Here is a 57,062-nt window from a genome sequence, read left to right as displayed (position 1 = left end):
CTCGGCCTCCGGGGTGACGAGCACGCCGACGGCGCTGGTGTGGATGCGGCCCTGCGACTCGGTGACCGGCACCCGCTGCACGCGGTGCACGCCGCCCTCGTACTTCAGCCGCGTCCACACCCCCTCCTCCTGGCCGGGGCGCGACTTCACCGCGACGGTCACGTCCTTGTAGCCGCCGAGGTCGGAGGGGTGGGAGTCGATGATCTCGGTCTTCCAGCCGGACCGCTCGGCGTAGCGCAGGTACATCCGCAGCAGGTCCCCGGCGAACAGGGCCGACTCCTCGCCGCCCTCGCCCGCCTTGATCTCCAGGATGACGTCCTTGCCGTCGTTGGGGTCGCGCGGCAGCAGCAGGCGGCGCAGCCGCTCGGCCAGCTCGTCCCGCCTGCGCTCCAGCTCCTCGGCCTCGGCGGCGAACGCGGGGTCCTCGCCGGCCAGCTCGCGGGCGGCGGCCAGGTCGTCCTCGATCGCGGTGATCTCCCGCTGGGTCTCGACGACCGGCCGGAGTTCGGCGTAGCGGCGGCCCAGCCGGCGGGCCAGCGCCGGGTCGGCGTGCACGCTCGGATCGGCGAGCCTGCCCTCGATGTCGGCGTATTCGCGGATGAGATCGTCGATCTTCACGGTGTCGTCGTCTCCGGCCTGGTGGCGGCCTTCGGGCCGGCGGACCGGCGGGGCCCGCGGGACGGCCGGGGCCGGAACGTCGATCGGGGCCGGGAGGTCGGCCGGGGTGGCTGGGTCGGTCCCGGCCGCGGGTCCGGCCGGGGTCGGTCTGGTGGAGCGGTGGGGCTCCGGCGGCGGACTCCGAACGGCCCGAGGACGCGCGTCGTCCCCGGGCCGGTCTCGGTCGCCGCGCTCACCCCTGCTTGCGGCCCGCCTTCTTGCCGAACCGCTGCTCGAAGCGCGCGACGCGGCCGCCGGTGTCCAGGATCTTCTGCTTGCCCGTGTAGAACGGGTGGCAGCTGGAGCACACGTCGGCGTGGATCACGCCGTTCTCGGCGGTGCTGCGGGTCTCGAACGTGTTACCGCACGTGCACGTCACGGTGGTGACGACGTACTTCGGGTGGATGTCGGGCTTCATGGTTCTCCTCGCTCAGGGCGGTCGCCGGGCGCTTCCCATCGCCTGCCTTGCGTTCCCACCAGGGCGGGGAGCGCACGGGGGAGGCGTGAACCGGTACCGCAGCGGTCGCACTCCAAGTGTGCCAGATACCCGAACGTGCCGAGGTCACCCGGCATTCCCCAAGACCGCCCGCTCCACCGGCGGCGCGCGTCAGGGGCGCCCCCGCACGGTCACGTGTTGCGGCCCAGGTAGGTGAGGACGGCCATCACGCGGCGGTGGCCGCCCTGGGCGGGCTGCAGGTTCAGCTTCATGAAGATGTTGGAGATGTGCTTCTCCACGGCGCCCTCGGTGACGACGAGCTCCTCGGCGATCGCCCCGTTGGAGCGGCCCTGGGCCATCAGCGCGAGCACCTCGCGTTCGCGCGGGGTGAGGGCGGCCAGCGGGTCGCCGGTGCGGCGGCGGCCGAGGAGCTGGCCGATCACCTCGGGGTCGATGACGGTGCCGCCGACGGCGATGCGGCGCACCGCGTCGATGAAGTCGGCCACGTCGGCCACCCGCTCCTTGAGCAGGTAGCCCACGCCCTCGGCGCCGCCGCCGATCAGGTCGGTGGCGTAGCGCTCCTCCACGTACTGCGACAGCACCAGGATGGGCGTGCCGGGGCGGCGTTCCCGGACGGCCAGCGCGGCGCGCAGGCCCTCGTCGGTGAACGACGGCGGCATCCGCACGTCCACGATGGCCAGGTCGGGTTCGTGTTCGTCCACCGCGTCGAGCAGGCCGGGCCCGTCCCCCACCGTGGCGGCCGTCTCGATCCCGGCGTCGGCCAGCAGCCGGACGAGCCCCTCCCGCAGCAGCACCGAGTCCTCGGCGATCACCACCCGCATGCCCTCGATTATCGCGGCCCCGTCCGCATCCACCGGACGGGCCACTACCAGGTGCAGGGCAGGTCCGCGCGGATGACGGTGGGGCCGCCGGGCGGGCTGTCGACGACCAGCATCCCGTCGATGGTGGCGGCGCGGTCGGCCAGGCCGGACAGCCCGCCGCCCGGGTGCGCCACCGCCCCGCCGACCCCGTTGTCGGTGACCTCCACGACCACCCAGGAGTCCTCGCGGGCCACCCGGACCGTGGCACGGGTCGCCCGGGCGTACTTGGTGATGTTCGTCAGACACTCGGCGACGATGAAGTAGGCGATGCTCTCCACCGCGGCGGGCGGGCGCTCGGGCAGGTCCACACTCACCTCGACGGGCACGCGGGCGCGTCCGGCCAGCCCGGAGATCGCCGCGTCCAGGCCGCGGTCGGTGAGGATCGCCGGGTAGATGCCGCGGGCCAGGTCGCGCAGCTCGGTGATCGCCTCCTTGGTGCCCGCGTGCGCCTGCTCGATCAGCGCCCGCGCCCCCTCGGGGTCGTCGTCGAGCTTGGCGCGGGCCCGGCCGATGTCCATGGCGACCGCCAGCAGCCGCTGCTGCGCGCCGTCGTGCAGGTCGCGCTCGATGCGGCGGCGTTCGGCCTCGGCGGCGTCCACCCCGCGGGCCCGGCTGGCCCGCAGCCGCTCGGTGCGGGCCCGCAGCTCGCGGTTCTCCGCCTGCGAGGCGCTGGGGCCGAGCAGCGCCCGGGCCAGCAGCGCGTGCCCGATCGCGATGACGCGCGTGGCGTACAGGCTGAGGACGAGCAGCCCCAGGCCGACCGGGACGGCGGGCAGCGCGCCGATCGGGTTGCCCACCCAGAACGACACCGCCCCGAGGCTGACCTCGTCCCCGCCGGGCGTGACCGCCGTGATCAGCGGCAGGAACAGGAACGTGCCGGTCGCCGTCCACATCGCGACCGCGGCGGCGAACTCCACCAGCGACAGCGGGAAGCGCAGGACCAGAAAGAGCAGGTCCTTCCAGGTCGCCGGGTCGCCGGCCATGACCTTTAGCTTGGTCAGCGGGTTGCGGCCGGGGGGCAGCGGCCGGTAGGGGGTGGGGACGTCCACGCCGAACGCCAGGCGCGCGAGCGTCCGCTCCAGCATCGCCGCCAGCCGCCACAGCACCATCATCGCGGCCAGCATCGGGATGCCCACCCAGATGATCACCAGTGCGGACGACACCGCCATCCCCACCGTCAGCCCGATCAGCCAGGCGAGCCCGAGCGCGAAACCGGCCGCCTGGAACACCGCCGACCGCCAGAGCAGCCAGGACCGCGCCATGGCCACCGGTCGCCACGGCAGCTCGAGGATCGAGGCCCCGCCGCCCTTCATCTCGCCCACATCGACCTCCGTGCCGGGTCCGCCGTACGAACTCAGCCTGCCGGTGCCGCCCGCGCGGGGCCATGGTGCCCGCCGCCGACTGCGGGGTGGGGATATCCCCACCCCGCCCGGGAACGAGGGCCGGGGGTCATGCCGACGAGCGGACGTCCGGAAACCGGCGAAAGACGCATAACAGACGAGCGGTCGTCGCGAGCGTCGCGACGACCGCCGTCACGCACGGGCCGGCGGTGCCGCGGCGCACCACCCCCGGCGGAAGGTCACCGGGAGTCGGCGACCGTGGTCTGCTGGACCTGCAGCAGGAACTCGGCGTTGGACTTGGTCTCCTTCATCTTCTCGATGAGGAGCTCCAGCGCCTGCTGGGTGTCCAGGGCGTGCAGCACGCGGCGCAGCTGCCAGACCACGCGCAGCTCCTCCGGCGCCATGAGGATCTCCTCCTTGCGGGTGCCGGACGCGTCCACGTCCACCGCGGGGAAGATCCGCTTGTCGGCGAGCTGCCGGTTGAGCTTGAGCTCCATGTTGCCGGTGCCCTTGAACTCCTCGAAGATGACCTCGTCCATGCGGGACCCGGTCTCCACCAGCGCGGTGGCGAGGATGGTCAGCGAGCCGCCGTTCTCGATGTTGCGGGCCGCGCCGAAGAACCGCTTGGGCGGGTACAGCGCGGTGGAGTCCACACCACCGGACAGGATGCGGCCCGACGCGGGCGCGGCCAGGTTGTACGCCCGGCCCAGGCGGGTGATCGAGTCGAGCAGCACGACCACGTCGTGGCCCAGCTCCACCAGCCGCTTGGCACGTTCGATGGCCAGCTCGGCGACCGTGGTGTGGTCCTCGGCGGGGCGGTCGAAGGTCGAGTGGATGACCTCGCCCTTCACCGACCGCTGCATGTCGGTGACCTCTTCGGGCCGCTCGTCCACCAGCACCACCATCAGGTGGCACTCGGGGTTGTTCTTGGTGATCGCGTTGGCGATCGCCTGCAGCACCATGGTCTTGCCGGCCTTGGGCGGCGAGACGATCAGGCCGCGCTGCCCCTTGCCGATCGGCGACACCAGGTCGATGATCCGCGTGGTGAGCACGTTCGGCTCGGTCTCCAGGCGCAGCCGGTCCTGCGGGTACAGCGGCGTCAGCTTGGAGAACTCGACGCGGTTCTTGGCCTGCTCGGGCTCCATCCCGTTGATGGTGTCGACCCGGACCAGCGCGTTGAACTTCTCGCGCCGCTCGCCCTCCCGCGGCTGGCGCACGGCGCCGGTGATGACGTCGCCCTTGCGCATGCCGTTCTTGCGGACCTGGGCCAGCGAGACGTACACGTCGTTGGGCCCGGCCAGGTAGCCGGTGGTGCGGATGAAGGCGTAGTTGTCGAGGATGTCCAGGATCCCGGCGACGGGGATGAGGACGTCGTCCTCGTTGATCACCGGCTCCTCGTAGCGGTCGCCGCGGCCCCGGCCGCGGTTGCGCTCGCGGAACCGGCGGCCCCGCCGGCCGCGGCCGCCGCCGTCGCCGTCGTCGTCGGAGGACTGGCCCGAGCCCTGGCCGCCGCGCTGCCGCCCCTGCTGGTCGCGGCCGTTGCGGCCGCGCTGGCGGCCGCCGTCGCGGGCGCCGTCCCGGCCGCCCTCGCGTCCGCCCTGGGCCTCGCCCTCCTCGGCGCGGGCGTCGCCCTCGGACTTGGCGCCCTCGGACTTGCCGCTCTGCGCCGCGGCGGGCCGCTCGGCGTCGCGGTCGCCCCTGCCCTCGCCCTTGGACTGGGTGCGCTCGGACTTCTCGGCGGTCTTGTCGGTCTTCTCGCTCTTGTCGGCGGCCTTGTCGGCGGCCTTCTCGGCGGTCTTGCCGTCCTCGGCGGCCTTGTCGGCGGCCGGAACGGCCTCGGCGATGGTCACCTGACCCTCGGCGGCGTCGCGCTTGGCCGCCGAACGGGTGCGGCGCGGACGCTCGGTCTTGGTGGTGGCAGCGGCTCCCTGCTCGCCCCCGGCCGAGCCCTCCACCTGGGCGCCGCCCTGCTTCTCCTGGATGGCGGCGATGAGCTGGCTCTTGCGCATCCCGGTGGTGCCGGTGATGCCGAGGCTGGACGCGAGCGCCTTGAGCTCGGGCAGCACCATGGCCGAAAGGCCGGTGCCGGACCGGCGACGCCGGGGGGTGGCACGCTGCTCGCTGGCCTCGGCGGCCTCGTCGGCAGGCGCCTTGCTCGTTGCGTCCGTAAGGAGTTCGCTGGATTCGCTCACTAAGGGTCCTTCCCAGGGAGCGGGTGTAGGCCGGCGGTCGGCCAGGCAACCCGGTGGTGCGGCCCGGCGGGGGCGCCGAGTCGGGCTCCGCGGATCACGATGGGGCCGCGATCTGCGTTTTCTGGGCACAGCCAGATGATGGTCGGGGCGGTTCGCGCGTCGTCCCCGGTACCGCCACGTCCGTAGTATCGCTGGAACGGCTGACAACGGGATGTCACGGTTGCGGGAAGCCTAGTACGCGGGACCGACACGACCGAACGGCCGAACAGGTGACGCGTGGCTGACAAGCACACGGCCCCGAACGGGGCATCTGGTGCGGCAATCAGCCTAACATCACCAGGGCGCACTGCTATTCCCCAGAGGTCGATGTCTTCGCATTTTACCTAGGCGGATCGTTGCACCCGGCCGGAGCGCCGCACAGCCCCCTTCCCCCTGCGCACGGCGTGCCGCCCGTCAGCACGTCGGGAACCGGTTCTCCCAGGCCCTGAGCTCAGGACCGGATGCCGGGACCGTCGGAACCATCGGACTGAACGCACGCGCCATGGGGGGCAACGTCCAGCGGGTGTATGTGCCACCCATTACCCACTTCCGGGCCCATCGAATCAACTTGTGATGCGGTTGTGAAGGCCAGGACAGTAGGTCCTGCCCCGGAAATCACCGCGGGCACGCCCTTGGCGCGCAGCTTTTCCACCAACGCGGCCGATTCCGGCATGGCGGGGGCCCGGTATCTCTGGTGCAGACGGTCCTCGGTCGCGTCCAGCAGCACCTCGGGGCCGAGCCCGCGGGTGAGCGCGGCGACGAGCAGGGCGGCGCGGGCCGCGTTGGCGGCGGCGTCGGCGTGCGGCACGGTCTCCGGCAGCAGCCCCCGCGCGCGCTCGGTGGCCAGCCGCGTCTCCGGGACGAACGCCACGACCTGCCCGACCTCGGGGGCGAGCCGCACCAGGCGGGGGCCCTGCGGGGTCGTCCACGCGACCGTCAGGCCGCCCGCCAGGCACGGCGCGACGTTGTCGGGATGCCCCTCGATCTCGGTGGCCAGCCGCAGCGCCGCGTCGTCGTCGAGCACCCGCCCGTGCGGGTGCAGATGACGCGCCGCGACGATGCCCGCGACGATCGCGGCCGACGACGAGCCCAGGCCGCGGCTGTGCGGGATGCGGTTGACGCAGCGCAGCCGCAGCCCGGCCCACTCGGTCCCGGTGGCGGCGGGCGCGAGCGCGTCGATGGCCTCGAACGCCCGGCGCAGCGTGGCGACGATCAGGTGCCGCTCGCCCCGTTCGGCGACCTCGGCGCCCTCGCCGGCCACCTCGATGGACAGGCCGGTGAAGCGGGCGCCGGCGAAGTCGACGTCCACCTCGACGTCGTCGTACAGCGTCAGGGCCAGGCCGAGCGAGTCGAACCCCGGGCCGAGGTTGGCGCTGGTGGCGGGCACCCGGACCCGCACCGGACCCGGCGGGTCTGCGGCGCCCCCGCGGCGGCTCACGCCAGGCCCAGCGCGGACGCGGCCGCGTGGGCGTCCACCTTGACCGTGGTGGGGGCGGGCGCCCCGGAGATGGCCCAGTCGGGGTCCTTGAGGCCGTTGCCGGTCACGGTGCACACGACCCGCGACCCGCGCGGCAGGACCCCCTGTTCGGCGGCCTGCAGCACGCCCGCCACGCTCGCCGCCGAGGCGGGCTCGACGAACACGCCCTCCTCGCGGGCCAGCAGCCGGTAGGCGGCCAGGATCTGGCGGTCGGTGACGGCGTCGATCGCGCCGCCCGACTCGTCGCGCGCGGCGACCGCCAGGTCCCACGAGGCGGGGTTGCCGATGCGGATCGCGGTGGCGATCGTCGACGGCTTGGCCACCGGCCCGCCCCGCACGAACGGCGCCGCCCCGCTGGCCTGGAAGCCCAGCATGCGCGGCGTCTTCGACGCCACCCCGTCGGCCGCGTACTCCTTGTAGCCCATCCAGTAGGCGGAGATGTTGCCGGCGTTGCCGACCGGCAGGCAGTGCACGTCGGGCGCGTCGCCGAGCGCGTCCACGATCTCGAACGCGGCGGTCTTCTGGCCCTGCAGGCGGAACGGGTTGACCGAGTTGACCAGCGCCACCGGGTAGTCCACGGCGAGCTTGCGGGCCAGCTCCAGGCAGTCGTCGAAGTTGCCGTCCACCTGCAGCAGCCGCGCGCCGTGCACCAGCGCCTGCGCCAGCTTGCCCATGGCGATCTTGCCCTGCGGGACCAGCACCGCGCACGTCATCCCCGCGCGCACCGCGTAGGCGGCCGCGGAGGCGGAGGTGTTGCCGGTGGACGCGCAGATCACCGCCTTGGCGCCCTCCTCGGCGGCCTTGCTGATCGCCACCGTCATGCCGCGGTCCTTGAACGACCCGGTGGGGTTGGCGCCCTCCACCTTCAGGTGGACCTCGCAGCCGGTCAGCCGGGAGACCCGCGGGGCGGGCACCAGCGGCGTGCCCCCCTCCCGCAGGGTGATCACCGGGGTCCGGTCCGACACCGGGAGCCGGTCGCGGTACTCCTCGATCAAGCCGCGCCACGCGCGGGCGGTCGCGTTCACTGTCGCTCCTTGGATGACCTGCGCTGCTGCGCAGATTCTAGAGCCCCGGGCGGGCCGGGGCGGCGTACCCGGGCGGGTCTCCCGCCCGGCCGCCCGTCGGCTTCCCGTCGGCTTCCCGTCGGCTACTCGTCGGCCTCGACGCGCATGACGCTGGAGACCTCGCGGACGATGTCGAGGCCGCGCAGCCCCCGCACGGTCGCCGACAGCGCGGCGTCCGGCGCGCGGTGCGTCACCACGACGAGCTGGGCGTCGTCGCCGAATCCGACCTGCCGCACCGCCTGGATCGACACGCCGTGCCGGGCGAACTCCTCGGCGACCGTGGCGAGCACGCCCGCCTGGTCGGCCACGTCCAGCTGGATGTAGTAGCGGGTGACGGTCTCGCCCATCGGCAGCACCGGCAGGCTGGCGTAGGTCACCTCGACCGGGCCGGACGCGCCGCCCACCAGGTTGCGGGCCACCGCCACCAGGTCGCCGAGCACCGCCGAGGCGGTGGGCGCGCCGCCCGCGCCGGCGCCGTAGAACATCAGCGAGCCGGCCGACTCGGCCTCGACGAACACCGCGTTGTAGGCCTCGCGGACGCTGGCCAGCGGGTGCGACCGGGGGATCATCGCCGGGTACACCCGGACCGACACGCCGCGCCCGTTGCGCCCGTCGGGCGAGGGGATCCGCTCGCAGATGGCCAGCAGTTTGACCACGCTGTCCATCGCCTTGGCCCCGGCCACATCGGCGCTGGTGACCTCCGTGATGCCCTCGCGGTGCACGTCGGCGGCGGACACCGGGGTGTGGAAGGCCAGCTGCGCCAGGATCGCCGCCTTGGCCGCCGCGTCGAACCCCTCGACGTCGGCGGTCGGGTCGGCCTCGGCGTATCCGAGCGCCTGCGCCTCCTGCAGCGCCTCGTTGAACCCGGCGCCGTGCGTGTCCATCTGGTCGAGGATGTAGTTGGTGGTGCCGTTGACGATGCCCAGCACCCGGTGCACGTGGTCGCCGACCAGCGACTCGCGCAGCGGCCGCAGCAGCGGGATCGCCCCGGCCACCGACGCCTCGTAGTACAGGTCCGCCCCGTACTCGCGGGCGGCGGCGAACAGCGTCGCGCCGTCCTCGGCCAGCAGCGCCTTGTTCGCGGTGATCACCGACTTGCCGGACTTCATCGCCTCCAGCAGCAGCGAGCGGGCGGGCTCGATGCCGCCGATCACCTCGATGACGATGTCCACGTCGTCCCGGGTGACCAGGGCGTGGGCGTCGGTGGTCAGCAGCGCGGGGTCCACGCCCTGGCGGACCCGGTCCGGCCGCCGCACCGCGATCCCGGCCAGCTCCAGCGGTGCGCCGACCCGTGCGGCCAGGTCGTCGGCCTGGTCGCGCAGCAGCCGCACCACCTCGGTGCCGACGACGCCGCAGCCGAGCAGCGCCACCCTCAGCCGCCGAGGCGTCCCCCGCCCAGGTTTCACACTCCTACCTCCGCATCAAGCCGCAGCAGGTCCTCGTCGGTCTCCCGGCGGACGATGACCCGCGCCTCCCCGTCGCGCACCGCCACCACGGCGGGCCGGGGAACGTGGTTGTAGTTACTGGCCATTGATCGACAGTACGCACCGGTGGCCGCGACCGCCACCAGGTCGCCCGCCGAAAGATCTTCGGGCAGCCACAGGTCTCGCACGACGATGTCGCCGCTCTCGCAGTGCTTGCCGACAAGTCTGCTGAGCATCGGGGCCGCATCGGACGAGCGGCTGGCCAGCGTACAGGTGTACTCGGCGCCGTACAGGGCGGTGCGGAGGTTGTCGCTCATCCCCCCGTCCACCGAGACGTAGGTGCGCAGCCCCTCCACATCCTTGACGGTGCCGACCTCGTACAGGGTAACGCCACCCGGACCCACGATCGCCCGGCCGGGCTCCACGGTGAGTCGCGGCATGGCCAGGCCATACGCCCGGCATTCGCGCGACACGATGGTCCGGAGCGAGTCGGCGATCGCCTTGGGATCGTGCGGCTCGTCCCCGGTGACATAGGCGATTCCGTAGCCGCCGCCCAGGTCCAGCTCGGGCAGTTCCAGGCCGTGCTCGTCGCGGATCTGCACCAGCAGTTCGGCCAGCCGGTGCGCGGCCACCTCAAAGCCGTCCGTGTCAAAGATTTGCGACCCGATATGAGAGTGCAGGCCCACCAGCTCCAGCCGGCTCAGCGCCAGGACTCTGCGGACGGCCTCCAGCGCGGCCCCCGTGTTCCGGGAGAACCCGAACTTCTGGTCGTCGTGGGCCGTGGCGATGAACTCGTGGGTGTGGGCCTCGACACCTGTGGTGACCCTCACCATCACCTTGGGCCGGACACCGCGCTCCTCGGCCAGGTACCCCAGCCGCGCGATCTCCTCGAACGAGTCGATGACGATGCGTCCGACCCCCACGTCCAGGGCCTTCTCCAGCTCCGCCATGGACTTGTTGCTGCCGTGGAGGGTGATGCGTTCCACCGGGAAGCCCGCCGCCAGCGCGACGGCGAGCTCGCCCCCGGTGCACACGTCCAGTCCGAGCCCCTCCTCGTTGAGCCAGCGCGCGACGGCCGTGCACAGGAACGCCTTGCCCGCGTAGTGCACGTCTCCGTCGTGGAAGGCGGCCGCGTACTCGCGTGCGCGCGCCCGCACGTCCTCCTCGTCGTAGACGTACAGGGGCGTCCCGAACCGTTCCGCCAGCTCCCGTACGTCCACCCCGCCCACGTGCAGCACGCCGTTCTCACGCCTGGCGCTGCGCGGCCAGATCTGGGGCTCCAGCGCGTTCAGGTCCTCCGCCGGAGGCAGCGGGTGTTCTTCGGGCAGGACGTCGGCGTGCCTCGGTCCCGCGGGGTGCACTCTGCTCATATCCGCTCTCTAGGGGTCTCACCGATCGTGTTCAGGCAACTGCCGAGGGCGATGCGCGTGGCCTCCGCCAACGTGACCCGGGCCGCGTGCACCGCCCCGGGTTTCTCCGCGCCCTTCGGCAGCGCCGGACACCGCTCGTGGACGTCGTGGTACGCCTCGGCCAGCCGTTCCAGATAACGCCTCAGAGGCCGGGATCCTTGCCCCATGCGCGAGGGGAACTCGCCCAGCACCCCGATCAGCCGGAGTTCCTCCTCGGTGTCCAACCCCACGGGCTCCCCCGCGTCCACCCCCAGATCCCCGGCCTGCCTGCGCACAGCGGCCGCCCGCGCGTAGGCGTACCGCACGCAGAACCCGGGATTGTCGAACGTCCTCGGCCACTCCGGCCACACGGGCGCGGCGGAGGCCCGCCGCCGCGGGGACGGCTCGGGGGCCGTCTCCACCAGCCAGGTCAGCAGATCCCCGGGCCGCTCGACCCGGACCGTGACAAACCCCCCGTCGACCCGGACCTCGGCGACCCCGGCGGACGCCGCGACCCGCTCGGCGACGACCCGCGCCGAAAGGCCCCTGCGCAGGGCCACCGGGCTGGCGTACAGGCCCGGCCCCACGCACCTGAGCGCCACCTCGCCGGGCTCGGCCCCGGCGGCGGCCGCGAGGGCACCGCACACATCGGCTGGAGTCACCCTCGTGAGACTATCCGACCACTATTTGGACACTGCCGCCAGCTTCCGCACGGTCTGGATCAGGTGGTTGGGGTCGAACGGCTTGGCCACGTAGGCGTCCACGCCGATCTCCTCCCCCCGCCGCACATCGTGCTCCTGCGCCCGCGCTGTGATCATCACGACCTTGATGTGGCTCGTCGCCGGATCCTGCCGCAGCCGCACCGCGGTCACCCATCCGTCCAGCCGCGGCATCATCACGTCCAGCGTGATCACATCCGGCCCGACCTCGCGCACCTTGTCCAGGCAGTCCTGCCCGTCCACGGCCGTCGCGACCTCGAACCCCTCCAACTGCAGGTTCACGGCGATGAGCTGGCGTATCACCTCATCGTCGTCCACGACCAGCACGCGTCCCAGTGGCTCGGTCACGGCCACGAAGGTAGTCGACCCCGCCCGCCCGCGCACGGCGAACAAACGAGGTGCGCGCCGGCCCGCCGATCCTGGTAGCCTTTTCTCGCAGCGAACGCCCGCCCCCTTAGCTCAGGGGATAGAGCAACGGCCTCCGGAGCCGTGTGCGCAGGTTCGAATCCTGCAGGGGGCACTCGAGGCGACCAGCCAAGACCCCGGTCGGCCAGGCGCAACGCCTGTCGCCGGGGTTTTCGCGTGCATGCGCCGATGCGCCATGGACGCCGCCGCGGGTCGCGCGACCTTCGCGGAGCCGGGGCCGTGTTCGTGCCGGTCACCGAAGGTCGCGGCGGGAGGCCCGCGCTTGCGGGACCAGGCCGTGGATGCACTCGGCGTAGCTCTTCGGCAGGACGCCAACGCCGCGTCCCGCCCACTCGGCCGCACACACCGGAACACCCGCGATCACCCTCCCCGAAAGATGTTTGTGACGGAAGTCACAGCACTTATGTGAGTGGGTGACCTCGCCTGCGCCGTCGTCCGCGCTCGGTCCAGGACCTGCCACAGCGCGGAGGACTGTTACGCCGCCGCGAGTCGGCGTCATTCCTGCGGGGGGAAGTTCTCCAGTCCGGCGGCCTTCCACTCCCCGTCCCGCAATTCCCAAATCGACCGCAGGCCGATCGGCCCGTCAGGGGTCCGGTACACGGTCTCGCCGATCCGGCGGTCTCCTTCGGCGCGCACGCTCCTGATCTCGAATCCCTCGACCGCCCCTTTCCCCGGCACCCGCACGCCCTCGAACACCGCGGGAATGTTCTCCCGCACCATGTCCGCCAATGCCGCCCGCACGTCGCCCGACGCGACATATCCGACGTGCCGCTCGTACACGGCCCGAAAATCGTCCAAGGTCACCGTGCGCTCCCACCGCTCGGCCGGCCGTTCTTGCAGTCACCATGAAAACGGATCGTCCCGCAGGCCGCGCCCGCGGCCCGCGGCCTCGCGCATATCCGCAGGTCCGTGCCATCGGGCCCGGAAGTGGGCGGTTGAGCGAGACCAGGAGAGGTCCGGCGGTCTGCCGCAGCGGCGGCTCGTCCCCTGCAGCGCATGGCGAGCAGGAGCCCGCCGGCCCCGATCGGCGGGGCGCGGCCGTCTTCTGAGGCCGGTGCGGATTCGGCACTCGTGCCGGCCTCGGAGTTCCTCAGCCGAACGCGCCGACCACCGGTTTGGTGATCAGCGGAATGGTGAGGCCGAATGGCCGCACCGCGTTCTTTCGGAGTGTTGGAGCGGTCGAAATGGCGAGCCCATCCCGGGCCGGACGCATCGCGGGGGCGGATTCATTTCAGGTGGCGGAGATGGCGCGTTCCGTACCAGGTCTGGTTGGCGATGCGGTAGCGATGCGCGGCTTCGCTGTCGGGATGGTTCGGGCCGATGTCGACGGTGTCGGCGCGGGACCAGGCGCCGCCGACCTTCTGGTCGACGAAGTAGGCGAACTCGTTGAAGTCCAGCGCCGAGGACACGAACGTGTTGGTGATGGTGAGCCGGCTGCGTCCCGCGGTCAGCGCAGCGGGAAGGACGACGCTCTGCTCTTTCCATCCCTGCGATTCCCCGTGCAGGGGTTGCCATACCGCGGCCAGGCTCCCGTCGACGGTGACGGTCGCGGTCTGCCGCGCGACGGCGGCGTCGAGACGGCGGGTCAGCCGTATCTCGGTATGGGCCGGGTCGACGGTCACGGTGAAGCGGCTCGACCCGCCGCCGCCGAACGCTCGTCCGTCGTCGATCAGGGTGTGGTGGTGAGGGGCGCCGGTGCCGATGAGCGTCGAATACGCGATGGCGGCGGCCACCCCCGCGACAGCGGCCAGCCCGACCGATGCCGCGATGCGGCGCCAGGCGGGCCTGCGGCCGCCGGCGGGTGCGCCCGTGAGCGGCCCGGTGTTCCGGCGCGCCGCCGCGCCGCCGCCTTCGGGTTCGCCGGAGTGGCGCAGAGGGGCGGCCCCGTCCCGGTCCGCTTCGGCGAGCCGCATTCTGGCGGCCTGCGCGGCGGACATCTGGGCGATCTTCACCCGCTCCCATGCCCGCTCCCAGTCGGGGATCTGCTCCTCGGGCACCCGGCACGCCCGCAGGAACGCCACCATCACCGCCTTCTTGGGGAACCTGCGGCCGGCGAGCATGTCCGAGCAGGTCGCCCGCGGCAGCCGGGCCCCGCCCGCCCTGCTCGCCCGCAGCTCCAGCTCCCGCAGCGACGCATCGGCCCGCGCGTACTGCTCGGCCAGCAGTCTCGCCAGCTCGTCTCCGCTCGTCACCGAGTCCAGCTCGGGCCGGCGCGCCGCCCGGGCTTGTGGATCACCGCTCATCATCACGCCGGACCTCTGCGCTCGAAGGTGGTGCCGACCCCGCCGCCGATTATCCCATCCGATCCTGTCCGACAGTGTCCGAACGGTGACCGTACGTGTCCACTTGTGGTCGGGTTCTCGCCGCCTGCCGTCCGCTCCCGGCCGCGGCTCGGACGAAGGCGGCCGAGCCTGTCCACCGCCCTGGTGGACACCCGCGCGGCGGGCTTTCCTCGTCTCCGGGCGCCGGTCGGCCGCCGGTCACGCGGCGCCGGCTCCCGACGGCGGTGCGCATCCGGTGCACCGCGACCGGAATCCACAAGGAGAGACCGAGATGCGACCACGCCTTCCGGCCGCCGTGATGCTCACGGCCGCCTCCGTCGCGTCGCTCACGCTCGCCGCCCCTCCCGCGCAGGCCGCCTCGGCCCCCGCGGCCCAGGCGCCCATCATGGGCTGGGAGATCGAAGGGAAGTACTGGACCTACGACGGCTGCGTCTCCACGGGCCACCAGGGCGTGGAACGCGGGGACTGGAGCAGGTTCCAGTGCCGCCCGGGAAAGCTCCAGTGGGTGCTGTGGGTGCTTCGGCCGTGACGCACGGCGCGGGCTCGGTTCACGGCCGAGCCCGCGCCGCCGGGCGAAGCCGCTCGGCGGACCGCGGTGGGTCCGCGGCAGTGCGGCGACCGGGCCGATTCCGGCTCGGCAGCGGAAGGCCGGCACGCCGAAGCGGGTGGCGGCACCGCGCCGCTCGGCCGCCCCACCGCGGATCGGCGATGCGCACACCGCATTTTCTGATCACTCGATCGGTCAAGGGAGCGATCATGGCCGACGCGATGGTGGAGCGGGCGCAGCGGTTCGTCAACTCCTACAACGTCCCCGGCATCCCGAAGATCGAGGTGACCGGCAGGACGGGCTGGACGGTGATGCACGCGCTCACCCGGGCGCTGCAGTACGAACTGGGCCTCACCGAGCTGTCCGACGGGTTCGGCCCGGCCCCCCTGGCCGGCCTGCAGGCCCGGTTCCCGGTCATCGACGGCAACACCCGGCACGGCAACGTCTGCCGCATCGTCCAGTCCGCCCTGTACTGCAAGGGGTACGACGGCGGGGAGATCGACGGCGTCTACAACGCGCGGGTGTCCGCCGCGGTCGCCGAGCTGAAGCAGCACATGGGCGTCGCCGGCGTGTACCCGGGCGACGGAGTGACGCCGAAGGTGTGCAAGGCGCTGCTCACCATGGACGCCTACGTCCCGGTCAGAGGCGGCTCGGACCAGGTCCGTTCCATCCAGCAGTGGCTCAACGGACGCTACACGGGCCGCCGCGACTTCTTCATCACGCCGTGCGACGGCCACTTCTCCCGGGACGTCCAGAAGGCCCTGCTCCTGGCGATCCAGTTCGAGCTCGGCATGTCCGACGACGTCGCGAACGGACGCTTCGGGCCGGGCACCCAGGCGGGCATCAGGCAGCAGGCCGTTCTCGGCGTCGGCTCCGCCGACACCGGCAGGCGGTTCGTGCACCTCTTCCAGGCCGCCATGATCTTCAACGGCTGGCGGACGCCGTTCGACGGCCGCTACACCGGCGCCGTGGCGCGCACGGTGGCGGACTTCCAGCGGTTCGTCCGGCTCCCGGCCACCGGAACCGGGGACTTCCGCACCTGGGCTTCGCTGCTCGTCAGCACCGGCGACCCGACCCGCCGCGGCACCGCCTGCGACTGCATCACCGAGATCACCGCCGCCCGCGCGCGGGCGCTGCGCGCCGAGGGCTACACCACCGTGGGCCGGTACCTGTGCAACGCACCCGGCCCGAAGGCCAGGAACAAGAAGATCCAGCCGGGCGAACTCGACACGATCACCGCGGCGGGGCTCTCGGTGTTCCCCATCTACCAGACCAACGGCGGCGACCGCGACTACTTCACCCCGCACCAGGGCGCCCACGACGCCCAGGCCGCGGTCGACGCCGCCCAGGAGCACGGCTTCCAGCGCGGCACCACCATCTACTTCGCGGTCGACTACGACGCCGTCGACGAGGAGGTCACCAGCCGCGTCATCCCCTACTTCCGGGCCCTCGCGGCGCGCATGGCGAACTACGGCGGCCCCTATTCCGTCGGCGTCTACGCGCCCCGGAACGTGTGCAGCCGCCTCGCCGCGGCGGGGCTGACGGTCTCCAGCTTCGTGTCGGACATGTCGGTCGGCTACAGCGGCAACCTGGGGTTCCCGCTGCCGAAGAACTGGGCCTTCGACCAGATCTCCACGATCTGGGTCGGCAGGGACGCCGGCCGCATCGAGATCGACAACGACATCGCCTCCGGCCGCGACCCCGGCCAGACGCGGTTCGCCCCGCGTCCGGCGGCCGACCGGCTGGACGTCGCGTTCGACTGGTCGCAGGGCGACCGGCTCTTCCGCGAACTCCTCGCCTACATGGAGTCCCACGGCCTCGAAGGCGGCGGACGCCTGCGCAGCACGCGGACGTGCGTCCGCAAGCTGCAGGACATGGATGCGCTGATCACCGGCCTCAGCCGCGCCTTCCGGATGCGCAAGTCCCTCATCCAGACCGTGGTCTTCTGGGAGTACCACGCCGACATCGGCGACCCGGTCGCCGACCTCGCCGTCGCCGCCTACTACCAGTACCTGGAGGCGTACGAGGAATGGGAGAAGAACCCCGTCGGCCCCCCGCCGCCGGCGCCGACCGTGTCGAAGAAGGACGCCAGCACCGGCGTGGCCCAGATCTTCGCGGGGACGGCCATCGCGGCCCGCAACCATGCCGTCGACGTGCACCTCATCAGCGAACCCCGGCTGGACGGCAACGACTGGCATGTCATGTGGCGGGTCTGGAAGCGCCTGCGGGACGACGACGACTACAACGTGAGCACCGTGCCGCTGGTGCTCGTCCACGCCGCGCACCTGGTCGGCGTCAAGACCTCCCCGCTGCGCTACAACGCCGCGGAAACGGCGGACGTCCTGGCGCGGTACAACGGCACCGGCTCGGATGCGGCCGCCTACGGACGGCGCGCCCGCGACTTCTACCTGATCTTCGAGAAGTACAACGCCCCGCTCCGCGGCTGACCGGGGTCAGGAACCCGGACCGACCGGCGGCGGCACGGTACGTTAACCGCGCTCTTACCGCCGGTCTGGCCCAATGAGAGCATGCGCATACTGGTGGCCGAAGACGAACGCTTCCTCGCCGACCTCATCGCCGACGGGCTGCGCGAACAGGCCATGGCCGTCGACGTCGCCTACGACGGGGCCGCGGCGCTGGAGCGCCTCGCGGTCAACCGCTACGACGTGCTCGTGCTGGACCGGGACCTGCCCCAGGTCCACGGCGACGAGATCTGCCGCGAGCTGGCGCAGCGCGGCGACCCGGTGCGCATCCTGATGCTGACCGCCTCCGGGGCGGTGCACGAGCGGATCACCGGCCTGAACCTCGGCGCCGACGACTATCTGGCCAAGCCGTTCGCGTTCGACGAGCTGGTGGCCCGGATCCGCGCGCTCGCCCGCAGGGCCAACCCGCCGCTGCCGCCCGTGCTGGAACGCAGCGGCATCACCCTGGACACCGCGCGCCGGCAGGCCCACCGCGACGGCCGCTACCTGCGGCTGTCCCGCAAGGAGTACGCGGTGCTGGAGGTGCTGATGCAGGCGCGCGGCAGGGTCGTCAGCACCGAGGAGCTCCTGGAACGGGCGTGGGACGAGCACACCGACCCGTTCACCACCGTCGTCAAGGTGACGATGAGCAAGCTGCGCGCCAAGCTCGGCGACCCGCCGGTCATCGTCACCGTTCCGGGAAGCGGGTACCGGTTGTGAGGGCGCTGCGCGCCGCGCGGCGCAGATGGCCGTTCGGCGGCTCGGTGCGGGCCCGGATGACGCTGCTGTACGGCGGGCTGTTCACCGTGATCACCTCGGCGGTGCTGGTCGGCGCGGCGCGGCTCCAGCAGGAGGTCCTCGGCCGGAAGGTGCAGGACTTCCCGTTCGGCGCCCGCGTCGCCGCGATTCCGTGCGACCGGCGCCCGCCCGAGGCGCCCTGCTCGTCGCTCCCCTACCAGGCCCCCGCGCCGGACGCGGCGGACCCGGACCACGAGCGGGGCGAGCTGCTGGCCAGCCTGGCGGGCTCGCAGCGGCTGATCACCGTGGTCGCCATCGCGGTGATCGCCGTGCTGGCGTTCGCGTTGTGCTGGTGGCTGACCGGGCGGCTGCTGCGGCCGCTGCACCGCATCACCGCCACCGCCCGCCGGCTGTCGCTGTCCAAACTGCACGAGCGCATCGCGCTGGACGGGCCGCAGAACGAGCTGAAGGAGCTGGCCGACACCTTCGACGCGATGCTGGACCGGCTGGAGCGGGCGGTGGCCAGCCAGCGCCGCTTCGTCGCCAACGCCTCGCACGAGCTGCGCACCCCGCTGGCGATCCAGCGCACCGCCGTCGAGGTCGGCCTGGCCGACCCGACGCCCGCGAAGGTGGCGCGGATCCGGGCCGAGCTGCTGCGCAACACCCAGCGGTCGGAGCGGCTCATCGAGGGCCTGCTCACCCTCGCGCAGGGCGAACGCGGCCTGGACACCCGCGATCCGGTGGACCTCGGCGGCGTGGTGGAGCAGGTCGTCGCCGAGCACCGGCGGCTCGCCGAACGGGGCGGCGTCGCCGTTTCGGTCGCCACCGTCCCGGTGACCGTCCTCGGGGACGAGGTGATGCTCACCCGGCTGGTCGCCAACCTGGTGCAGAACGCGATCCGGCACAACCATCCCGGCGGACGCGTCGCGGTCGAACTGTCCCCGGACATCGGCCTGGTGGTCGGCAACACCGGTCCGCAGGTGCCGCCGGAGCGGGTCGGCGAGCTGTTCGAGCCGTTCCGGCGGCTGCACGCCGACCGGACCGGTGCGGCGGGGGGCGCGGGGCTCGGCCTGTCCATCGTGGCGGCCATCGCCCGCGCCCACGACGGTGCCGTGCACGCGACGGCCAACCCGGACGGCGGCCTGCGCGTCACCGTCGCCCTCCCGGTCCACGCCTCCCCTGCGCCGCGCGCGCCTGCGCGCTGAGCCGGGCCGCTCAGCCCCGGGACTCCAGCCATTCGGCGATCGCCTGCCAGGCGGCGCGCAGCATGTCGGACCGCACCATGTCGGTGTGCCGGCAGGGCAGGCCGACCACGGTGATCTCGCCCCGCACGTAGGGCTCCCAGCGGCCGGGGTCCGGGGCGTTGCCGTCGGCGTGCTCGCCGGCGGTGAACAGCAGCATGTCCCCGTCGAAGACGCCCGGCCGGTGCCTGCGGCGCAACGCGGTGTTGTTGTGGAAGATCTTCGCGACGAGCATCAGCTCCTCGTCGGAGATGCCGCCGAGGACCTCGCCGACCTCCGCGCGGAACCGTTCCGCGGTGCGCCGCAGGTCGGTTTCCGGGTCGGTCTCCACGGGGGCCGGGTGGTCGCCGGGCTCGGGCAGGGGCGCGGGCGGCTGCGCGCCGTCCCGGTCGACGAACGGGTAGGCGTCCATGACGACCAGCGCGGCGACGGTCTCCCCGGCGGCCTGGAGCTGCACGGCGATCTCGTGGACGGGCACTCCGCCGAAGGAGAAGCCGAGCAGGTGGTAGGGGCCGGTCGGCTGCACCGCGCGGATCTGCTCGACGTAGTCGGCGGCCATCTCCCGGACGCTCGCGGCGGGGGCGCCGCCGTCGAGGCCCGCGGCCTGCAGCCCGTACAGCGGCAGATCGTCCGGTACGAACCGGGCGAGCGGCCGGTAGCACCAGGCCAGGCCGGCGCCGGGCGTGCGGCCCTCGGCGTCCGCCGTCGCGATCTTCGAGACGGTCTGGTGCAGGCCGAGTCCCAGGGGCGCCGCGGTCACGCCGAGGCAGAGCGCCGCCAGGGTGAGCGCGGTCCGGGCGGGCCGGGCGACCGGCAGGCCCAGCCCCAGCGCGACCGTCGCCGGCAACCGGGTGCGGGCCAGCCACCGCTGCGGTCCCCGGCCGCGGCCGCGGCGGGACACCGCCCCGGCGCTGATCGCCTGCACCGCCGGCAGCCGCCCGGCCCGCAGCGCCGGGCCCAGGGCGGCCAGCGCCACCAGGACGACGACGCAGCCGCCCGCCGCCGCGTCCAGCAGGAGGGTGGCTCCCCCGGCCGAGGGCAGTTCGAAGCCGCGGGCGATGCCGCCGGCCATCGCGTCGGTCAGCAGGTGGCCGGCCGCGACGCCCGCCGCGCAGCCCGCCAGCGCCGGGGTCATGACCATCGCCACGTACACCGCGGTCACCTGTGCCGGGGTGAAGCCGAGCGCCTTGAGGACGCCGATGTGCCGGAACCCCGCGACCACGGCGCCGCTGACCACGGTGCCGATGATGACCGCGGACACGGCCATGGCGAGGGCGCCGAAGACCGTGATGAAAGGGATCAGCTGGTTGAACCTCTCCTGGAACGCCTGCCGGACGGTCACGTACGACGTGTTGCCCGCCACCGGCAGCCCGGCGGTCGCCTCGGCCAGGCTCCGCTGCACCTGGGGCGAGTCCCCGGCGCGGGCGAACCGGTAGAGCATCTGCAGCCCGTCCGGCCGCAGCGCGCCGATCTGGGCGGGGGCCACCCAGCCGTCGGCGGTTCCCGTCACCGAGATCGCGAAGCCGACGATGGTGAGCTCCGGCAGGCCCGGCGAGCTGAGCGTGCCGCCCACCCGCAGGGGGCCGTCCGGCCTGCCGTGCAGGACGATCTCGCCCGGTCCGCGCACCCACCGTCCGGAGGTGATGGTGAGCCGGTCCACCGGGCCTCCCGGGTCGGCCCGGCCCGCGACGAGGAGGTCCTGCCCCGGGCCGGGCATCCCGGCGGACACCCGCGCCTGCCGGAGCACCGCCGTCCGGAACGGCCCGGCGGCGGTGACGCCGGCCGCCCGCGCGGTCGCGGCGACCCGGGCGGGCGGCGCCTCGGCGGCGTCGAACGCGGCGGTCGCCTGCGCCCCGCGGGCCCGGGCGAAGGCGTCGTCGAACAGCGAGTCGGAGGCGGCGAGCAGCCCGAATCCGAACAGCAGGGTCGCCGTGGACAGGGCGACCACGACACCGATGCTCGCCGTCTGCAGGCGGCGCCGCCGCACGCCGGCCCGCGCGGCGGCCCACACCGCGTTCAGCGGACGCGCCACGGCCGGCTCCTGTCCGGCTCGCTCTCCCGGACGATCCGGCCGTCGGTGAACTCCACCAGCCGGGTGGCGCACCGGGCGGCCAGCCGCTCGTCGTGGGTGACCAGCAGCAGGGTCTGGCCCATCCGGTTGAGTTCGAGCAGCAGGTCGGTGACCTGGTCGCCGATCCTGCTGTCGAGGGCGCCGGTGGGTTCGTCGGCCAGCAGCAGCGCCGGGCGGTTCATCAGCGCCCGGGCCACCCCGACCCGCTGCCGCTCGCCTCCGCTCAGCACCGCCGGGTAGGCGCCGTGCCGGTCGGCGATGCCGAGCCGGTCCAGCAGTTCCAGGACCGCGCCCGACGTCGCGGGAACAGACGCCGCGAGAACGGACGGCGCGGTAGCGGACGACCGGGGTGACCCCGAGGCGCGCGGGCGGTCGGGGGCACCCCGGTCCGCGGGGGCGGGGCGGGCGGTCCGTCACGTGCTGGTGAGCGCCTCGGTCGGGGGCATGCGCGCGGCCCGGCGGGCGGGGTAGACGCCCGCGAGGGCGCCGATGGCGACGGCGGCGAGGGCGCCGCCGCCGATCGCCTGGACCGGCAGGGCCGGCGGCCAGCCCCGGAAGGCCGCGTAGCCGAAGCAGACGACCAGGCCGATCAGCACTCCGGCGGCCCCGCCGAGCGCGGAGAGGGTGACCGACTCGGTGAGGAACTGCAGCCGGATCTGCCCGCGGGTGGCGCCCAGCGACCGGCGCAGCCCGATCTCCGACCGGCGCTCCAGCACCGAGATCACCATGATGTTGGCGATGCCCACGCCGCCGGCCAGCAGGGCCACCGCGCCGAGCCCGAAGAACAGCGCGTTGAACGCCCGGTTCGCGGCGGCCTCCGCGGTGAGCACGTCCGACGGGCGGCTCACCTTCACCTCCTCGGGGTGCTCGGGGTTGACCGTGGCGCCCAGCACCTTCTGCACCGACTGCACGGTGGCGTCGGTCGACCGCTCGTAGAGGGTGGTCGCGTGCCCGTCGAACCCCAGCTGCCGGGCGTACGACCAGCCGATCAGGGCAGAGCGGTCGATCTCGGGCGCCAGTCTCAGCGAGTCCAGGATGCCGATCACCGTCATCCACCGGCCGGCGATGTAGACGTGCCCGCCGGCGCGGTCGATGCCCAGCCGCTCGGCGGCCACCGAGCCGAGCACCACCGCCGGGTACCGGCCGGAGGCGTCGTTGAGGAACGTGCCGGACCGGACCGAGCCGCCCAGCGCCTGCAGCAGGTTGGGCCGCGCCGCCTGCACCGAGATGCCGCTGGTGGTGGCGGGGTCGATCCTGTCGGTGCGGCGGACGGTGGTGTTCGGCACCAGGCCCACCGCCGACACCCCGGTCACCCCGGGGATCCGGCCCACCATGCTCTCGGCGGTCTCCGGCAGCACCGCGCTCTGCCCGCTCAGCGTCGTCCCCGGGCTCACGGTGAGCAGGTTCGTGCCGAGCTCCCGGATCTCCTCCATCAGCCCGGCCTTGCTGACCGTGCTGATGCCGACCAGGCCGACCATCGCGGCGACGCCGATGGCGATGCCGAGCGCGGACAGCACCGCCCGCAGCGGCCTGCCGCGCAGCCCGTCCAGGCCGACCGAGACCAGGTCGGCGGCGCGCAGCCGGGCCGGTTCCGGTAGGGCGGTCGTCATACCGGCACCCCCGTGTCGGCGTGGATCCGTCCGTCGCGTATCTCCAGTCGGCGCGGCAGCGCGGCCGCGACCTCCAGGTCGTGCGTGATGACCACCACGGCGGTGCCGTCGCGGTTGAGGTCGGTGAGCAGCTCCAGCACGCCGGCGCCGGCCACCGAGTCGAGGTTGCCGGTGGGCTCGTCGGCGAGCAGCAGCGGCGGGTCGCCCACCACCGCGCGGGCGATGGCGACGCGCTGCTTCTCGCCGCCGGACAGCTGGTTCGGCAGGTGGTGCAGGCGGTGGCCCAGCCCCACCCGCTCCAGCGCGGCCCGGGCCAGCTCGCGGCGGCGCCGGGGCGGCACGCCGTGGTACAGCAGCCCGGTGGCGACGTTGTCCAGGGCGGTCAGGTGCGCGGTCAGGAAGAACTGCTGGAACACGAACCCGATCCAGCGCGCCCGCACCGCGGCCAGCTGCCGGTCCGGCAGCCGGGCGGCGTCGTGCCCGCGGATCAGGACCCGGCCGGACGACGGGGTGTCCAGCGTGCCCATCAGGTGCAGCAGGGTCGATTTGCCCGAGCCCGACGGCCCCACGATCGCCACGAGCTCGCCCGGCCGCACGTCCAGCGACACCTCGCGCAGCGCCCGCACGCCGCCGGGGTAGTCCTTGACCGCGTGCTGCACCGACACCACCGGGGCGGTGTCGCCGCCGGTCGAAAGGCCCTTGCTCATGACTTGGGCACCTGCACCTTCATGCCCGGGCTGAGGGCGCCGCTCACCTCGACCATGTCGTCGTCGAAGACGCCGAGCCGCACCGGTACGGAGCGGACCGCCCCGGTCGCGTCCACCACGTTGACCGAGTAGCCGCCGTCGCCCGACGCCAGCAGCGCGGTGACCGGCACGGCCAGCACGTTCCGGCGCTCGGCGCTGGTGAACGCGACCGTGACCGGGGCGTTGTCGAGGTCGCCCGCGCCGCCGGACTTGTCGAGGGTGATGTAGACGGGGATGGTGGCGGTCTCGGTGCTCTGGCCGGTCTGCGTCGAGGAGCCGGTGGAACCGGCGGTGGCCGCCGTGCCGACGGCGGTGATGCGTCCGGTCGCCTTCTTCCCGCCGGGCAGGGCGATCTCCACCTTGGCGCCCTTGACGGCCATGCCCTGCTGACCGACCGGCAGGTTCACCGTGACCTCGCGTCCGGTGCTGCTCGCGGTGAGCACGGTGCCGCCCGTGCGGGCGCCGAGGACCGCCTTGACCTTGGTGACCCGGATCGCGCCCGGCTGCACCACCACGTCGCCGACCTTCAGCACACCGGTCTGGGGGACGCCGATGTCGTCCTGCCATTCCTCGATGGCCCGCCGGGTGGCGTAGGTGAAGTCGCGGTCCACGGTCATGCCGTCGCCGAACCCGAGGGCCTTGAGGTTGCGTTCCAGCACCAGCACGTCGTAGCCGTTGGAGACGCCGCTCTGCAGGGTCCGCCAGAACGGCATCTTGCCGTAGAACAGCGGGACGCGGCGGCCGTCCACTCCGTACACCCGTTCGCCGCGGCGGATCACGGCGCCCTCCCGCGGCAGCCAGGTGATCCGCTTGCCGCCGTCGGCGAGCACGGTGTAGCTGCCCGCGTAGCCCAGGGTGCCGTCCACGTTGGCGGTCGTGGTCAGGTTGGTGCGGACCACCGTGGCGGTGGGCAGCGCGGAGGTGGTCGGCGTGTTCGAGCCGCCGCCGTCGTGCAACGCGTACGCCGCGCCGGCCGCGCCGACGGCCAGCACGGCGGTTCCGCCCAGCAGCGCCCGGACTCTGCGGCGCCGCAGCGGGGGCGGCGGCGCCGCCTTCTTGTCCGTGAGGGGGTTGTCCAGCTCAGCATCCAGCATCATCAGCCTCCGGCTGCTCCCCTGCCGTTGTCGTCACGGTGACCAGCCTGTCCGACGACCGGTTTCCCCTAGGTGACCGCTTCTGACGCGGCTTTCTGACGTGGTTCTCTGACGTGGCGCGCTGAGGCGGCCGCGGCGAACCGCCCGGCGGCCATGGACGGCGCGCGGGTCAGTGCTTGTCGAAGAACTCCACGATCACGCCGTTGACCGGGCCGGGGCGTTCCAGGTGGCCGAGGTGCCCGCAGCCGGGGATCTCCACCAGGTCGCAGTCCGGGATGGCGTCGGCCACCTCGGCGCCCAGGTGCGGCGGGCAGACCAGGTCGTCGGCGAACGCGATGACCCGGCAGGGCGCGCTGACGCGCCGCAGCTCGGCGCGGTGGTCGGCGTCGGTGTCCACCCACTCCAGGCCGGGTGCGACGGGCGCGCCGGCGGCGGTCAGCTCGAACAGCTCCAGCCACGAGGCCGCCGCCTCGTCGTCGCCGAGCGTCCGCGGGGAGAACATCTGCATCACCAGGTTGACGGCCCGGTACTCCGGCGGCAGCCGCACACCGCTCTCCAGCAGCCTGCGCTCGGCGGCGGACCGGGCCCGGCGGAACGCGTCCGACCGGGCCCGGGTCGCCATGAGCACCGCCGAGCGCACCAGCCGCGGCGCGTCGATCGCCAACCGCTGCGCGATCAGCGCGCCCAGCGAGGTCCCGACGATCCGGCACGGCGCCAGGTCCAGCGCCTCGATCAGGCCCCGGGTGTCGGCCACCATGTCCGCCATCGTGTACTCGCCCGCAGGGGCGTCCGACGGCGGCACGCCGCGGCTGTCGAACGTGACGGTCGCGTAGCCCGCCTCGTGCAGCGCCGGCGTCTGGTACATGTCCCACTGGTGGCCGGCCGCGCCGGAGCCCGTGATGAGCAGGACGGGTTCGCCGCGGCCGGACCGCCGGTAGGAGAGCCGGACGCCGTTGACGCTCAGGAAAGGCATCGCGCGGCGGACTTCCTACCAGCGCCACTCTCGCTTGTCGAACAGGTGCTCGGCGGCGATGTCGTGCTCCTTGCACCAGGCGAGGAACTCCTCGATCTGCTTGATCTGGTAGGTGTCCGGCGTGTAGGTGGTCGCCATGACGTGCCCCTGCCAGCTCTCCTCGCCCATGGCGTACACGTACGCCTCGCCGCAGCCGAGCTCCGTCATGATCCCGCGGCCTGCTGCGCGTTGGAGCCCGACAGCTTGCGCGAGTCGCTCATCTTCTTGGTGACCGGCCGGGTCGGCAGGCCCTGGTAGAGCCAGGTCAGCGGGGCCCGTCGCACTCCATGCCGAGGAACGCCAGGTCGACGTCGCCCAGGTGGGAGCGGATGTACCGGTACAGCGCCGGGTCGATGCCCGAGGAGTCCGCGCCGATGAACGCCTTCTTCCCGGCGATCTCCATCAGGTAGGTGGACTTGGCGCGGATGTCCAGGTCGGAGTGCTCGCCGAGGAACGGGGTGGCGACCACCCGGTTGCCGCCCGGCAGCGGCACCTCGTCGAACTCCTCCACCTCGATCACCGTGAAGCCCAGCGACTTCAGGTAGAGGCCGATCGACGGGTCGCACAGGTTGCCCCGCGACGCGCGCGGGGTCGAGGAGTTCCTCAGGGAGTCGCGGGCCGAGTGGGAGTGGGGCCCGGACGGCCTGCGCGTCGTCCAGTTGCGCCCAGCGACCACCAGGCCCCCGGTCACCGGCACGGAGGTCTGGTTCAACCAGGCCGACCAGTGGCACCCGGCCGGGCTCGGTGACGAGACGTCGCAGGAGCTGTACGACATCCTGTCGCCCGACGAGTTCCCGCAGTACGTGACGTTCGCCGACGACACCCCGATCCCGGACGCCTACATCGAGCAGATCCGCGACCGCGGGCTGGCCGCCGCCGTCGACGTGGAGTGGCGCGTCGGGGACGTGCTGCTCATCGGCAACATCCTGGTCGCGCACGGCCGGCGCCCGTTCGAGGGCACCCGTCGGGTGCTGGTGGCGATGTCCCACGGGTGACCGGGCCCGACGGTCGTGGCGACGACGCGCGCCCGGTCCGCTGAATTCCGAATCGTCCGCCCGGCGCGAACGGGTGTACGGCGCCTCCGGCGGTATTTCTCCGCCGCATATTTCCCGGGCGGTCTGCGACAGCACGCCCCCCTCAAAAAATGTTGTGAAAACCGAGCCGTTCCGGCTTGTGAACACGCCACGGGGATTGTCTAGACCGTCGCGTGAAAACCCGGTCGGCATCGCCGGTCACCGCGCCGAAACCTGGCGGCCGCCATGCTGGAGGACATGAGGACGCTGAGATTCGCGGCGGTGGCGCTGGCCGCCGTCACCTCGATCGGACTGGCCGGGTGCGGCAAGGAGAACCCGCCGGTGTCGCAAAGCGAACAGGACAAGATGGTCAAGTTCGCCGAGTGCATCCGCAAGCACGGCGTCGACTTCCCCGACCCCGGCCCGAATGCACCGGAGAAGACGTACGACCCAAACGACGTGCGGATGCAGGCGGCCCATGCGGCCTGCCGGTCGCTCGCGCCGAATCCGCACCAGGAGGGCAAGCCGTCCGCCGCCGAGGAGGACCGCGCCCTGAAACTCGCCGAATGCCTGCGCAAGCGCGGCATCAACGCCAAGGACCCCGCGCCGGGGTCGATTCATATCAGCATCGAGGAGAGCCCGGGCGACGACCCGCAGAAGACCGTGGCGGCCTACGCGGCCTGCAACAAGGAAGTGCCCGCCGTGTCGGGCGGCTGACGCGACCGGCGGCGGATGCGCCCGTCCCGGCCCGTCCGCTCCGGCCCGTTTCGGTCCGGCATGACGCCGCGCGGGCCGCGCCGGTCAGCGCGACGCCCGCATCGGCCGCAGCGCCGGCCGGCCGCCGACGTCCGCGCCGCCCCGGGCGGCGCGGTCCGGGTCGGCCGCCGCCAGCCAGTCCAGCACCAGGCGGAATCTGCGGGACAGCCCGGCCGCCGCCGACGGCTCGTTGCGGTCGCGGTCGACGTCCACGTCGATCTGGATCGGCGCCTGCGCGGACCGGTCGTAGACGGCGATCCGCCGGTCCTCGGTCGCGCCCTGGGTGAGGTTGCACACCGTCACCGCGGCGTCGCCGAACCGCGTCGGGTAGCCGTAGCCCATGACGTCGACGATCAGTCCGCACAACGGCGCGCCGTCGACGATCCGCAGGTCGCGGGTCATGTCCTCGTACCGGTACCGGTACGACCTGCGCTGCCAGGTGTTCCGCCACGTGCGGCGGCAGCGCGCCGCGGCGGCCTCGCGGTCGGCCAGGGACAGCGGAAGCCCGTGCCCGATGTTGGCCCGCACCGCGGCGACGAACACGTCGGCGTCCGGCCCGTCGACGAACCGGACGCCGATCTCGCACCGCCCCTGAAGGCGCGCGGCGCGCAGCCGGTGCATGCCGTCCACCACCCGCATCGTGCGGCGGTGCACGAGGATCGGCGGCAGCACCGCGTCCATCCGCGAGCGCGCGGCGCTGTCGAACGCGCCGACCGCGGCCCCGCCGCCGCACGAAGCCGTCCGGCCGGGGGACGCCCGTGTGAATCATGCGGTTCGCGCACCGCGCGATCGTTTTCGCGCCGGACAACTCCACGCGGCCGACCGCGCCAACATCCATTCGCGCTACCCTCCGCAATGGCGCCGGCACCATTTTCGGGCGCCGTTCGGCCGGCCCGGCAGGCCCACTGGGACACGACTGAGACTACGCCGCCCGCCCGCATTTTCCCACCGCGCATTCAACGAATGCGGATGCCGGTGGCGGCTGATCTCTACAAGGAAATCGGCGCCCCTGTCGCCGCACCGGGCAGGTGAGTTCTCCGGACCGCCGGCGCCCTGCCGCGAGGTCCACCGGCACGCCGGTCGACACCGCCGGCGGGCGTCAACGCGATCGTCTGGGCGTCCCCTCGACGTCGGCCGGTGCGGCCGTCGGCGCCGGCGCGGACCGCTCCGGGCGCGCGAGCACCGCCAGCAGCGGCCCGGTCATCAGCGTGGTGAGCAACGCCATCAGCATCAGTGCGGTGAACAGTTCGGCGTCGACCAGGCCGGCCGCCAGCCCCACGTTCAGGGCGATCAGCTCGGTGAGCCCGCGGGTGTTGACCAGTGCGGCGACCAGCGCGGACGGGTGCCGGCCCAGCCCGGCCAGGCGCGCCGCCCCGTAGGCGGGCAGCAGCTTCCCGGCGACCGCGATGACCAGGATCAGGCCGAGCGGCGGCAGCGCGCGCCGGTCCAGCGCCCCGAGGTCGAACGACAGGCCGGCGGTGACGAAGAACAGCGGCAGCAGCAGGTTCGCGCTCTGCTCCATCGGCCGCAGCACCTCGGGCTCGGGCATGCCGTTCGGCCGCGGCATGGCGAGCCCGGCGAGGAAGCCGCCGAAGACCGGGTGCAGCCCGAGCGACGCGGTGACCCACGCGCTGCCGAGGGCGAGCCCGAAGGCGATCGGCAGCTGCTCGGCCAGCAGCGCGGCGGGCCGCGCCAGCCACCGGCCGAGGAGCGGGCGGACGACCAGGAACATCACCGCGACGAAGCCCGCGGCGAGCAGCAGGATCACCGGCCAGGGCCAGCGCGTCGCGTGCCCGGTGCCGGCCAGGGCGGCGGCCAGCACCACCCATGCGGCCACGTCCATGAACCCGGCGGCGGTCGTGGCCACCGTCCCCGCCGGGGTGCCGGCCAGGCCGCGCTCCCGGACGATGGCGGCCAGCACCGGCAGCGCGGTGATCGATGTGGCCACCATCATGAACAGCAGGAACGACCGGTCGCCCGCATGCTCCCCGCGCAGATCGGCGAAGGCGTCGTGGAACAGCGCGACGACACCGGCCGTCAGCCCCATCGGCACCGCCAGCGCCGGCACGGCGACCATGGCCGCGCCGCGGCCGCCCGCGCGCAGCGACCGCAGGTCGATCTCGTACCCGGCCACGAACATGAAGATCACGATGGCGACCTGGGACAGCACCGCCAGGAACGGCCGGGCGTCGGCCGGGAACAGGTGCTCGGTCGGGTCGCCGGGCAGCCGCCCGAGCAGGGTGGGTCCGAGAACGATGCCGGCGACGATGTGCCCGACGACGGTGGGCTGCCCGAGCCGGCGGGCCACCGCGCCCAGCAGCCAGGACGCGACCACGATCACTCCCACGCCGCCGAGCACCGCGGTGGTGACCGCTTCTCCGTCCAGCGCCATCACCCATCCCTCCCGCCGCGGCTGTACAACTGCACAAGTTGGACACTTGACTGCGGAAAACGACGGCGAGGTCGCCCCTCGGCCGCCGGACGGCCGTGCCCGGCCGCATGCCCGCGCCGCGGCCGCCGACGGGCGCGGCAGCCGGCGCCGCCGCCGGAGCGACTTTCACAAGGACGGCCGGACTCGATGCAGACCGCCCCTCGGCGGCGCATGGCGATCTCGCCGCCGGACGTCATCACATTCGGTACCGGATTGGACACGCCGCCGCGCGGTCGCCCCATGCGCAGGTGTCCGGCAGACGACTCGCATAAATCAGGTCCTGCCGGTTCATCGGCCTGATCGGAAGTGTCACCCGAGCCGTTCACAGGGTGCGTGAATACGTCGCTTCCCGCCCTTGCTCCGACCATGCTCTTCCTCTGTGTCGGCGCCTTCCGGCCAGGTCAGCATCACATGGCGCCAACCGTCCAGACAAGAGCAGCGGACAACCGTCCAACATCACAATGCTCGCTCAGCTCAAAACTTAGAGATAGCGACTTTCTAATCAAAAGTGCAGCTCCTGTGGGCGACATCAGCATTTCCTCACATCCCGAATAACAGTGAAATAAGCCCGAACGCCGACGTGTCTCCACCGGTCGCATCACCACGGACAGCACTCAGCAGGGACGCCAGGGGCGAATCGATCGACAGCGTGGTGAGCCGGACCCCAGGGGCGGCACCCCGCACACCTCCCCTGCGTGGGAAGCGACGACAGGTGCCTCGCGGCCCGGTCGCCGCCGATCGAGCGGATTCGGGACGGGCCCTGGCGGCCGGGCGCGGTCAGGGGGCCTCGGCGAGCCGCTTGATGTGCGCCAGGGTGGCGATGATGCTCTCCTGGAGCTGGCGCATCCGGATGCGGACGATCTGCTGTTCCCGGTCGGGCATCCGCTCGATCAGCACGGCCAGGTTGGAGCGTCCCGGCCCCAGCCGCATCCACTGGTGCAACCGCGTGCCGCCGTCCTGCGGCCGGAGGGTGAACCGCCAGTCGGCGAACGGGCGCTCCGGGTCCTCCACGGCCCAGGCGAACACCCTGGGCGGGTCGAACTCCACGATGTGCGAGGTGGTCTCCCATTCGCCGGCGAACTCGTTGCTGTTGCGGCCGACGAAACGGGCGCCGAGGGCGGGGCCGGAGGCGCCGTCCAGCCAGCGCACCGACTGCAGTTCGGCGCTCATGCTCGGCATCAGCTCGACGTCCGACACGAAGGTCCAGACCCGCTCGGGCGGGGCGTCGATCCAGGTGTCCGCCTCGACGGTCGGCCTGTCCGCGTACCGCGCCCCGGTCCGTTCCACCGTCGCTCACTCTCCTCCGCGTGGCCCGTGGCGGCGACAGTTGCGCAGATGGACTGGAATGTCAAGAAGGTCGGAAACCCACCGGGGCGCAGGTCGTCCGCCGACGCGTCCGGCCGTCACCGCGCTCCGCCGGCGGCGGCGGAGGCGGACGCAGCGGTCCGGGAGCCGCGGCGGCGCACGACCGCCCGGCCGCCCTTGGCCGGGGCGTTGGCGATTCCCCGCGAGCGCCGCCGCTCGTCCGGCGCGGCCGTCGGGACGAGGGTGAAGTCGCGCAGCATGGTGCGCAGGACGACGTTCATCTCCATGGTCGCGAACGCCGCGCCGAGGCAGCGCCGCCGGCCGCCGCCGAACGGGATCCACTCGTACAGGTCCGGCCGGGCGTCCAGGAAGCGGTACGGGTCGAAGGCGCGGGCGCGGGGGAACAGCGACTCGTCGTCGTGGATCAGGGAGATGCCGACGAGCACCGTGTACCCCTTCGGCAGGGTCCAGCGGCCGAGCCGGAAGCCGTCGACCAGCACCTTGCGTCCCACGAGGTCGACGACGGGGCGGGTGCGCTGCACCTCGGTGATCGTCGCCTCGCGCAGCGCGCCGCCGCCCGCGTCCGCCTCGGCGGCCAGGTCGCGCAGCACCCCGGGGTGGCGGCGGAGCCGTTCCACCGCCCAGGCGAGGGTCGTCGCGGTCGTCTCGTGCCCGGCGGCGAGCAGGGTGAGCAGCTGGTCGGCGATCTGGCCGCGGCTCATCGGCGAGCCGTCGTCGTAGCGGCTGCGCAGCAGCAGCGCCAGGACGTCCGCGCGCCGCTCGAGGTCCTCCCCCGCCGCCTTGTCGATCAGCCGGTCGACGATCGCGTCGTACCGGCGGCGGAAGACCATGAACCGCCCCCAGGGGCTCCACCGGCCGAGGTCGGTCCGCGGGATCGGCAGCACCGCCAGCCGGGACCCGTAGGCGACCCACGGCGGCAGCAGCGTACGCAGTTCGGCCAGCTCGGCGCCCTCGGCGCCGAACACCGCGCGCAGGATGGCGTTCAGCGTGATCCGCATCATCGACGGCAGCACGGGGAACGGCCGGGCCTGCGGCCAGGACGCCATCTCCCGTACCGCCTCCTCCTCGATGATCTTCTCGTAGGCCGCGAGCCGCCGACCGTGGAAGGGCGGGACGAGCAGCTTGCGCTGCCGCAGGTGCTCCTCCCCCGTCAGGGCGAACAGCGAGCCGGGGCCGAGCACCCGGCCGAGGTTGGGCTCCAGGTTCTCGACGAGGCCGGGGCCGGCGGTGAACAGCTGCTTGATCTCGGCGGCGCCGCTGATGACCACGGCCCGGCCGAAGAGGGGCGTGTCGACGGTGAAGGCGTCGCCGTAGCGGTCGCGCAGCCGGCGCAGCGCGGCCAGCCGGCCGGTGAGCGCGAACGCGCCCTGCACGAACCGCGGGGTCGGAGGGCCAGGGGGCAGCGTGGCGGTCGTCATGGCGGAGGACCCCTCTCGGCGTGGTACGTGACCGTACCACGCACGGTACGCCGACGTACCATCGGCTTCAAGGGGCGTGCCGCGACGGGAGGTATAGCGTGACGACTGTGCGGTACCTGCATGATCAGCACACGGCGTCGACCGATGACGGCGCCGGCGGGTTCCGGCGGCGGCTGCTCGACGGGCTCGCCGCGTCGATCGCGGAGAAGGGGTACCGCGCCACCACGGTCGCCGACATCGTGCGCCGCGCGCGCACCTCGCGGCGCACCTTCTACGAGCACTTCAGCGGCAAGGAGGAGTGCTTCATCGTGCTCCTCACCGCCGCCAACGCCGAGATGATCCGCCGCGTCTCCGCCGCCGTCGACCCGGCCGCCCCCTGGACGACCCAGGTCCGGCAGGCGATCGAGGCGTGGATCGCCTGCGTGGAGTCCGAACCGGCGCTCATGCTGAGCTGGATCCGGGACGTGCCGTCCCTCGGCGCCGCCGCGCGCCCGCTGCAGCGCGAGGCGATGGAGGCGTTCGTCTCGGTGATCCAGACCTTCTGCGACACCCCGGAGTGGCGCGCCGCGGGCGTCGGCCCGGTGCCGCGGCCGGTGGTCGTCATGCTGCTCGGCGGCCTGCGCGAGCTGACCGCGACCACCTTCGAGGACGGCGGCCGCCTCAGCGACGTCACCGAGGTCGCGGTCCGGTCCACGATCGCCCTGCTCGGGCCGCACGCCGGGGCCTGACCCGCGGCGGCCGCCCCGGCCCGGCCGGACGCCGCGACCGCCCCCAGTTTTTGACACCCGGTGCCATTAGAGTCCTGATCATCATCGGCCCGGCGTTCCGGACGGACGCCCGCCCCCGGATCGCCGGTCCGGACAGCTCCGGCCGACGCGGAGGCATCCATGGGACGTTTGACGGGCAAGGTCGCTTTCATCACCGGCGCCGCACGGGGCCAGGGCCGCGCGGAGGCCGTCCGGCTCGCGGCCGAGGGCGCGGACATCATCGCCGTGGACCTCCTCGACGGCCCCAGCCCGTACACGCCCCGGCGACGCAGGCCGACCTGGACCAGACCGTCAAGCTCGTGCAGGAGCAGGGGCGGCGGATCGTGGCCCGCAAGGCGGACGTGCGCAGGCTGGACGAACTGCAGGCGGCGGTCACCGAGGGGGTCGCCCGGCTCGGCCGGCTCGACATCGTGGTGGCCAACGCCGGGATCGTGAACTACGGCCGCACGTGGGAGCTGACCGAGGAGCAGTGGGACGACGTCATCGACATCAACCTCACCGGGGTGTGGAAGACGGTCAAGGCCACGGTGCCCACGCTCATCGAGCAGGGCGAGGGCGGTTCGATCATCATCACCAGCTCGGTGGCCGGTCTGAAGGGGCTGCCGTTCCTCGCCCACTACGCCAGCTCCAAGCACGGCGTCGTGGGCCTGGCCCGGGTCCTCGCCAACGAGCTGGGCGAGCACGACATCAGGGTCAACACCGTCCACCCGCACGGCGTGCGGACCGGCATGAACGACGGGGCGCTGAACGGCCTGCTGGACGAGGCCCCCAACCTCGGCCCCCTCTACATGCCGGCGCTGCCCTACGAGGCCGCCGACCCCGAGGACATCGCCGCCATGGTCGCCTTCCTGGCCTCCGACGACGGCAAGTTCATCACCGGCAGCCAGCTGCGCGTGGACCTCGGCGCCGTCAACCGGTAGGGCCGCCCGGCCGCGGGCCCGGACGGCCCCGGTGCGGACGCCCTACGCGAGGTGGTCGATGACCGCCGCGGTGGCCTCGGCGGTCCCGGCGCCGCCGACCGGGTCGGGAGTGAGGACGCCCGCCGCGGTGGCGGCCTCGATCGCCTTGTCGAGGCGGGCCGCCTCGTCCGGGAGGCCGAGGTGGTCGAGCATGAGGGCGGCGCTGCCGATCGCGCCGATGGGGTTGGCCACGCCCTGCCCGGCGATGTCGGGGGCGGATCCGTGCACCGGCTCGAACATGCTGGGGAAGCGGCGCTCGGGGGTTGAGGGTGGCGCCGGCGGCCAGGCCGAGGCCGCCGGCCATGGCGCTGCGGCCGGTGCCGGGCTCCGGCGGCTCATCGACGGCCCACGAGCAGGTCGGCCGCCACGGCGCCGACCGCCGCACCGCCCGCCAGCCCCGCCAGGCCCAGGCCCCGCCGGTGCCTGGACAGCCACAGCTGGGGACTGCGGCCGTGGGCCCGGTCGTCGAATGCCCCATGGGCGCCGTAATCCCTGCCGTCCGTGTCGTCGGCCGGCTCCCACAGGTTGGCGGGAGCGGTCGGGGCACGCGGCCGGTCGGTCTGCTGGGAGGCGTAGCCTGTACGGGCCAGGTAGCGGTCGAGCAGCGCGGGGATGATGCGGTCGGCCAGCAGGGTGCCGACGGTACTGGCGCCCACCCAGTACTCGCGGCGGCGGGGATGGGCGGCGGCGAACGTCAGGGCGCGGGCGGCGATCTCCGGCTGGTAGATGGGCGGGACCGGCTGGGCATACCTGGGAAGACGTGAGAGCACCCAGTCGAATTGGGGTGTGTTGACCGCCGGCATGTGCACCATCGTCATCCGCACCCCGGTGCCCTGGTGGAGCATCTCGCAGCGCAGCGACTCATAGAAGCCCTGGACGGCGTGCTTGGCCCCGCAGTAGGCCGACTGCAGCGGGATCCCCCGTTTGGCCAGCGCCGAGCCGGTCTGCACGATGACGCCGCGGTCGCGCGGCATCATGTGTTCCAGCGCGGTACGGGTGCCGTGCACGAACCCCAGGTACGTGACCTCGGTGACGCGCCGGAACTCCTCGGGGGTGATGTCGCGGAATTCGGCGAACACCGAACTGAACGCGACATTGACCCACACGTCGATCCGGCCCAGTTCGCGTTCGACGCGGTCGGCCGCCCGCCGCACCTGCGCGAAGTCGGCCATATCGCAGCTGATCGGCAGGGCGTTGCCGGGTCCGCCCGCCTCCTGCGCCTCCACGGCGGCAGCCCGCAGTCCCTCGCGTCCGCGTGCCAGCAGCGCCACCTTCGCGCCGAGCCCGGCGAACCGCAGGGCCGTCGCACGGCCGATGCCGGCGCTGGCCCCGGTGATCACTACGGTCTGGCCGGTGAAGTCCTCGGCCATGGCCCGTCCCTCCTTCGATCGGCCGCTGCGGAGCCCTCCCCCCGGGCCCGCTGGTGGGCCGGTCCGCCTCGGCGCTCCAGGTTGAGCGCGGTGTTGACGAGCGACATGTGTGACAGCGCCTGGGGGAAGTTGCCGAGCAGCCGCCGGTGTGCGGTGTCGTACTCCTCGCTGAGCAGCCCGACGTCGTTGGCCAGGCCCAGCAGCCGTTCCAGCAGGGCCCGGCCCCGGTCGGTGTCGCCCGCCAGGATGTGGCAGTCGGCCAGCCAGAGGGTGCAGGCCAGAAAAGCCCCCTCCCCCGGCGGCAGCCCGTCGGCGTCCGCGGCCTCCCCGGTCGTGCCGTACCGTTGGACGAACCCGTCCCGGCACAGTTCGCGTTCGACGGCGGCCACCGTGCCCCGTACCCGCTCGTCGGTCGCGGGCAGGAAGCCGACCTGCGGGATGAGCAGGAGCGCCGCGTCCAGAGCCGCCGAGCCGTAGTACCGGGTGAAGGTGCCGCGGTCGGCGTCATAGCCGCGCTCGCACACCTCCTGGAAGATCTCCTGCCGGAGCCGCTTCCAGTCCTCGGCGGGCCCGTCCATGCCGAACTCCTCGACCTCCCGGACGGCCCGGTCGACGGCCGTCCAGGCCATGACCTTGGAGTGGGTGAAGTCGCGGCGAGGGCCGCGCGTCTCCCATATCCCGTTGTCGGGTTCCCGCCAGTGCCCTTCGAGGAAGTCCAGCAGCGCGCGCTGCACCTGCCAGGCGTTCTCGTCGGGCGGCAGGCCGCATGCGCGGGCCTGGTGCACGGCGTCCATCAGCTCCCCGTACACGTCGAGCTGGAACTGCTCGCCGGCCCTGTTGCCGATGCGGACGGGGCGGGAGCCGGCGAACCCGGGCAGGTCCAGCTCGGTCTCGGTGACGCGGCGCTCGCCCTCCACGCCGTACATCAGCTGCATGTGCTCGGGCCGGCCCGCGACCGACCGCACCAGCCACTCCCGCCACGCGGCGGCCTCGTCCACGTACCCGGCGTCCAGCAGCGACAGCAGGGTGAACGTGGCGTCGCGGATCCAGCAGTAGCGGTAGTCCCAATTGCGCACTCCGCCCAAGCGTTCGGGCAGCGAGGTGGTGGCGGCGGCGACCATTCCGCCGCTGGGCGCGTACGTCAGCGCCTTCAACGTGATCAGTGAGCGGATCACCTGGGTGCGGTACCGACCGCGATAGCCGCACCGGCCGGTCCACTCCTGCCACCAGCGGGTGGTCTTCGCGATGACCTCGGCGATGTCGCCGGGTGCGGAGGGACTCTGCCGGGGCGGCACCCACTGGAGCCTTAAGCCCACCCGCTCTCCCTCACCCACCTCGAACTCCGAAAGGATCACATCGTCGTCGGCGACGGTGAACGGCACGTCGGCGTCGGCGAACACGGTGTCGGGTCCGGCCAGTGCGCAGGCCCGGCGGCCGTCCACACGCAGCCACGGCGCGGCCTGCCCGTAGTCGAAGCGAGGGGCCAGCTCACCGCGCATCCGAACGCGGCCGCGCACCCCCTCCACCAGGCGCACGACGTCGGACCGCCGGTCGCGGACGGGCATGGCGTCGGCCACCCGTACCGCGCCGCCGTCGGTGCTGAACCCGGTCTCCAGCACCAGCGTGTCGTCCCGGTAGCGGCGGCCGTCGACGCGGTGCTCCCCCGCCGGGGCCAGCAGCCACCGGCCGTGCCGCCGGTCACCCAGCAGGGCCGCGAAGCAGGCGCCGGAGTCGAACCGGGGCGTGCACAGCCAGTCGATCGATCCGTCCCGGTTCACCAGCGCCGCCGTCCGGGTGTTCCCGATGATCGCGTAGTCCTCGATCCGCGGCGCCATCGCCGCGGTCCGGCACTCGCCGTCGTTCTGCCCCATCCACTTCGCGTGCCCGGTACGAGCGGGGGCATGCATCGGCTGGTCCCGCCCTGTCCTCGGTTCCCGCCTGTGCCAGAGCGTGGTGGGGCGACTGCGGGTCTCGGTGACACCACTGCTGGAAAGCGACTTCCACTCTCCGGAACGGGACTCCATACTGCGGCGGTCCGACCCCGGTGGGCGGGGAGCCCCCTGGAAGGGCGCGGTGTGGGGGGACACCGCCATCGGCGCAGACCGGCGAAAGAGAGCCGCGGCGCAGCAGTGGCACCTGGCGACGGGCCGTCCGCGGATGGAAACAGCGGCCTTCCGCGGGGCCGGTGGCCCCGCCATGTGGGAGCGGCGGGTCTCTACGGCACAAGAACACGTCGACCTGCGTGTGTGACCTCGTCGCGGAAGGGCAGCAGGGGTTGATGGGACGGATCGCATCCGAGTCCCCGGCCGAGGGGCCGACCGCGCGGGCTCCGATCACCGCCGCGTCGGTCCAGGACCGCCCCCTGCAGCTCACCCAGTGGCTTGGAGAAATGACATGGGGATCGTCCAGCTTCCGCCGCCCGTCGTTCCGAGGAGCCGCTCCCGCCCGGACCCCCGCGCCCTGGAACGCGACCTGCGCAGGCGGGTGAACGGCGAGGTCCGCTTCGACACCGGCACCCGTGCCGTGTACTCCACCGATGCGTCCAACTACCGCCAGGTGCCGATCGGGGTGGTGGTGCCGCGCACCACGGAGGCGGTCGCGGAGGCGGTGGCGGTGTGCCGGGAGCACGACGCCCCGCTGCTGTCCCGGGGCGGCGGCACCAGCCTGGCCGGCCAGTGCTGCAACACCGCCGTGGTCATCGACTGGAGCAAGTACTGCCACCGGGTGTTGTCGGTCGATCCGGAGCGGCGGACCTGCGTCGTCGAGCCCGGCATCGTCCTGGACGACCTGAACCGGCGGCTGGCCCCTCACGGCCTGCAGTACGGCCCCCGTCCGTCCACCCATGCCAACTGCACGATCGGCGGGATGATCGGCAACAACTCGTGCGGCTCCACCGCCCAGGCGTACGGCAAGGTCGTCGACAACATCCGCCGGCTGGAGGTGCTCACCTACGACGGGCTGCGGATGTGGGTGGGGCCCACCGGGGAGGACGAGCTCCTCGGGCTGGCCGCCCGCCGGGACCGCACCGGTGAGATCTACCGGGCGCTGCGGGGGCTGCGCGACCGCTACGCCGACGAGATCCGGCGCCGCTACCCCGGCATCCCCCGCCGGGTGTCGGGCTACAACCTCGACTCGCTGCTGCCCGAGCACGGCTTCGACGTGGCGGGGCTGCTGACCGGGTCGGAGTCCACGCTGGTGACGGTGCTGCGCGCGGAGGTGGCGCTGGTCCCCGTGCCCGGGCGCACCCTGCTGGTCGCGCTGGGCTTCGCGGACATCGCCGCGGCCGCCGACCATGTGCCCGCCGTGCTCGCCCACGAACCGCACGAGCTGGAGGCCGTCGACGGGCGGCTGGTGGATTTCCAGAAGGCCAGGCACCTCAACCCGGAGGCGCTCAGGCTGCTCCCCGAAGGCAGGGGCTATCTGATGGTGCAGTTCGCCGGTGACACGGCCGAAGAATGCGCCGAGCGGGCCCGGGCGCTGATCGACGATCTGCCGGATGCGGTGGACTCCACCGTCTATGCGGATCGCGAGCACGAGCACCGGCTGTGGATGATCCGCGAATCGGGGCTCGGCGCCACCGCGCACGTGCCGGGGCGGCCGGACACCTGGCCGGGCTGGGAGGACTCGGCCGTGGCACCCGACAAGGTCGGCCCCTACCTGCGTGATCTCAAGCGCCTGTTCGATGAGTTCGGCTATGAGGGGCCGTCGGTGTACGGGCACTTCGGCCAGGGGTGCGTGCACACCCGCATCCCCTTCGACATGGCCTCGGCCGGCGGCGTCGCGGCCATGCGCGCCTTCGTCGAACGCGCCGCCGACCTGGTCGTGGGATACGGAGGTTCGCTGTCGGGTGAGCACGGCGACGGGCAGGCCCGCGGTGAGCTGCTGGAGAAGATGTTCGGCGCCGAGATCGCCGAGGCGTTCGGCCGGCTCAAGGCCGTCTTCGACCCGGGCGACCGGATGAACCCCGGCAAGGTCGTCGCGCCCGGCCCGCTCGACGGCGACCTGCGGCTGGGCGCCGGGTACCGCCCCTGGCGGCCCGGGACCGCCTTCGCCTACCCGCACGATTCGGGCCGGTTCGACAAGGCGGCCCTCCGCTGCGTCGGCGTGGGCAAGTGCCGTTCGCTGGAGGGCGGGGTGATGTGCCCCAGCTACCGCGCCACCCGCGAGGAGGAGCATTCCACCCGGGGCAGGGCCCGGCTGCTGTTCGAGATGATCCGCAACGACTCGCCGGTCGCCGACGGCTGGCGCTCCACCGAGGTCCGTGACGCGCTCGACCTGTGTCTTGCCTGCAAGGGCTGTAAGACCGACTGTCCGGTCAACGTGGACATGGCCACGTACAAGGCCGAGTTCCTCCACCACCACTACGCCGGGCGGCTGCGCCCGCTCTCGCACTACTCGATGGGGTGGCTGCCCGTCTTGGCGGCCGCCGCCAGGCGGGTGCCGCGCCTGGTCAACACGCTGACCTGGGCTCCGCTGCTGGGGCGGGCCGTCAAAGCGGCCGGCGGCATCGCGCCCGAGCGGAGACCGCCCCTGTTCGCCCGGGAGCCGTTCGTCGACTGGTGGCGGGCGCGGGGACCGCGCGGCGGCGCCGCGGAGCACGGTGAGGTCGTGGTGTGGCCCGACACGTTCACCAACTCCTTCCACCCGGAGATCGGGCGGGCCGCCGTGGAGGTGCTGGAGGCCGCCGGGTTCCGCGTCAAGGTCCCCGACCGGGCGGTGTGCTGCGGGCTGACCTGGATCTCCACCGGTCAGCTCGGCGCGGCCCGCCGCGCCCTGCTGCGCACCCTCGACGTGCTGCGCGACGACCTTCGGCGCGGCACCCCGGTCGTCGGGCTGGAACCCAGCTGCACGGCGGTGTTCCGCGCCGACGCCCTGGAGATGCTGCCGCGGGATCCGGACGTGCGGCGCCTGGCCGACCAGACCCGCACCCTGGCCGAGCTGCTCGCCGAACGCGCCCCCGGCTGGGAGCCGCCGGCTGTGGACGCCGACGCCGTCGTGCAACGCCACTGCCACCAGTACGCCGTCATGGGCTTCGACGCCGACCGGCACCTGATGGAACGGGCGGGAATGCGTGCGGACGTCCTGGACGCCGGCTGCTGCGGGCTCGCCGGCAACTTCGGGTTCGAACGCGGCCACTACCAGGTCTCCCGGGACATCGCCGAACTCGGCCTGCTGCCGGCGGTCCGCGACGCCGACCCCGGCGCCCTGATCATCGCCGACGGATTCAGCTGCCGCACCCAGATCGAGCAGTCCGGCACCGGCCGGACCCCCGTCCACCTGGCCGAGGCGCTGGCCGCCGGGCTGCGTGGGACCACGCCGCACCCGCGACGCGCCGAGCCTCCGGGGGTCGCCGTTCGCACCATGGTGGTCGCGGTCGCCGCAGGCGCGGCGGGCCTGGCCCTGTCCAGGGCCATGGCACGTGCCCGCAGGTAGCCCGGGCGGCGGAGCCGAAACGTTCCAAGGGGGAGGGCATGGCACACGGTGCGGCCGCACCGTTGGAATCGATCCGCACGTCGGTGTACACGGTGCCCACGGCGGGGCCGGAGTCCGACGCCACCCTGGAGTGGGACTCGACGACCATCGTGGTGGTCCACGCGGCCGCCGGCGGCCGCACCGGGATCGGCTACACGTACGGGTCGGCCGCGGTGGCCGCCCTCATCAGGGATGAGCTGCGGGACGTCCTCGCGGGGACCGACGTCCTCGATGTGGCCGCCCGCTGGGCGGCCATGACGGGGGCGCTGCGCAACGCGGGACGTCCCGGGATCGGCGCCATGGCCGTCTCCGCCGTCGACATCGCATTGTGGGACCTCAAATCGCGGATCATGGGCGTCCCGCTGGTGGTGGCGCTGGACGCGTTCCGGCAGGCCGTGCCCGTCTACGGCAGCGGCGGCTTCACCTCCTACACCGACCGGCAGCTGGCCGACCAGCTGTCGGAGTGGGCCGGGCGGGGCATCGGCCGGGTCAAGATGAAGGTCGCCCGCGATCCGGCCGCGGACAGGGCACGGGTCATCGCGGCACGGCGTGCCGTCGGCGACGGTGTGGAACTGATGGTGGACGCCAACGGCGGCTACCGGCGCAAGCAGGCGCTCGGCTGGGCGCGGTGGTTCGCGGACATGGGCGTCACCTGGCTGGAGGAGCCCGTCAGCTCAGACGATCTGGACGGGCTGCGGCTGCTGCGCGACGCCGGCCCGCCGGGCGTGGACATCACCGCCGGGGAGTACGGCTGCACGCTGCCCTACTTCCGCCGGATGCTGGAAGCCGGGGCGGTCGACTGCCTGCAGGCCGACGTCACCCGTTGCGGCGGCATCACCGGTTTCCTGCGGGTCGGCGCCCTGTGCGACGCGCACGGCTTGGACCTGTCCGCGCATTGCGCTCCGCAGGCCGCGCTGCACGCCTGCGCGGCCGTGTGGCACCTGCGGCACCTGGAGTACTTCCACGACCATGTGCGCGTCGAGCGGATGCTGTTCGATGGGGTCCGCGAGCCCACCAGCGGCGGGAGTCTGGAGCCGGACCGCTCCCAGCCGGGACTCGGTCTCCGGCTCAAAGAGGCCGATGCCGCGCCCCACCTCGTCGCGTGACCTGGGGAGGCCCAAGACGCGCGCACCAACGACGGCGCGGCCCGCGGCGACGACCTCCGCGCCCACACCGTCGGCGAGGGTGTTCCGGCGCCCCCCGGCCCCGCCTTGTCCTCGGTCTAGGTAGGGCCCCTTGCAGCAGGAAGGAAGCCCGGGCCGCGCATCTATTCACTCGGTATATACACCGGGTGTATAGTCGCGGCCATGTCGACTCCGCAGATCCTGCTGGCGTTGCTCGCCGAACGCCCCAAGCACGGATACGAGCTCAAGCGGGAACACGACGAGCGGCTCCCGGGGGCCAAGCCGCTGCCGTACGGCCAGGTCTACTCGACGCTGCAGCGGCTGGAGCGGGACGGGTTCGTGGCCGTCGCCGAGGTCGTCCAGGAGAGCGGGCCCGAGCGCACGGTCTACGAGCTGACGCCCAAGGGCGAAGAGCGGATGCGGGCCTGGCTCGCCGAGACCGAACCGCCCCTGCCCTACGTCGGCGGCGCGCTGTTCAGCCGCGTCGTCATGGCCCTGGTGGCGGGCGGCGACGCACGCGCCGGGCTGGACCGGCAGCGCGCCGCCCATCTGGCGCGGATGCGCGAGCTGACCCGCGCCAAGACCGCTCCCGGCGCGTCCGCCGCCGAGGCGCTCGCCGCCGACTACGCCCTGCTGCACCTGGACGCCGACCTGCGGTGGATGGAACTGGCCGTGCACCGCCTGGCCGACCTGACCAAGGAGATCAGCCGATGAGTCCCCTGCTGCACGCGCGCGGCGTCGCCAAGACGTTCGGCCGCACCCTGGCGCTGCGCGACGCCTCCCTGTCGATCGACGCCGGAGAGGTCGTGGCGATCTCCGGCCCGAGCGGCTCGGGCAAGAGCACCCTGCTGCACTGCCTGGCCGGAATCGTCGTCCCCGACGAAGGCGAGATCCACTACGGCGAGACCCGCGTGGACGAACTGGACGAGGACGCCCGCACCCGCCTGCGGCGCGAGGCGTTCGGCATCGTGTTCCAGTTCGGCGGGCTGGTGCCGGAGCTGACCGCCGAGGAGAACGTGGCGGTGTCGCTGATGTTCCGCGGGACCGACCGCGACCGGGCGTCCGCCGCCGCGCGCGAGTGGCTGGAGCGCGTCGGCGTGGGCGACTGCGCCACGCTGCGGCCCGGCGAGCTGTCGGGCGGCCAGGCGCAGCGGGTCGCGGTGGCCCGGGCGCTGGCCACCGAGCCCACCGTGGTCTTCGCCGACGAGCCCACCGGCGCGCTCGACAGCGTCGCGGGCGAGGAGGTGCTCGGCCTGCTGCTCGGCGCGGCCCGCGAGCGCGGCGCCACCGTCGTCCTGGTCACCCACGACAACCGGATCGCCGCCTACGCCGACCGCGAGGTCGTGGTGCGCGACGGCGTCGTGTCCGAGGTCCCGGCGGTGGCCCGGTGACCGGGGGCGGGACGCGCATGCCGTTCGACATCGCCGCGATGCTGGCGCGCGGCACCTCCCGCGCCGAGCGGCGGCGGCGCCGGCTGCTGGCCTGCTGCGCCGCCCTGACCACGTTCCTGCTGCTCGGCGCGGTGAACCTGCTGATGATCAAGGGCACCGAGCACACCGACTGGGCGGGGCTGGTCGCCGAGGAGGGGCTGCGGCCGGGCACCGCGCTGGCGCTGGTGCTGCTCGTCATCCCGGTGCTGGCGCTGGTGCACCAGAGCGGACGGGTCGCGCAGGCCACGCAGGAGCGGCGGCTGGCGGCGCTGCGGCTGGCCGGGGCCACGCCGGGGGACGTCCGGCGGCTGGCGGCGGTCGAGGCCGTCCGCATCGGCGCGGCGGGGGCGATCAGCGGGGGCATCGCCTACGTGTGCGCGCAGCGGGCCGCGATGGCCGCCCTGGGGGTCCGCGACACCGGGCGGTACGCGATCGCGCTCTGGGCGGTTCCGTTCGTGCTCGTCCTGGTGGTGGCGGCCGCGGCGGCGGTCAGCCTGCTGGTGTCCCGCCACGTCGTCACCTCGCCGCTGCACGTCGCCCGGCGCGGCACCCGTCCCCGGCCGCGCCGCGCCGCCCTCATCCCGCTGGCCGCCGGCGTCGCGCTGATGATGGCGAGCACGTTCGTCCAGTGGCTGGACCTCGGCATTCCGCTGCTGTTCCTCGGCGCCGCCGCCACCCTCCTCGGTGTCATGACGGGCTCCGGCCGCCTGGTCCTGGAGGCGGCCCGCCTGACCGCCCGCCGGGCGCGCACCCCGGAGACGCTGCTGGCGGCGCGCGCCCTGGAGGCCGACCCGCGCGCCACGGGCCGCACCATGGCGGTCGTCGGCCTGGTGGTCGCCTTCGGCACGGGCACCGGCGTCATCGAGTGGGACGTGTTCCACAACGCCTCCGCGGCGGACGCGCCGATCGGGTCGTTCTGGCTGGTCAGCTTCGGCCTGACCTATGCGGCGCTGCTGTTCGCGCTGCTGGTCGCGGTCACCGCGCTGGTGGTGCACCGGGCCGAGGCGCTGCTGGAGAACGGCCGCTCCATGGCGGTGCTGGCCGCGTCCGGAGCTCCGGTGGCGTCCCTGCGCCGGGCGGCGGTGCGCCAGACGCTCATCGCCGCGACCCCGGTGTGCGCCGTCGCGGCCCTGGCCACGCTCCTCGGCATGGCGCCGGAGCTGGCCACCGGACCGAGCCCGCTGATGGCCGCCTGGACGGCCGGCCGGGCCCTGCTCATGGTCGCCCTCGCCGTGACGGCGGCGGCCGCCGTCACCGCCGCGTCCGGCCGTCTCCTCTCCCGCGCCGCCGCTCCGGAGCAGCTGCGCACCGAGTGACCCCCTGGGCGCGGGTGCCGGGCGGATCGCCGTGCGAGGCGGTCCGCCCGGTGTCGTCTCCGACCGGCGCGGGCCCGGGGCCGGGCGGATGTACGAGGTTTCCCGGATACCCCTCCAGCTGCGGTGATTACAGAATGTCACTGACAGTTCACGAATAGAGGGTATCGACCATGAAGGCGATCACACCGTCGGGGGCCCTGCGCCGCGGAGTGACGGCGAGTCCCGTCGCACTCGGCGTGCTGGTCGCGGCGAGCCTCGTCGCGCCGGGTCCGGCGCTGGCCGTCGACGACAAGCCGTGCGCGCCGCCCGTACCGCACCCCGTGTACGAGAAGGTGCAGTACTGCCCGCTGAGCCGCGGGAACGTCCCCGTCTACGCGAACCACAAGAAGGAGTCGGGGATCATCGGCTACCTCCGCAAGGGAGGTAGCGCCAACTGGTTCTTCGGCTACCAGTGCCGCGACGGCATCATCCGCCGGGGCGGGCTGGCGAACGACTGGTGGGCCGCCACGAAGGCCGACAACGGCAAGCTCGGCTGGGTGCCGGAGATCTACTTCGCGGGCGGCGACAACTTCGAACCGGACGCCGGATTGCTGAGGACGGCGTGCTGAACCGCACTGTCACGGAGGCGAAGATGAAAGCGTTTCAAGCGATCCTCATGGGTGCCGCGTCGTCGCTGCTCGCCGGACTGCTGCTTCCGGTCGGCGCGGCGCATGCCGACCCTCCCAAGGGCGACTTCATCGCCCGCGGCGTCAAGATCCGCGCCGCTCCCCGGCTCAACGCCCCCGTCCGCGGGCACGGCAACCCCGGCGACGGCTTCACCTGGAACGGCGGCCAGAGCTTCGCCGATCCGGTGACCTGTCCGAACGGCGAGGTCAAGGACCACTGGACGTACGTGATCAACAACCGGACCAAGGTCGAGGGCTACGTCTCCGACTGCTTCATCAAGGAGTTCTAGCCTCCGCCTGCGACGGCGGACGCCCCGGCCCCGAGTCGCGGTCTCCGGGGCCGGCGGACCGCCGCCCGGCACGCACCGCGCGCCGCGCTCGCGGTGCGTGCCTCTCGAGCCGGCGGCGCACGGGAACAGGCGGCCTCCGTGCGCCGCCTCCCGAGCCGGGACGGCGCAGGCGGCCGGGGTCAGCGGACGGTGGTCTTGGGCGGCGGGCCGGGGCGTTGGAAGAGGACGTACAGCCACAGCAGGGACGGGACGAGCAGGACCATCCCGGCGATGACCGTGCCCAGGGCGGCGTGGAGCACGGCGGGGTCGGCGGCGGCCTCGGTCACCGTCACGCCGGGCGGGAGCATGACCGGGTACTGCGCCACCGCCCAGCCCCACACGACCGCCGCGACGGCGAGCGCGGCGGTGACCCTGGCCAGGGCGTACCGGCGGAATGCGAGCGTCATCATGGAGGCGAGCCCGGCGACGCCCGAAACCACGACGAGGGGCAGCGCGCGGCCGGTCAGCCCGGCGTACAGCGACGGCGCGTCGCCCCGCACGACGAAGACGCCCAGGATCGCGATGACGCCGGTGATCACGGCGGTGCACAGGCCGCGCAGGCGGAACGCGTCGGCCAGCCCCGGGTCGCCGCCGCGGCGCGCGTCGGCGGTGAGGTAGACGGCCGCCAGGTAGGCGGTGGCGCCCACCGCCAGCGCACCGGCCATCAGCGAGGTGGCGTTCCACCAGCTCGTCACGATGTCGCCGGCGGCGAGCCCGTAGGGGACGCGTCCGGACGCGACACCGCCCGCGATGGTGCCGAGGAAGAACGGGGTGAGCACCGACGACAGCGCGAACGCGCCGCCGAACAGCCGCAACTGCCACAGCTCGGTGCTGGCCTTGCGGAACGCGAACGCCGCCCCCCGCGCGATGATCCCGATCGCCACGAGGGTCAGCGGTATGTAGAGGGTGGAGGCGACCGAGGCGAAGACCCCGGGGAAGCAGGTCCAGAACATCACCAGCACGAAGATCAGCCAGACGTGGTTGGCCTCCCAGACCGGGCCGATGGAGTGCTCGATCAGCTCGCGCTGGGCGCGGCCGCGCCGGGCGCCGCCGGCCAGCGCGTCCCAGAACCCGCCGCCGAAATCGGCCCCGCCGAACAGCGCGTACAGGGTGAGGCCCGCCCACGCGAAGAGCAGCAGCCACTGCGCGGCGGTCACGGCGCGTGCTCCTGCGTCCAGTCCTCCTGGGGTGCGGCGACGTGCCGGCCGCGCAGCCGGAGAAGGACGTAGACGGTGGCCACGGTCAGCACGACGTACACGGCGAGCACCACGACCAGCCCCGCCCACAGGCCGGGCGCCGGGTTGACCGCGTCCGCGGTGCGCTGGTGCTGCCAGACGATCCACGGCTGGCGGCCGACCTCGGTGGTGACCCAGCCGGTCTCCAGCGCGAGCACCGCGGCCGGGCCGGACAGCACGGTCGGCCACAGGAACCAGCGGGTGCGGGGCAGGTCGCGGCGGCGCCACCACACGACCGCCAGCCAGCAGCCGAGCAGCAGCAGGGCGAACCCGATCGCCACCATCAGCTGGAAGCTCAGGTGCACCGCGTTGACCGGCGGACGGTCGGCGACCGGCACCCTGTCCAGCCCCTGGACGACCGTGCCGGGCCGGTAGCCGACCAGGATCGACAGCGCGTTCGGGATGCGGATGGCGTACCGCATCTCCCCGTCCAGGTAGAGGCCGCCCACGGACAGGGGGACGTGCGAGCCGGTCTCGTTGAGCCCTTCGATGGCGGCGAGCTTGGCGGGCTGGCGGTCGGCGAGCAGCCGGGCCAGGCCGTCCCCGACCGCGATCTGGAACGGCGTGATGACCGCCGCCACCGTGAACGGCAGCAGCAGCCCGATGCGGTGGTAGCGGTCGCGGCGGCCGCGCAGCATTCCCGCGGCGTACACGGCGGCGATGCCGAAGCCGGCGACCATGAACGCGGCAAGGATCATGTGGACGGTCTGCCAGGGCGTGGCCGGGTTGAACATCGCCGCCCAGGGGCGCACTCGGGTGACCCTGCCGTCCGCCAGGTCGAACCCGCGCGGCTGGTTCATCCAGGCGTTGGCGCTGACGACGAAGAACGCCGACGCGACCCCGGCGACGCACACCGGCAGCCCGGTCAGCAGGTGCACGCGGGGCGGCAGCCGGTCCCAGGCGTACAGGTAGACGCCCAGGAAGATGGCCTCGATGAAGAAGGCGAACCCCTCGAACGCGAACGGCAGCCCGAGCACCTGCCCGTAGGTCGCCATCAGCCCGGGCCACAGCAAACCCATTTCGAACGAAAGGATCGTGCCGGACACCGCGCCGACGGCGAACATCACGCCCATCGCCTTGGCCCAGCGGTGCGCGAGCCGCCGGTACGCCTCGTCGCCGGTCCGGATGCCGCGCCACTGCGCGAAGACCGTCAGCGCCGGCATGCCCACGCCGAAGCAGGCGAGGATGATGTGCCAGCCGAGGGATATCCCCATCTGCGTCCGCGCGGCCACCAGATCGGCCGGCGTCGCGGCGTCGGCCAGCACTCCCATGCGTCCCTCCCCGGCGGAACCGCTGCGATCCGTGCCCCCCTTTCATCACCGCGAACGCCGGGTTCACTCGCCCGCCCCCTCCGGTGCCCGTCGGACCGTCCGGCGACGGCAAGTCCTCCATACCGATGGACCAAGGTGTCCTTGGTCACAATTCCGGAGCTGTGTGACGGCGCGGCGCCTGTTCGCGGAGGAATCTGCCGCTCCGCACCCCCCGCATAAGTGGTTTCTCGCGATGCATGTTCTGCCTGTGATTGCTGTGATCGATGTGACCGGCGGCCGGAAGACGCACACACAAAGATCGTCTTTAGTTTTTACCTTCGAAGGTTTGCGAGTTCTTTGCCGCATCTCCTATGGTCCGTGGTACTCCGCCGTCCGGTGCACCGGCCGGCGGGGCGCCTAATCCCACGGCGCCGGCCGCCTGGGAACCGGGGACCCAACAGTTCTTCGGGGTGAATCCGCGGGCAGCCGCGGTAGGGCCGCTCCTTGGTCCGAACCCGTCAGCTAACCCGGTCGGCAGTCAAGGAGAGGAGAGGACATGAAGGAGCCTGCCCGGCTCTGCCCCGCCACCCCAGCGGCACGCCGCAGCCGCCTCATGACGATGCCAACGCCCTGATAGACGGGGCGGTCCCCTTGGCCGCCCGCTTCGCGCCGTTCCGGCCGCGCCGCTCCCCCGCCTCCCCGCGGCGGTGACCCCGCCGCCGGCACCGGGCCTTCGACACCTCCCCCGCCATCGGCGATCAGGGCCGTCCTCCGCACGGCTCAACGTTTCCGGCGCAGCCGCACGCCCCCATTTCCCGCGCGTTCTTCACGCCTGCTCTCTTTTTGCTGCCCGAATTCCTCCAGACCAGTTCCCCGGAAGGAAATACCCCCATGAACCCGAACGCCAAGCACCGCCGCACCGACCTTTGGCCCACCGAGATGCCGCGTCGCTCGGTCCTGCTGGGCGGTGGAGTCCTGCTGGGGAGTGCGGCGCTCGGCGTCGCCGCGGCACTGGGCCCGTCGGCCGAACACGAGGTGGCGAACGCCGCGAACGCCACCGACGCGGGCGATGCCACCGGAATGGCGCAGGCCGCCCGGCCCGACGAGTCCAGGTCGTCCCGAAAAACGCGTAAACAGGGGAAGGGTGCCCCGCTCATCCACTCGACCAGTGAATGGGGAGCGCGCACCCCCTACCGGCGGGCGACGGTGCTGTCCCGCGCACCCGAGTACATCGTGGTGCACCACACGTGTACCCCCAACGTCACCGACTACTCGCTGCGGCAGGGCTTCCGGCTCGCGCGTTCCATCCAGGGCGCGCACATGGGACAGGGATGGGGTGACACCGGCCAGCACTTCACCATCAGCCGGGGCGGTCACATCATGGAGGGCCGCAAGGGCAGTCTCGCCGCCGCCCGCAGGGGCCGGATGGTGATCGGCACCCACGTCGCCGGCGCCAACGGCTACACCGTCGGCATCGAATGCGAGGGCACCTACAACTCGGTCATGCCGCCCCGCCGCCTGCAGGACTCGCTCACCGAGCTGATCGCCTGGCTGTGCCGCCAGTACGACCTCGACCCGATGAAGGCGATCGTGCCGCACATGAAGTTCAACGACACCGATTGCTGCGGCTACGCGTTCGCCCCGACCCTGCCGCGCCTGCGCAAGCGCGTCGCCGCCGCCCTCCGCTCCGCCTGACGTCCACGGAACGCAGACGCTGACGGCCGCGTCCCCTGGCCGGGACGAACACCGAAAACGGCCGTTACCACCACCGGCGCCAACGACCGAGAGCCGCACAGGTGGAAGCGTCTTCAACCGACCGCGCTCGGGCGCCCGGCCCAACGGGGGACGAGCCGGGCACCCGGCGCGGGGCCCACAAAACCGCACCGCACTCGACGGAGCATGGTCAACACCACCAAACGCGGCCATTCCGACGACGGACACCGAACCGACGCAGCGAGGGGCGGAACACCCGCGAAGCCGCGACGCGCCGAGAACGGGCGATGGGGGTGCCGTCTCCCGACCGCGCTCGGGCGCCCGGCCCAACGGGGGACGAGCCGGGCACCCGGCGCGGGGCCCGCGAAGCCGTACCGCACCTTACGGGTGCGGCCGCCGCGGGCGGGAGATGGCCCTTCCTGTGGCGGACACCGATCGGTCCGGCTGCCTCGGCGGGCGCGTCGGTGTCAGGAGGTGAACTCGCAGGTGTCCGCGGTCCAGCCGGGGACGCGGTCGCTGAGAGTGAGGCCGAGACCGGGACGGTCCGGCACCAGCATGCGGCCGTCGCGGATCTCCAGGCGCTCGTTGAACAGCGGCTCCAGCCATTCGAAGTGCTCGACCCACGGCTCCTGCGGGTAGGCGGCGGCCAGGTGCAGGTGGATCTCCATCGCGAAGTGCGGGGCGAGCTGCAGGCGGTTGTGGTCGGCGAGCGCGGCCAGGCGCAGGAACGGGGTGATGCCGCCGATGCGGGGCGCGTCGGGCTGGATGATGTCGGCGGCGCCGACGCGGATCAGCTCGGCGTGCTCGGCGACGCTGGTGAGCATCTCACCGGTGGCGATCGGGGTGTCCAGGGACGCGGCGAGCGCGGCGTGGCCGGCGTGGTCGTAGGCGTCCAGCGGCTCCTCGATCCAGGTCAGCGCGAACTCCTCCAGGGCCCGGCCGAGGCGCTGCGCGGTGGGCCGGTCCCACTGCTGGTTGGCGTCCACCATGAGCAAGACGTCCTCGCCGAGCTTGTCGCGGACGGCCTTCACCCGGGCCAGGTCCACCCGGGCGTCGGGATGACCGACCTTGATCTTGATGCCGCCGATGCCGCGGCCGACCGCGGCGGCCGCGTTGGCCAGCACCTCCTCCAGCGGGGCGTGCAGGAACCCGCCGGAGGTGTTGTAGCAGCGCACCGAGTCGCGGTAGGCGCCCAGCAGCTTGGCCAGCGGCAGCCCGGCGCGCTTGGCCTTCAGGTCCCACAGCGCGATGTCCAGGGCGGCGATCGCCTGGACGGACAGGCCGCTGCGGCCGACCGACGCACCGGCCCAGACCAGCTTCTCCCACAGCCGGGCGATGTCACTGGGGTCCTCGCCGAGCAGCTCGGCGGCGACCTCTCCGGCGTGCGCGTACTGGCCGCGGCCACCGGCCCGCTTGGAGTAGGCGAAACCGAGCCCGTGCAGCCCGTCCGCGGTGTCGATCTCGGCGAACAGGATCGCCACCTCGGTCATCGGCCGCTGCCGTCCGGTCAGCACCTTGGCATCGCTGATCGGGGTGGCCAGCGGCAGCAGGACCGAGGACAGGCGGACCCGGTCGATGCGGTCGGTCGTCGTCATCGCAGCTCCTTGTCGGGATGGTCGACTCCGGGGGTCTAGTGCACGGCCGCCAGCCACAGGTGCGCGGCCAGGCCGAGCCCGGCCAGGGCGATCGCGACGCGCAGCGGCCGCTCCGGCAGCCGCCGGACCAGCGCGGGACCGGTCCAGCTGCCGGCCAGCGCGCCGCAGGCGAGCACGGCGGCGGCGGTCCAGTCGACCGGCGCCAGGAAGGCGTAGCGATCGCCGCGACGAGGTTGGCGCCGCCGGTGGCGAGGTTCTTCACCGCGTTGGTCACCGCGAGCGGCTCGGTCGCCGACACCGACAGCACGGCCAGCATCAGCACGCCCGCCGCGGCGCCGAAGTACCCGGCGTACAGGCCGACCAGCACGACGGCCACCGCGAGCAGTGCGCCGGACGGGCCGGCGCCGGTGGCCGCGGCGCGCCGGTCGGCGAGCGCGCGCAGCCGGTCGCGGGCCAGCAGCACCGAGCCGAGTGCGATCAGCCAGGGCACGACGAGTTCGAAGACGCCGTCCGGCGTGCTCAGCAGCAGCGCGGCGCCGAGGGTGCCGCCCACGGCGGCCAGCGCGACCAGCCTGCCGGTGCGGCGCCGCTGGCCGCGCAGTTCGGCGCGCGACCCGGCGGCCGCGCCGACCGTGGTGGAGAACAGCGCCACGGTGTTGGTGACGTTGGCCGCGACGGGCGGCAGCCCGACGGCGAGCAGCGCGGGGTAGCTGAACAGCGACGCCAGACCCGCGACCGACCCGGCCAGGCCGGACGCGACTCCGGCGAGCAGCAGCAACGCCGTGGCGTCGACCCCCACCGCTCGCGCCCCGCCTCAGATCCCGGCGGCCAGGTCGGCGGCGGACGGGTCGACCGGGGCCATCCGCTCGATGGCCAGGCGGGTGCGCTCCATCGCGGCCAGGATCTCCCGCCTGCGGTCCTCGTCGAGGCCGGCGATCGGCACCGAGCAGCTGATCGCGTCGGTGGCCGGGCTGGTGTAGCGCAGCGCGAGGCCGAAGCAGGTGATGCCGGCGTAGTTCTCCTCGTTGTCGATCGCGTGCCCGCGCTCCCGGGTCAGCTCCAGGTCGCGCAGCAGCGCGTCGTGGTCGGTCAGCGTGTTGGGGGTGAGCGGGGTGAGCTCGCGGGGGACGTGCGCGTCCACCCCGGCGCCGGGGGCGGTCGCGCCGAGGCGTTCGGCCAGCAGCGCCTTGCCCATCGCGGTGCTGTAGGCGGGCAGGCGGCGGCCGACCCGGCTGAACGGGCGGATGTAGCGGTGCGACTCCCTGGTCGCCAGGTAGACGATGTCGGTGCGGTCGAGCCGGCCGAAGTGGATGGTCTCGTCCAGCTCGGCGCTCAGGTCGGTGATGTGCGGCTGGACGATCCGCAGGTAGGGGTCGGTGTCCAGGTAGGTGGTGCCGGCCAGCAGCGCGCGGATGCCGATGCTGTAGTGCGTCCCGGACGGGTCGCTGCGCACCCAGCCGTGCTCGACCAGCGTGCGGATCAGCGCGTACACGCTGCTGCGCGGCGCGCCGAGCGCCTCGCTCAGCTCGCGCAGGCGGGCCGGGCGGTTCTGCCGCGAGGCCAGCAGTTCCAGCAGCTCGACGGTGCGCGCCGCGGACGCCGTCACCTACGGCATCGAGCCCACCGCGGCGATCATCATGCTGGCCGGGATCTTCTACGGCGCCCAGTACGGCGGGACGATCACCTCGGTGCTGCTGCGGCTGCCCGGCGAGGCGTCCAGCGTGGTGACGGCGATCGACGGGTACGAGATGGCCCGCCGCGGCCGGGCCGGCGCGGCGCTGGGCATCTCGGCGATCGGGTCCTTCGTGGGCGGGACGATCGCGATCGTCGCGCTGACCCTGGTCACCCCGCTGGTGGCCCGGTTCGCGGTGGACTTCGGCCCGGCCGAGTACACCGTGCTGGCGCTGCTCGGCATCCTCATGGTGACGACGCTGGGCAGCGGGTCCGTGCCGCGCAGCCTGCTGATGGCCGCGCTGGGCCTGCTGCTGGCGACCGTCGGCCAGGACCCGCTGGTCGGCACCGCCCGGCTGACGTTCGGCAGCGACGAGCTGCTCGACGGCATCGACTTCGTGATCATCGCCATGGGCCTGTTCGGGGTCGGCGAGCTGCTGTACAACCTGGAGTCGCTGCGCCGCCCGGGTCCTCCGGCGGCGAAGGTGGGGTCGGTGTACCCGTCGCGCGCGGACCTGCGCGCGTCCCGGGGCGCCATCGGCCGCGGCTCGGTCATCGGGTTCCTGCTGGGCATCCTGCCGGGCGGCGGGGCGACGATGTCGTCGATGGCGGCGTACGCGGTGGAGAAGAAGGCGTCCCGGCGCCCCGAGGAGTTCGGCAAGGGCGCCATCCAGGGCGTCACCGGGCCGGAGACCGCCAACAACGCCGCCGCCACGTCGTCGTTCATCCCGCTGCTGTCGCTGGGCATCCCGGCGAACGCCACGATGGCCGTCATGTTCGGCGCGCTCATGCTGCAGGGCATCACGCCGGGGCCGCTGCTGGTGGACGAGCGGCCCGACCTGGTGTGGGGCGTCGTCAACTCGATGTACGTCGGCAACCTGCTGCTGCTGTTGATGAGCCTGCCGCTCATCGGGATCTTCGTGCGGATCCTGCGGGTGCGGGCGTCGGTCCTGGCCCCAGTGACGGTCCTGATCACGATGCTGGGCGTCTACACCGTCCGCAACAACGTGTTCGACATGTTCCTGGTGACGGGGCTCGGCGTGCTGGGCTACCTGATGAAGAAGGTCGGCTACGAACCCGGCCCGCTGGTGCTGGCGTTCGTGCTCGGCGGCATCCTGGAGCCGGCCTTCCGCCGCGCGCTGCGCACCTTCGAGGGCGACCTCACCGGCTTCCTCACCGAGCCCATCGCCGCCACCCTGCTCGGCGCGACCGTCGTCCTCGCCCTGGCCCCGCCGGCGGTGCGGGCCCTGACCCGCCGCCGCAAGGCCGCCTCGCCTTCGGAGAACCCGGCTCTCACCTGAGGCCGCCCACCCGGGCGGGACGGGCACGAAGGCAGGCCGGCGACCTGTGCCGACTGGACGGCATGGGCCGCCGGCCTGCCGCGCATTCTGCGCCATACCGGCTTCTGGCATCCTTTGCCGCATGTCGCTGTCGTACCTGCCCGACTCGGCGCATCCCCGGGTGGCGGTCGATCCGGCCGTTCCCGCCGAGGACCGGCGGGCCCTGCGCGAGAACCAGGACGTGCTGACGCCGGCCTCAAGCCCCGTGCCCGGGCGGCTGCAGGTGCTGATCGGCGGTTCGGTCGTCCGTCTCGTCCGCAGGTACCACGGCCGCTACATCGTGGCGGCCGACCTCGACCCGGACGCCAAGATCCTGCTGTGCCGGGCGCAGGAGGCGATCGACGCGGTGCTGGAGTCCGAGGTCAACAAGGCGGGGCTGCTCGACGGCATGGACAACGCGCTCACCCTCCCCGCCGAGGAGTGGGAGATCGCCCAGACGCTCATGACCCACTCGCGGATGCGGGAGGAGCAGCGGCGGCTCCGCGAGTCCGACCTGACGCCGCTGGAGAAGTCCCGGTTCGCCCCGCAGCGCGAGGCCCTGCGCCGTTCCGTGGCGGCGGTAACCGAACGGATCGAGGCCCTGGAGGAGTACGCGGCGCGCACGGCGGCGGCCGACGACGCCTACCGGCGGCAGCGGCGCCGGGCCATGCCGCCGCCCGACCGCAGCGCGCAGATCCTCGAGCTGGAACGGCGCAACGAGGCATACGAGGAGCTGCTCGCCCGCACCGCCGCGCACGAACTGGCGGCCGAGCGGATCGAGGAGCTGGCCGACGACGCCGCGGAGGTCGAGGCCGCCCTGCGCCGGGCGGGCGACGCGGCCAGGCGCGTCGGCGGACCGTCCGCGTCCTGACTTCGCGCGTTCCGGCGCGGTGTCCGCCGCGGAGGCGGATGATGGGACGGCATGGACGAGCGAGCGGTCGAGGGCCTGTACGCGGCCTTCGCGAACGTGCCGCGGCCGAAGGCCGTGGCGGGGTGTCCGTGCTGCGTCGCGCCGGACGAGGACAGGGCGCTGCTCACCCGGCCGCTGCGGGAGCTCGGCGCAGCCGATCTGCGCAGGTACGCCGCCAAGGCGATGACCACGTGGGGGTCGGAGGAGGAATTCCGCTACTTCGCGCCCCGGCTGCTCGAACTGGCCGCCGACGACGCCTTCAACTGGCCCAGCGTGGAGGTCGTCTTCGGCAAGCTCGGCATGGTCCCGTGGACGGAGTGGCCCCAGCGCGCGGCCCTCGAAGAGTTCCTGGCCGCGTTCTGGTCGCGGACGCTGGCGAGCCACCCGTCCCGTCCGGACGCCGGCACCGCGCTGTGCGCGCTGACCCTGGCCGTCTCCGACGTCACCCCCTACCTGAGCGAGTGGGAGCGGCTCGACACCGGCGCGGCCGTCCGCCGGCTGCACGACTTCACCGCCGACGTGCTGATCCGGCGGCCCGGCGAGCGGGTGCGGCTGACCAACGCGGAGTGGGACGTCAACGTCCCGGCGTACCGCCAGGTCGTCGCATGGCTCACCGAGGGCCCGGCCCTGCGCGCCGTGCAGGCGGCCTTCGAGCGGCTCGACGACGAGCCGACGCTCGAACTGCTCCTGGAGATCGAGTATTCGCTGTCGTCTCCCGTCGGCTGAACGGCGCGGGCGGCTCACGGACCGGCCAAAGACCGCTCGGGGGCGGGGCGGCCGCATCCGCCGCCCCGCCCCCGCCCACTGCGCGGTTGCCGGGTCGGTCGGCCACGAACACGTCCCGGGCCGGTGCGGATCCGGCGCCACGCACGACGTCGCTGCCGGGCCCCGCCGCTCGCGTTGGCGGCGGATCACCTACGCGCCCGGCGCGATGCCGCTGCCGCCGTGCCCGGGATGGATCAGCCAGACCGGGACGGCCGGTGAGCCGGGTGGTCTACTGGCAGGTGCAGGGGTCGGCGACGAGCATGTGCGGGTCGCCGCCCGCCACGCCGCGGACGACCTCCACCCCCGCCCTCGGCATGGCGTCCGCAGTGAACTGTTTCCATCCTCATTGGGCCTGGTGGTGGAGGGTGAGGATCGCCTGCAC

The 57,062-nt window shown here is 73.2% G+C and carries 52 protein-coding genes, 1 tRNA gene, 1 pseudogene and 1 riboswitch (1 of these 55 running past the window's edge); of the genes and pseudogenes, 20 read left to right on the top strand and 34 right to left on the bottom strand.

Features of this window, described 5'->3' with window-relative positions:
• The 11 genes from prfA to ABD879_RS05120 all read right to left on the bottom strand — a co-directional run.
• Positions 1-618 carry the 5' portion of a peptide chain release factor 1 gene (gene prfA / locus ABD879_RS05170; RefSeq protein ID WP_345017920.1) on the bottom strand. The gene continues 468 nt to the left of window position 1, outside the view, so only the first 618 of its 1,086 coding nucleotides appear in the window; it begins with the start codon at positions 616-618; its stop codon lies beyond the left edge, outside the window.
• 232 nt (positions 619-850) lie between these two features.
• A complete protein-coding gene (gene rpmE, locus ABD879_RS05165) occupies positions 851-1,075 on the bottom strand; it encodes a 50S ribosomal protein L31 (protein ID WP_345017918.1) in 225 nt (74 codons plus the stop codon).
• 209 nt (positions 1,076-1,284) lie between these two features.
• Positions 1,285-1,935, bottom strand: coding sequence for a response regulator transcription factor (locus ABD879_RS05160; protein ID WP_345017916.1), 651 nt, complete (start codon positions 1,933-1,935; stop codon positions 1,285-1,287).
• Positions 1,936-1,979: 44 nt separating this feature from the next.
• On the bottom strand, positions 1,980-3,287 hold the full coding sequence (locus ABD879_RS05155) for a sensor histidine kinase (protein ID WP_345018035.1): 1,308 nt from the start codon (positions 3,285-3,287) through the stop codon (positions 1,980-1,982).
• A gap of 266 nt (positions 3,288-3,553) precedes the next feature.
• Positions 3,554-5,506, bottom strand: coding sequence for a transcription termination factor Rho (rho, locus tag ABD879_RS05150; RefSeq protein ID WP_345017914.1), 1,953 nt, complete (start codon positions 5,504-5,506; stop codon positions 3,554-3,556).
• A 490-nt stretch (positions 5,507-5,996) separates the two neighbouring features.
• Positions 5,997-6,932: a homoserine kinase gene (gene thrB / locus ABD879_RS05145; RefSeq protein ID WP_345017912.1), complete on the bottom strand. Its 936-nt coding sequence runs from the start codon at positions 6,930-6,932 to the stop codon at positions 5,997-5,999.
• Positions 6,933-6,979: 47 nt separating this feature from the next.
• Entirely contained in the window at positions 6,980-8,047 is a 1,068-nt protein-coding gene (thrC, locus tag ABD879_RS05140) for a threonine synthase (RefSeq protein WP_345017910.1), read from the bottom strand.
• A 122-nt stretch (positions 8,048-8,169) separates the two neighbouring features.
• On the bottom strand, positions 8,170-9,456 hold the full coding sequence (locus ABD879_RS05135) for a homoserine dehydrogenase (protein WP_345018033.1): 1,287 nt from the start codon (positions 9,454-9,456) through the stop codon (positions 8,170-8,172).
• Positions 9,457-9,488: 32 nt separating this feature from the next.
• Complete coding sequence (gene lysA, locus ABD879_RS05130) at positions 9,489-10,880, bottom strand: diaminopimelate decarboxylase (protein WP_345017908.1); 1,392 nt, start codon at positions 10,878-10,880, stop codon at positions 9,489-9,491.
• Positions 10,877-11,560 carry a DALR anticodon-binding domain-containing protein gene (locus tag ABD879_RS05125; protein ID WP_345017906.1) on the bottom strand — a complete coding sequence of 228 codons (684 nt, stop codon included), beginning with the start codon at positions 11,558-11,560 and terminating at the stop codon, positions 10,877-10,879. Before ABD879_RS05125 ends, lysA begins: the two co-directional genes overlap by 4 nt.
• 21 nt (positions 11,561-11,581) lie before the next feature.
• Entirely contained in the window at positions 11,582-11,944 is a 363-nt protein-coding gene (locus ABD879_RS05120; RefSeq protein WP_345018031.1) for a response regulator transcription factor, read from the bottom strand.
• Between the two features lie 121 nt (positions 11,945-12,065).
• Here ABD879_RS05120 and ABD879_RS05115 point away from each other — a divergent pair.
• Positions 12,066-12,137: transfer RNA gene (locus ABD879_RS05115), tRNA-Arg, on the top strand.
• 401 nt (positions 12,138-12,538) lie between these two features.
• Here the strand turns inward: ABD879_RS05115 and ABD879_RS05110 are convergent.
• Both ABD879_RS05110 and ABD879_RS05105 read right to left on the bottom strand, forming a co-directional pair.
• Positions 12,539-12,823, bottom strand: a complete 285-nt coding sequence (locus ABD879_RS05110) for a hypothetical protein (protein WP_345017904.1) — start codon at positions 12,821-12,823, stop codon at positions 12,539-12,541.
• A 446-nt stretch (positions 12,824-13,269) separates the two neighbouring features.
• Positions 13,270-14,289, bottom strand: a complete 1,020-nt coding sequence (locus ABD879_RS05105; RefSeq protein WP_345017903.1) for a hypothetical protein — start codon at positions 14,287-14,289, stop codon at positions 13,270-13,272.
• Between the two features lie 307 nt (positions 14,290-14,596).
• Here ABD879_RS05105 and ABD879_RS05100 point away from each other — a divergent pair, with 307 nt between their 5' ends.
• The 4 genes from ABD879_RS05100 to ABD879_RS05085 all read left to right on the top strand — a co-directional run bounded on the left by ABD879_RS05100 (position 14,597) and on the right by ABD879_RS05085 (position 19,277).
• A complete protein-coding gene (locus tag ABD879_RS05100; RefSeq protein WP_345017901.1) occupies positions 14,597-14,854 on the top strand; it encodes a hypothetical protein in 258 nt (85 codons plus the stop codon).
• A 227-nt stretch (positions 14,855-15,081) separates the two neighbouring features.
• A complete protein-coding gene (locus ABD879_RS05095) occupies positions 15,082-17,319 on the top strand; it encodes a glycoside hydrolase domain-containing protein (RefSeq protein ID WP_345017899.1) in 2,238 nt (745 codons plus the stop codon).
• Positions 17,320-17,400: 81 nt separating this feature from the next.
• Complete coding sequence (locus ABD879_RS05090) at positions 17,401-18,054, top strand: response regulator transcription factor (RefSeq protein ID WP_345017898.1); 654 nt, start codon at positions 17,401-17,403, stop codon at positions 18,052-18,054.
• A complete protein-coding gene (locus ABD879_RS05085) occupies positions 18,051-19,277 on the top strand; it encodes a sensor histidine kinase (protein ID WP_345017896.1) in 1,227 nt (408 codons plus the stop codon). Before ABD879_RS05090 ends, ABD879_RS05085 begins: the two co-directional genes overlap by 4 nt.
• 10 nt (positions 19,278-19,287) lie before the next feature.
• Here the strand turns inward: ABD879_RS05085 and ABD879_RS05080 are convergent, their stop codons facing one another.
• The 8 genes from ABD879_RS05080 to ABD879_RS05045 form a co-directional block, all read right to left on the bottom strand.
• The gene (locus tag ABD879_RS05080; protein WP_345017894.1) at positions 19,288-21,345 is read right to left on the bottom strand and encodes a thioesterase domain-containing protein; all 2,058 of its coding nucleotides are present in this window, start codon (positions 21,343-21,345) and stop codon (positions 19,288-19,290) included.
• Entirely contained in the window at positions 21,330-21,659 is a 330-nt protein-coding gene (locus tag ABD879_RS05075; protein ID WP_345018029.1) for an ATP-binding cassette domain-containing protein, read from the bottom strand. Before ABD879_RS05075 ends, ABD879_RS05080 begins: the two co-directional genes overlap by 16 nt.
• Before the next feature lie 138 nt (positions 21,660-21,797).
• Complete coding sequence (locus ABD879_RS05070; protein WP_345017892.1) at positions 21,798-22,994, bottom strand: ABC transporter permease; 1,197 nt, start codon at positions 22,992-22,994, stop codon at positions 21,798-21,800.
• Complete coding sequence (locus tag ABD879_RS05065) at positions 22,991-23,701, bottom strand: ABC transporter ATP-binding protein (RefSeq protein ID WP_345017890.1); 711 nt, start codon at positions 23,699-23,701, stop codon at positions 22,991-22,993. The genes ABD879_RS05070 and ABD879_RS05065 overlap by 4 nt, the downstream gene beginning before the upstream one ends.
• A complete protein-coding gene (locus tag ABD879_RS05060; RefSeq protein ID WP_345017888.1) occupies positions 23,698-24,837 on the bottom strand; it encodes a peptidoglycan-binding protein in 1,140 nt (379 codons plus the stop codon). Before ABD879_RS05060 ends, ABD879_RS05065 begins: the two co-directional genes overlap by 4 nt.
• A gap of 166 nt (positions 24,838-25,003) precedes the next feature.
• Positions 25,004-25,807 (bottom strand): alpha/beta fold hydrolase, encoded by an 804-nt coding sequence (locus ABD879_RS05055; protein ID WP_345017886.1) that lies wholly within the window; start codon positions 25,805-25,807, stop codon positions 25,004-25,006.
• Positions 25,808-25,822: 15 nt separating this feature from the next.
• Positions 25,823-26,014, bottom strand: coding sequence for a hypothetical protein (locus ABD879_RS05050; RefSeq protein ID WP_345017885.1), 192 nt, complete (start codon positions 26,012-26,014; stop codon positions 25,823-25,825).
• A gap of 97 nt (positions 26,015-26,111) precedes the next feature.
• Entirely contained in the window at positions 26,112-26,522 is a 411-nt protein-coding gene (locus ABD879_RS05045) for a hypothetical protein (RefSeq protein WP_345017884.1), read from the bottom strand.
• Between ABD879_RS05045 and ABD879_RS05040 the strand changes: the two genes are divergently transcribed.
• Complete coding sequence (locus ABD879_RS05040) at positions 26,506-26,841, top strand: TauD/TfdA family dioxygenase (protein ID WP_345017882.1); 336 nt, start codon at positions 26,506-26,508, stop codon at positions 26,839-26,841. The two genes, ABD879_RS05045 and ABD879_RS05040, sit on opposite strands and share 17 nt — an antisense overlap.
• A 276-nt stretch (positions 26,842-27,117) precedes the next feature.
• Positions 27,118-27,576, top strand: a complete 459-nt coding sequence (locus ABD879_RS05035) for a hypothetical protein (RefSeq protein WP_345017881.1) — start codon at positions 27,118-27,120, stop codon at positions 27,574-27,576.
• A gap of 84 nt (positions 27,577-27,660) precedes the next feature.
• Here the strand turns inward: ABD879_RS05035 and ABD879_RS05030 are convergent, their stop codons facing one another.
• The 4 genes from ABD879_RS05030 to ABD879_RS05015 form a co-directional block, all read right to left on the bottom strand.
• Complete coding sequence (locus tag ABD879_RS05030; RefSeq protein ID WP_345017879.1) at positions 27,661-28,296, bottom strand: ParB N-terminal domain-containing protein; 636 nt, start codon at positions 28,294-28,296, stop codon at positions 27,661-27,663.
• Between the two features lie 418 nt (positions 28,297-28,714).
• Entirely contained in the window at positions 28,715-30,007 is a 1,293-nt protein-coding gene (locus tag ABD879_RS05025; protein WP_345017877.1) for a cation:proton antiporter, read from the bottom strand.
• Positions 30,008-30,823: 816 nt separating this feature from the next.
• Positions 30,824-31,333 carry an SRPBCC family protein gene (locus tag ABD879_RS05020; RefSeq protein ID WP_345017875.1) on the bottom strand — a complete coding sequence of 170 codons (510 nt, stop codon included), beginning with the start codon at positions 31,331-31,333 and terminating at the stop codon, positions 30,824-30,826.
• A gap of 116 nt (positions 31,334-31,449) precedes the next feature.
• Positions 31,450-32,790, bottom strand: a complete 1,341-nt coding sequence (locus tag ABD879_RS05015) for a cytochrome P450 (RefSeq protein ID WP_345017873.1) — start codon at positions 32,788-32,790, stop codon at positions 31,450-31,452.
• A 98-nt stretch (positions 32,791-32,888) separates the two neighbouring features.
• Here ABD879_RS05015 and ABD879_RS05010 point away from each other — a divergent pair, with 98 nt between their 5' ends.
• Positions 32,889-33,518, top strand: a complete 630-nt coding sequence (locus ABD879_RS05010) for a TetR/AcrR family transcriptional regulator (RefSeq protein WP_345017872.1) — start codon at positions 32,889-32,891, stop codon at positions 33,516-33,518.
• A gap of 338 nt (positions 33,519-33,856) precedes the next feature.
• Positions 33,857-34,477, top strand: coding sequence for an SDR family oxidoreductase (locus ABD879_RS05005; RefSeq protein WP_345017871.1), 621 nt, complete (start codon positions 33,857-33,859; stop codon positions 34,475-34,477).
• A gap of 42 nt (positions 34,478-34,519) precedes the next feature.
• Here the strand turns inward: ABD879_RS05005 and ABD879_RS05000 are convergent, their stop codons facing one another.
• From ABD879_RS05000 to ABD879_RS04990, 3 genes are all read right to left on the bottom strand, one after another.
• Entirely contained in the window at positions 34,520-34,744 is a 225-nt protein-coding gene (locus ABD879_RS05000; protein ID WP_425549619.1) for an isocitrate/isopropylmalate family dehydrogenase, read from the bottom strand.
• Positions 34,745-34,851: 107 nt separating this feature from the next.
• Positions 34,852-35,886 (bottom strand): SDR family oxidoreductase, encoded by a 1,035-nt coding sequence (locus tag ABD879_RS04995; RefSeq protein WP_345017869.1) that lies wholly within the window; start codon positions 35,884-35,886, stop codon positions 34,852-34,854.
• Positions 35,856-37,757 (bottom strand): glycoside hydrolase family 15 protein, encoded by a 1,902-nt coding sequence (locus ABD879_RS04990; protein WP_345017867.1) that lies wholly within the window; start codon positions 37,755-37,757, stop codon positions 35,856-35,858. The genes ABD879_RS04995 and ABD879_RS04990 overlap by 31 nt, the downstream gene beginning before the upstream one ends.
• A 523-nt stretch (positions 37,758-38,280) precedes the next feature.
• Between ABD879_RS04990 and ABD879_RS04985 the strand changes: the two genes are divergently transcribed.
• The 7 genes from ABD879_RS04985 (at position 38,281) to ABD879_RS04955 (ending at position 46,183) form a co-directional block, all read left to right on the top strand.
• Positions 38,281-41,319 carry an FAD-binding and (Fe-S)-binding domain-containing protein gene (locus ABD879_RS04985; RefSeq protein ID WP_345017865.1) on the top strand — a complete coding sequence of 1,013 codons (3,039 nt, stop codon included), beginning with the start codon at positions 38,281-38,283 and terminating at the stop codon, positions 41,317-41,319.
• Between the two features lie 38 nt (positions 41,320-41,357).
• Complete coding sequence (locus ABD879_RS04980; RefSeq protein ID WP_345017863.1) at positions 41,358-42,464, top strand: enolase C-terminal domain-like protein; 1,107 nt, start codon at positions 41,358-41,360, stop codon at positions 42,462-42,464.
• A 201-nt stretch (positions 42,465-42,665) separates the two neighbouring features.
• On the top strand, positions 42,666-43,196 hold the full coding sequence (locus ABD879_RS04975; RefSeq protein ID WP_345017861.1) for a PadR family transcriptional regulator: 531 nt from the start codon (positions 42,666-42,668) through the stop codon (positions 43,194-43,196).
• Positions 43,193-43,873, top strand: coding sequence for an ABC transporter ATP-binding protein (locus tag ABD879_RS04970; RefSeq protein ID WP_345017859.1), 681 nt, complete (start codon positions 43,193-43,195; stop codon positions 43,871-43,873). The genes ABD879_RS04975 and ABD879_RS04970 overlap by 4 nt, the downstream gene beginning before the upstream one ends.
• The gene (locus tag ABD879_RS04965; RefSeq protein WP_345017857.1) at positions 43,870-45,228 is read left to right on the top strand and encodes an FtsX-like permease family protein; all 1,359 of its coding nucleotides are present in this window, start codon (positions 43,870-43,872) and stop codon (positions 45,226-45,228) included. The genes ABD879_RS04970 and ABD879_RS04965 overlap by 4 nt, the downstream gene beginning before the upstream one ends.
• A 170-nt stretch (positions 45,229-45,398) precedes the next feature.
• Positions 45,399-45,836, top strand: a complete 438-nt coding sequence (locus ABD879_RS04960; RefSeq protein ID WP_345017856.1) for a hypothetical protein — start codon at positions 45,399-45,401, stop codon at positions 45,834-45,836.
• Between the two features lie 23 nt (positions 45,837-45,859).
• The gene (locus tag ABD879_RS04955) at positions 45,860-46,183 is read left to right on the top strand and encodes a hypothetical protein (protein ID WP_345017854.1); all 324 of its coding nucleotides are present in this window, start codon (positions 45,860-45,862) and stop codon (positions 46,181-46,183) included.
• A gap of 179 nt (positions 46,184-46,362) precedes the next feature.
• On the opposite strand, the gene ABD879_RS04950 is transcribed toward ABD879_RS04955, so the two are convergent.
• Entirely contained in the window at positions 46,363-47,379 is a 1,017-nt protein-coding gene (locus ABD879_RS04950; protein ID WP_345017852.1) for a cytochrome d ubiquinol oxidase subunit II, read from the bottom strand.
• A complete protein-coding gene (locus ABD879_RS04945) occupies positions 47,376-48,728 on the bottom strand; it encodes a cytochrome ubiquinol oxidase subunit I (RefSeq protein ID WP_345017850.1) in 1,353 nt (450 codons plus the stop codon). The genes ABD879_RS04950 and ABD879_RS04945 overlap by 4 nt, the downstream gene beginning before the upstream one ends.
• A 398-nt stretch (positions 48,729-49,126) precedes the next feature.
• Positions 49,127-49,260, top strand: a riboswitch (cyclic di-AMP (ydaO/yuaA leader).
• Between the two features lie 338 nt (positions 49,261-49,598).
• On the opposite strand from ABD879_RS04945, the gene ABD879_RS04940 reads away from it, so the two are divergent.
• Complete coding sequence (locus tag ABD879_RS04940; RefSeq protein ID WP_345017848.1) at positions 49,599-50,402, top strand: peptidoglycan recognition protein family protein; 804 nt, start codon at positions 49,599-49,601, stop codon at positions 50,400-50,402.
• Between the two features lie 485 nt (positions 50,403-50,887).
• On the opposite strand, the gene ABD879_RS04935 is transcribed toward ABD879_RS04940, so the two are convergent.
• From ABD879_RS04935 to ABD879_RS04920, 4 genes and pseudogenes are all read right to left on the bottom strand, one after another.
• Complete coding sequence (locus ABD879_RS04935; protein WP_345017847.1) at positions 50,888-52,015, bottom strand: L-talarate/galactarate dehydratase; 1,128 nt, start codon at positions 52,013-52,015, stop codon at positions 50,888-50,890.
• Between the two features lie 35 nt (positions 52,016-52,050).
• Positions 52,051-52,191 carry a hypothetical protein gene (locus tag ABD879_RS04930; RefSeq protein ID WP_345018041.1) on the bottom strand — a complete coding sequence of 47 codons (141 nt, stop codon included), beginning with the start codon at positions 52,189-52,191 and terminating at the stop codon, positions 52,051-52,053.
• A gap of 98 nt (positions 52,192-52,289) precedes the next feature.
• Positions 52,290-52,814 (bottom strand): annotated as a pseudogene (locus ABD879_RS04925) (TSUP family transporter); the annotation flags it as partial.
• A 15-nt stretch (positions 52,815-52,829) separates the two neighbouring features.
• On the bottom strand, positions 52,830-53,621 hold the full coding sequence (locus tag ABD879_RS04920; protein ID WP_345017844.1) for an IclR family transcriptional regulator: 792 nt from the start codon (positions 53,619-53,621) through the stop codon (positions 52,830-52,832).
• Between ABD879_RS04920 and ABD879_RS04915 the strand changes: the two genes are divergently transcribed.
• The 3 genes from ABD879_RS04915 to ABD879_RS04905 all read left to right on the top strand — a co-directional run bounded on the left by ABD879_RS04915 (position 53,599) and on the right by ABD879_RS04905 (position 56,641).
• Entirely contained in the window at positions 53,599-54,987 is a 1,389-nt protein-coding gene (locus tag ABD879_RS04915; protein WP_345017842.1) for a tripartite tricarboxylate transporter permease, read from the top strand. The genes ABD879_RS04920 and ABD879_RS04915 overlap by 23 nt on opposite strands.
• 121 nt (positions 54,988-55,108) lie before the next feature.
• The gene (locus ABD879_RS04910) at positions 55,109-55,876 is read left to right on the top strand and encodes a hypothetical protein (protein WP_345017840.1); all 768 of its coding nucleotides are present in this window, start codon (positions 55,109-55,111) and stop codon (positions 55,874-55,876) included.
• Between the two features lie 51 nt (positions 55,877-55,927).
• Positions 55,928-56,641 (top strand): hypothetical protein, encoded by a 714-nt coding sequence (locus ABD879_RS04905; protein ID WP_345017838.1) that lies wholly within the window; start codon positions 55,928-55,930, stop codon positions 56,639-56,641.
• Positions 56,642-57,062: the final 421 nt, after the last annotated feature.

Source organism: Actinomadura keratinilytica (assembly GCF_039539665.1).
Taxonomy (GTDB): Bacteria; Actinomycetota; Actinomycetes; order Streptosporangiales; family Streptosporangiaceae; genus Spirillospora; species Spirillospora keratinilytica.
The sequence above is the reverse complement of the archived record's forward strand: the minus strand, read 5'-3'. Positions and strand labels throughout refer to the sequence as shown.

Bases quoted from the DNA above. Each gene is read 5' to 3' on its own strand.
- ABD879_RS05070 (WP_345017892.1), bottom strand. From the start codon at position 22,994: ATGACGACCGCCCTACCGGAACCGGCCCGGCTGCGCGCCGCCGACCTG.
- ABD879_RS05030 (WP_345017879.1), bottom strand. From the start codon at position 28,296: ATGGACGCGGTGCTGCCGCCGATCCTCGTGCACCGCCGCACGATGCGG.
- ABD879_RS05060 (WP_345017888.1), bottom strand. From the start codon at position 24,837: ATGATGCTGGATGCTGAGCTGGACAACCCCCTCACGGACAAGAAGGCG.
- ABD879_RS05105 (WP_345017903.1), bottom strand. From the start codon at position 14,289: ATGATGAGCGGTGATCCACAAGCCCGGGCGGCGCGCCGGCCCGAGCTG.
- ABD879_RS04955 (WP_345017854.1), top strand. From the start codon at position 45,860: ATGAAAGCGTTTCAAGCGATCCTCATGGGTGCCGCGTCGTCGCTGCTC.
- ABD879_RS05155 (WP_345018035.1), bottom strand. From the start codon at position 3,287: ATGAAGGGCGGCGGGGCCTCGATCCTCGAGCTGCCGTGGCGACCGGTG.
- ABD879_RS04935 (WP_345017847.1), bottom strand. From the start codon at position 52,015: ATGACGACGACCGACCGCATCGACCGGGTCCGCCTGTCCTCGGTCCTG.
- ABD879_RS05025 (WP_345017877.1), bottom strand. From the start codon at position 30,007: ATGGCGCTGGACGGAGAAGCGGTCACCACCGCGGTGCTCGGCGGCGTG.
- ABD879_RS04910 (WP_345017840.1), top strand. From the start codon at position 55,109: ATGTCGCTGTCGTACCTGCCCGACTCGGCGCATCCCCGGGTGGCGGTC.
- ABD879_RS04985 (WP_345017865.1), top strand. From the start codon at position 38,281: ATGGGGATCGTCCAGCTTCCGCCGCCCGTCGTTCCGAGGAGCCGCTCC.
- ABD879_RS05015 (WP_345017873.1), bottom strand. From the start codon at position 32,790: ATGACGACCGCCACGCTGCCCCCTGGCCCTCCGACCCCGCGGTTCGTG.
- ABD879_RS04960 (WP_345017856.1), top strand. From the start codon at position 45,399: ATGAAGGCGATCACACCGTCGGGGGCCCTGCGCCGCGGAGTGACGGCG.
- ABD879_RS04945 (WP_345017850.1), bottom strand. From the start codon at position 48,728: ATGGGAGTGCTGGCCGACGCCGCGACGCCGGCCGATCTGGTGGCCGCG.
- ABD879_RS04905 (WP_345017838.1), top strand. From the start codon at position 55,928: ATGGACGAGCGAGCGGTCGAGGGCCTGTACGCGGCCTTCGCGAACGTG.
- rpmE (WP_345017918.1), bottom strand. From the start codon at position 1,075: ATGAAGCCCGACATCCACCCGAAGTACGTCGTCACCACCGTGACGTGC.
- lysA (WP_345017908.1), bottom strand. From the start codon at position 10,880: ATGAGCAGAGTGCACCCCGCGGGACCGAGGCACGCCGACGTCCTGCCC.
- ABD879_RS05160 (WP_345017916.1), bottom strand. From the start codon at position 1,935: ATGCGGGTGGTGATCGCCGAGGACTCGGTGCTGCTGCGGGAGGGGCTC.
- ABD879_RS05100 (WP_345017901.1), top strand. From the start codon at position 14,597: ATGCGACCACGCCTTCCGGCCGCCGTGATGCTCACGGCCGCCTCCGTC.
- ABD879_RS04990 (WP_345017867.1), bottom strand. From the start codon at position 37,757: ATGGGGCAGAACGACGGCGAGTGCCGGACCGCGGCGATGGCGCCGCGG.
- ABD879_RS05065 (WP_345017890.1), bottom strand. From the start codon at position 23,701: ATGAGCAAGGGCCTTTCGACCGGCGGCGACACCGCCCCGGTGGTGTCG.
- ABD879_RS04995 (WP_345017869.1), bottom strand. From the start codon at position 35,886: ATGGCCGAGGACTTCACCGGCCAGACCGTAGTGATCACCGGGGCCAGC.
- ABD879_RS05050 (WP_345017885.1), bottom strand. From the start codon at position 26,014: ATGACGGAGCTCGGCTGCGGCGAGGCGTACGTGTACGCCATGGGCGAG.
- ABD879_RS04975 (WP_345017861.1), top strand. From the start codon at position 42,666: ATGTCGACTCCGCAGATCCTGCTGGCGTTGCTCGCCGAACGCCCCAAG.
- ABD879_RS05055 (WP_345017886.1), bottom strand. From the start codon at position 25,807: ATGCCTTTCCTGAGCGTCAACGGCGTCCGGCTCTCCTACCGGCGGTCC.
- ABD879_RS05090 (WP_345017898.1), top strand. From the start codon at position 17,401: ATGCGCATACTGGTGGCCGAAGACGAACGCTTCCTCGCCGACCTCATC.
- ABD879_RS04940 (WP_345017848.1), top strand. From the start codon at position 49,599: ATGAACCCGAACGCCAAGCACCGCCGCACCGACCTTTGGCCCACCGAG.
- ABD879_RS04970 (WP_345017859.1), top strand. From the start codon at position 43,193: ATGAGTCCCCTGCTGCACGCGCGCGGCGTCGCCAAGACGTTCGGCCGC.
- ABD879_RS05035 (WP_345017881.1), top strand. From the start codon at position 27,118: ATGAGGACGCTGAGATTCGCGGCGGTGGCGCTGGCCGCCGTCACCTCG.
- ABD879_RS05095 (WP_345017899.1), top strand. From the start codon at position 15,082: ATGGCCGACGCGATGGTGGAGCGGGCGCAGCGGTTCGTCAACTCCTAC.
- ABD879_RS04980 (WP_345017863.1), top strand. From the start codon at position 41,358: ATGGCACACGGTGCGGCCGCACCGTTGGAATCGATCCGCACGTCGGTG.